General features: G+C 46.7%; 55 protein-coding genes and 1 pseudogene (2 of these 56 running past the window's edge). 25 read left to right on the plus strand and 31 right to left on the minus strand.

Annotated features, from left to right (window positions below):
* The 4 genes from fabF to pyk all read left to right on the plus strand — a co-directional run.
* A protein-coding gene (gene fabF / locus ACT6NV_RS07225) for a beta-ketoacyl-ACP synthase II (protein ID WP_445386585.1) crosses the window boundary here: on the plus strand, positions 1 to 963 show its 3' portion. Its footprint begins 288 nt before the window's first position; 963 of the gene's 1251 nt are visible here — the last part of the coding sequence; its start codon lies beyond the left edge, outside the window; the stop codon is at positions 961 to 963.
* A 6-nt stretch (positions 964 to 969) separates the two neighbouring features.
* Positions 970 to 1704 (plus strand): ribonuclease III, encoded by a 735-nt coding sequence (gene rnc, locus ACT6NV_RS07230; protein WP_445386586.1) that lies wholly within the window; start codon positions 970 to 972, stop codon positions 1702 to 1704.
* A gap of 112 nt (positions 1705 to 1816) precedes the next feature.
* A complete protein-coding gene (locus tag ACT6NV_RS07235) occupies positions 1817 to 2278 on the plus strand; it encodes an IPExxxVDY family protein (RefSeq protein WP_445386587.1) in 462 nt (153 codons plus the stop codon).
* 5 nt (positions 2279 to 2283) lie between these two features.
* Positions 2284 to 3726 (plus strand): pyruvate kinase, encoded by a 1443-nt coding sequence (gene pyk, locus ACT6NV_RS07240; protein ID WP_445386588.1) that lies wholly within the window; start codon positions 2284 to 2286, stop codon positions 3724 to 3726.
* 17 nt (positions 3727 to 3743) lie between these two features.
* Here the strand turns inward: pyk and dinB are convergent, their stop codons facing one another.
* A complete protein-coding gene (gene dinB, locus ACT6NV_RS07245) occupies positions 3744 to 4844 on the minus strand; it encodes a DNA polymerase IV (RefSeq protein ID WP_445386589.1) in 1101 nt (366 codons plus the stop codon).
* 54 nt (positions 4845 to 4898) lie between these two features.
* Between dinB and ACT6NV_RS07250 the strand changes: the two genes are divergently transcribed.
* Both ACT6NV_RS07250 and ACT6NV_RS07255 read left to right on the plus strand, forming a co-directional pair.
* The gene (locus ACT6NV_RS07250; protein ID WP_445386590.1) at positions 4899 to 5372 is read left to right on the plus strand and encodes a CYTH domain-containing protein; all 474 of its coding nucleotides are present in this window, start codon (positions 4899 to 4901) and stop codon (positions 5370 to 5372) included.
* Between the two features lie 7 nt (positions 5373 to 5379).
* Positions 5380 to 5637, plus strand: a pseudogene (locus ACT6NV_RS07255) (YciI family protein); the annotation flags it as partial.
* 32 nt (positions 5638 to 5669) lie between these two features.
* On the opposite strand, the gene pheS reads toward ACT6NV_RS07255, so the two are convergent.
* The 13 genes from pheS to ACT6NV_RS07320 all read right to left on the minus strand — a co-directional run bounded on the left by pheS (position 5670) and on the right by ACT6NV_RS07320 (position 20466).
* Complete coding sequence (pheS, locus tag ACT6NV_RS07260; protein WP_445386591.1) at positions 5670 to 6689, minus strand: phenylalanine--tRNA ligase subunit alpha; 1020 nt, start codon at positions 6687 to 6689, stop codon at positions 5670 to 5672.
* A gap of 122 nt (positions 6690 to 6811) precedes the next feature.
* A complete protein-coding gene (locus ACT6NV_RS07265) occupies positions 6812 to 8677 on the minus strand; it encodes a SulP family inorganic anion transporter (protein ID WP_445386592.1) in 1866 nt (621 codons plus the stop codon).
* Between the two features lie 97 nt (positions 8678 to 8774).
* A complete protein-coding gene (locus ACT6NV_RS07270; RefSeq protein WP_445386593.1) occupies positions 8775 to 9404 on the minus strand; it encodes a carbonic anhydrase family protein in 630 nt (209 codons plus the stop codon).
* 4 nt (positions 9405 to 9408) lie between these two features.
* A complete protein-coding gene (locus tag ACT6NV_RS07275; protein ID WP_445386594.1) occupies positions 9409 to 10992 on the minus strand; it encodes a SulP family inorganic anion transporter in 1584 nt (527 codons plus the stop codon).
* A gap of 77 nt (positions 10993 to 11069) precedes the next feature.
* Positions 11070 to 11366, minus strand: coding sequence for a hypothetical protein (locus ACT6NV_RS07280; RefSeq protein WP_445386595.1), 297 nt, complete (start codon positions 11364 to 11366; stop codon positions 11070 to 11072).
* Between the two features lie 56 nt (positions 11367 to 11422).
* On the minus strand, positions 11423 to 12193 hold the full coding sequence (locus ACT6NV_RS07285; protein ID WP_445386596.1) for a tetratricopeptide repeat protein: 771 nt from the start codon (positions 12191 to 12193) through the stop codon (positions 11423 to 11425).
* Positions 12194 to 12195: 2 nt separating this feature from the next.
* Positions 12196 to 13971, minus strand: coding sequence for a BatD family protein (locus ACT6NV_RS07290; RefSeq protein WP_445386597.1), 1776 nt, complete (start codon positions 13969 to 13971; stop codon positions 12196 to 12198).
* Position 13972: 1 nt separating this feature from the next.
* The gene (locus tag ACT6NV_RS07295) at positions 13973 to 14818 is read right to left on the minus strand and encodes a tetratricopeptide repeat protein (RefSeq protein WP_445386598.1); all 846 of its coding nucleotides are present in this window, start codon (positions 14816 to 14818) and stop codon (positions 13973 to 13975) included.
* Positions 14819 to 15865 carry a VWA domain-containing protein gene (locus ACT6NV_RS07300; RefSeq protein ID WP_445386599.1) on the minus strand — a complete coding sequence of 349 codons (1047 nt, stop codon included), beginning with the start codon at positions 15863 to 15865 and terminating at the stop codon, positions 14819 to 14821.
* Positions 15866 to 15869: 4 nt separating this feature from the next.
* Positions 15870 to 16871 (minus strand): vWA domain-containing protein, encoded by a 1002-nt coding sequence (locus ACT6NV_RS07305; protein WP_445386600.1) that lies wholly within the window; start codon positions 16869 to 16871, stop codon positions 15870 to 15872.
* Positions 16868 to 18523 carry a hypothetical protein gene (locus tag ACT6NV_RS07310; protein WP_445386601.1) on the minus strand — a complete coding sequence of 552 codons (1656 nt, stop codon included), beginning with the start codon at positions 18521 to 18523 and terminating at the stop codon, positions 16868 to 16870. Before ACT6NV_RS07310 ends, ACT6NV_RS07305 begins: the two co-directional genes overlap by 4 nt.
* 7 nt (positions 18524 to 18530) lie before the next feature.
* On the minus strand, positions 18531 to 19397 hold the full coding sequence (locus ACT6NV_RS07315) for a DUF58 domain-containing protein (protein ID WP_445386602.1): 867 nt from the start codon (positions 19395 to 19397) through the stop codon (positions 18531 to 18533).
* Positions 19398 to 19464: 67 nt separating this feature from the next.
* Complete coding sequence (locus tag ACT6NV_RS07320) at positions 19465 to 20466, minus strand: AAA family ATPase (protein ID WP_445383749.1); 1002 nt, start codon at positions 20464 to 20466, stop codon at positions 19465 to 19467.
* Positions 20467 to 20626: 160 nt separating this feature from the next.
* On the opposite strand from ACT6NV_RS07320, the gene ACT6NV_RS07325 reads away from it, so the two are divergent.
* The 3 genes from ACT6NV_RS07325 to ACT6NV_RS07335 are packed head-to-tail and all read left to right on the plus strand — an operon-like array spanning position 20627 to position 23397.
* The gene (locus tag ACT6NV_RS07325; RefSeq protein WP_445386603.1) at positions 20627 to 21502 is read left to right on the plus strand and encodes an aldo/keto reductase; all 876 of its coding nucleotides are present in this window, start codon (positions 20627 to 20629) and stop codon (positions 21500 to 21502) included.
* A 12-nt stretch (positions 21503 to 21514) separates the two neighbouring features.
* A complete protein-coding gene (locus ACT6NV_RS07330; RefSeq protein WP_445386604.1) occupies positions 21515 to 22264 on the plus strand; it encodes an SDR family NAD(P)-dependent oxidoreductase in 750 nt (249 codons plus the stop codon).
* Positions 22261 to 23397 carry an ATP-binding protein gene (locus tag ACT6NV_RS07335; RefSeq protein ID WP_445386605.1) on the plus strand — a complete coding sequence of 379 codons (1137 nt, stop codon included), beginning with the start codon at positions 22261 to 22263 and terminating at the stop codon, positions 23395 to 23397. The genes ACT6NV_RS07330 and ACT6NV_RS07335 overlap by 4 nt, the downstream gene beginning before the upstream one ends.
* Here ACT6NV_RS07335 and ACT6NV_RS07340 read toward each other — a convergent pair.
* Together ACT6NV_RS07340 and ACT6NV_RS07345 are read right to left on the minus strand one after the other, a co-directional pair.
* A complete protein-coding gene (locus ACT6NV_RS07340; protein ID WP_445386606.1) occupies positions 23394 to 25334 on the minus strand; it encodes an alpha-amylase family protein in 1941 nt (646 codons plus the stop codon). The two genes, ACT6NV_RS07335 and ACT6NV_RS07340, sit on opposite strands and share 4 nt — an antisense overlap.
* Complete coding sequence (locus ACT6NV_RS07345) at positions 25331 to 26284, minus strand: carbohydrate kinase family protein (protein ID WP_445386607.1); 954 nt, start codon at positions 26282 to 26284, stop codon at positions 25331 to 25333. The genes ACT6NV_RS07340 and ACT6NV_RS07345 overlap by 4 nt, the downstream gene beginning before the upstream one ends.
* Before the next feature lie 262 nt (positions 26285 to 26546).
* Between ACT6NV_RS07345 and ACT6NV_RS07350 the strand changes: the two genes are divergently transcribed.
* Together ACT6NV_RS07350 and ACT6NV_RS07355 are read left to right on the plus strand one after the other, a co-directional pair.
* On the plus strand, positions 26547 to 27275 hold the full coding sequence (locus ACT6NV_RS07350; protein ID WP_445386608.1) for a metallophosphoesterase: 729 nt from the start codon (positions 26547 to 26549) through the stop codon (positions 27273 to 27275).
* Positions 27276 to 27335: 60 nt separating this feature from the next.
* Positions 27336 to 28325 carry an acyl-ACP desaturase gene (locus tag ACT6NV_RS07355; protein ID WP_445386609.1) on the plus strand — a complete coding sequence of 330 codons (990 nt, stop codon included), beginning with the start codon at positions 27336 to 27338 and terminating at the stop codon, positions 28323 to 28325.
* A gap of 19 nt (positions 28326 to 28344) precedes the next feature.
* Here ACT6NV_RS07355 and ACT6NV_RS07360 read toward each other — a convergent pair whose 3' ends face one another.
* From ACT6NV_RS07360 to ACT6NV_RS07385, 6 genes are all read right to left on the minus strand, one after another.
* Complete coding sequence (locus ACT6NV_RS07360) at positions 28345 to 28866, minus strand: hypothetical protein (RefSeq protein ID WP_445386610.1); 522 nt, start codon at positions 28864 to 28866, stop codon at positions 28345 to 28347.
* Between the two features lie 519 nt (positions 28867 to 29385).
* Positions 29386 to 30939: an L-piperidine-6-carboxylate dehydrogenase gene (gene amaB / locus ACT6NV_RS07365; protein WP_445386611.1), complete on the minus strand. Its 1554-nt coding sequence runs from the start codon at positions 30937 to 30939 to the stop codon at positions 29386 to 29388.
* An 89-nt stretch (positions 30940 to 31028) separates the two neighbouring features.
* Complete coding sequence (locus ACT6NV_RS07370) at positions 31029 to 31403, minus strand: DUF1304 domain-containing protein (RefSeq protein ID WP_445386612.1); 375 nt, start codon at positions 31401 to 31403, stop codon at positions 31029 to 31031.
* A 2-nt stretch (positions 31404 to 31405) separates the two neighbouring features.
* Entirely contained in the window at positions 31406 to 31951 is a 546-nt protein-coding gene (locus tag ACT6NV_RS07375) for a 3-hydroxyanthranilate 3,4-dioxygenase (protein WP_445386613.1), read from the minus strand.
* Positions 31952 to 32068: 117 nt separating this feature from the next.
* On the minus strand, positions 32069 to 32548 hold the full coding sequence (locus ACT6NV_RS07380) for a CAP domain-containing protein (protein ID WP_445386614.1): 480 nt from the start codon (positions 32546 to 32548) through the stop codon (positions 32069 to 32071).
* Between the two features lie 234 nt (positions 32549 to 32782).
* The gene (locus ACT6NV_RS07385) at positions 32783 to 33289 is read right to left on the minus strand and encodes a CvpA family protein (RefSeq protein WP_445386615.1); all 507 of its coding nucleotides are present in this window, start codon (positions 33287 to 33289) and stop codon (positions 32783 to 32785) included.
* A gap of 78 nt (positions 33290 to 33367) precedes the next feature.
* Here ACT6NV_RS07385 and ACT6NV_RS07390 point away from each other — a divergent pair, with 78 nt between their 5' ends.
* The 3 genes from ACT6NV_RS07390 (at position 33368) to ACT6NV_RS07400 (ending at position 35800) form a co-directional block, all read left to right on the plus strand.
* Complete coding sequence (locus ACT6NV_RS07390) at positions 33368 to 33724, plus strand: hypothetical protein (protein WP_445386616.1); 357 nt, start codon at positions 33368 to 33370, stop codon at positions 33722 to 33724.
* Complete coding sequence (locus ACT6NV_RS07395) at positions 33721 to 34032, plus strand: antibiotic biosynthesis monooxygenase family protein (RefSeq protein WP_445386617.1); 312 nt, start codon at positions 33721 to 33723, stop codon at positions 34030 to 34032. The genes ACT6NV_RS07390 and ACT6NV_RS07395 overlap by 4 nt, the downstream gene beginning before the upstream one ends.
* A gap of 97 nt (positions 34033 to 34129) precedes the next feature.
* The gene (locus ACT6NV_RS07400) at positions 34130 to 35800 is read left to right on the plus strand and encodes a glycerol-3-phosphate dehydrogenase/oxidase (protein WP_445386618.1); all 1671 of its coding nucleotides are present in this window, start codon (positions 34130 to 34132) and stop codon (positions 35798 to 35800) included.
* Between the two features lie 20 nt (positions 35801 to 35820).
* On the opposite strand, the gene ACT6NV_RS07405 is transcribed toward ACT6NV_RS07400, so the two are convergent.
* Positions 35821 to 36822, minus strand: coding sequence for an NAD(P)H-dependent glycerol-3-phosphate dehydrogenase (locus ACT6NV_RS07405; RefSeq protein WP_445386619.1), 1002 nt, complete (start codon positions 36820 to 36822; stop codon positions 35821 to 35823).
* Positions 36823 to 36938: 116 nt separating this feature from the next.
* Here ACT6NV_RS07405 and ACT6NV_RS07410 point away from each other — a divergent pair, with 116 nt between their 5' ends.
* From ACT6NV_RS07410 to ACT6NV_RS07420, 3 genes are all read left to right on the plus strand, one after another.
* Entirely contained in the window at positions 36939 to 37862 is a 924-nt protein-coding gene (locus tag ACT6NV_RS07410; protein ID WP_445386620.1) for a nicotinic acid mononucleotide adenyltransferase, read from the plus strand.
* A 241-nt stretch (positions 37863 to 38103) separates the two neighbouring features.
* A complete protein-coding gene (locus ACT6NV_RS07415) occupies positions 38104 to 39633 on the plus strand; it encodes a SulP family inorganic anion transporter (RefSeq protein WP_445386621.1) in 1530 nt (509 codons plus the stop codon).
* Positions 39634 to 39756: 123 nt separating this feature from the next.
* On the plus strand, positions 39757 to 40728 hold the full coding sequence (locus tag ACT6NV_RS07420) for a phytanoyl-CoA dioxygenase family protein (RefSeq protein WP_445386622.1): 972 nt from the start codon (positions 39757 to 39759) through the stop codon (positions 40726 to 40728).
* Here the strand turns inward: ACT6NV_RS07420 and ACT6NV_RS07425 are convergent.
* The 4 genes from ACT6NV_RS07425 to ACT6NV_RS07440 form a co-directional block, all read right to left on the minus strand.
* On the minus strand, positions 40705 to 41301 hold the full coding sequence (locus tag ACT6NV_RS07425; RefSeq protein WP_445386623.1) for a 2'-5' RNA ligase family protein: 597 nt from the start codon (positions 41299 to 41301) through the stop codon (positions 40705 to 40707). The genes ACT6NV_RS07420 and ACT6NV_RS07425 overlap by 24 nt on opposite strands.
* 65 nt (positions 41302 to 41366) lie before the next feature.
* Entirely contained in the window at positions 41367 to 41855 is a 489-nt protein-coding gene (locus ACT6NV_RS07430; RefSeq protein ID WP_445386624.1) for a c-type cytochrome, read from the minus strand.
* Positions 41856 to 41896: 41 nt separating this feature from the next.
* Positions 41897 to 42859: a YheT family hydrolase gene (locus tag ACT6NV_RS07435; protein WP_445386625.1), complete on the minus strand. Its 963-nt coding sequence runs from the start codon at positions 42857 to 42859 to the stop codon at positions 41897 to 41899.
* 52 nt (positions 42860 to 42911) lie between these two features.
* Entirely contained in the window at positions 42912 to 43886 is a 975-nt protein-coding gene (locus ACT6NV_RS07440; protein ID WP_445386626.1) for an NAD(P)H-dependent flavin oxidoreductase, read from the minus strand.
* A 108-nt stretch (positions 43887 to 43994) separates the two neighbouring features.
* Between ACT6NV_RS07440 and ACT6NV_RS07445 the strand changes: the two genes are divergently transcribed.
* Positions 43995 to 44471 carry an acyl-CoA thioesterase gene (locus tag ACT6NV_RS07445; protein ID WP_445386627.1) on the plus strand — a complete coding sequence of 159 codons (477 nt, stop codon included), beginning with the start codon at positions 43995 to 43997 and terminating at the stop codon, positions 44469 to 44471.
* On the opposite strand, the gene ACT6NV_RS07450 is transcribed toward ACT6NV_RS07445, so the two are convergent.
* Entirely contained in the window at positions 44446 to 45348 is a 903-nt protein-coding gene (locus ACT6NV_RS07450) for a DMT family transporter (protein WP_445386628.1), read from the minus strand. The genes ACT6NV_RS07445 and ACT6NV_RS07450 overlap by 26 nt on opposite strands.
* Positions 45345 to 45698, minus strand: a complete 354-nt coding sequence (locus tag ACT6NV_RS07455) for an arsenate reductase family protein (protein ID WP_445386629.1) — start codon at positions 45696 to 45698, stop codon at positions 45345 to 45347. The genes ACT6NV_RS07450 and ACT6NV_RS07455 overlap by 4 nt, the downstream gene beginning before the upstream one ends.
* Before the next feature lie 93 nt (positions 45699 to 45791).
* Between ACT6NV_RS07455 and ACT6NV_RS07460 the strand changes: the two genes are divergently transcribed.
* Entirely contained in the window at positions 45792 to 46268 is a 477-nt protein-coding gene (locus ACT6NV_RS07460) for a DinB family protein (protein WP_445386630.1), read from the plus strand.
* On the opposite strand, the gene ACT6NV_RS07465 is transcribed toward ACT6NV_RS07460, so the two are convergent.
* Entirely contained in the window at positions 46255 to 46995 is a 741-nt protein-coding gene (locus tag ACT6NV_RS07465) for a DUF3298 domain-containing protein (protein WP_445386631.1), read from the minus strand. The two genes, ACT6NV_RS07460 and ACT6NV_RS07465, sit on opposite strands and share 14 nt — an antisense overlap.
* A 93-nt stretch (positions 46996 to 47088) precedes the next feature.
* Between ACT6NV_RS07465 and ACT6NV_RS07470 the strand changes: the two genes are divergently transcribed.
* The 4 genes from ACT6NV_RS07470 to ACT6NV_RS07485 all read left to right on the plus strand — a co-directional run bounded on the left by ACT6NV_RS07470 (position 47089) and on the right by ACT6NV_RS07485 (position 52939).
* The gene (locus ACT6NV_RS07470) at positions 47089 to 48249 is read left to right on the plus strand and encodes a cystathionine gamma-synthase (RefSeq protein WP_445386632.1); all 1161 of its coding nucleotides are present in this window, start codon (positions 47089 to 47091) and stop codon (positions 48247 to 48249) included.
* 133 nt (positions 48250 to 48382) lie between these two features.
* Positions 48383 to 49726 (plus strand): NADP-specific glutamate dehydrogenase, encoded by a 1344-nt coding sequence (gene gdhA / locus ACT6NV_RS07475; protein WP_445386677.1) that lies wholly within the window; start codon positions 48383 to 48385, stop codon positions 49724 to 49726.
* Positions 49727 to 49803: 77 nt separating this feature from the next.
* Positions 49804 to 50523 carry a DNA repair protein RecO gene (recO, locus tag ACT6NV_RS07480; RefSeq protein ID WP_445386633.1) on the plus strand — a complete coding sequence of 240 codons (720 nt, stop codon included), beginning with the start codon at positions 49804 to 49806 and terminating at the stop codon, positions 50521 to 50523.
* Positions 50507 to 52939, plus strand: a complete 2433-nt coding sequence (locus tag ACT6NV_RS07485; protein WP_445386634.1) for a TonB-dependent receptor — start codon at positions 50507 to 50509, stop codon at positions 52937 to 52939. Before recO ends, ACT6NV_RS07485 begins: the two co-directional genes overlap by 17 nt.
* A 19-nt stretch (positions 52940 to 52958) precedes the next feature.
* Here the strand turns inward: ACT6NV_RS07485 and ACT6NV_RS07490 are convergent, their stop codons facing one another.
* Complete coding sequence (locus ACT6NV_RS07490) at positions 52959 to 53249, minus strand: hypothetical protein (RefSeq protein ID WP_445386635.1); 291 nt, start codon at positions 53247 to 53249, stop codon at positions 52959 to 52961.
* Positions 53250 to 53439: 190 nt separating this feature from the next.
* Between ACT6NV_RS07490 and ileS the strand changes: the two genes are divergently transcribed.
* Positions 53440 to 56841, plus strand: a complete 3402-nt coding sequence (gene ileS, locus ACT6NV_RS07495) for an isoleucine--tRNA ligase (RefSeq protein WP_445386636.1) — start codon at positions 53440 to 53442, stop codon at positions 56839 to 56841.
* A 4-nt stretch (positions 56842 to 56845) separates the two neighbouring features.
* Positions 56846 to 56923, plus strand: partial view of a TraR/DksA family transcriptional regulator gene (locus ACT6NV_RS07500; RefSeq protein ID WP_445386637.1) — the start only. It continues 306 nt past the right edge of the window; the window shows 78 of its 384 coding nt (coding positions 1-78); its start codon is at positions 56846 to 56848; its stop codon lies off the right edge, out of view.

Genomic DNA, 56923 nt, shown 5'->3' on the forward strand with positions numbered 1-56923 from the left:
GATAAATTCAGAGTAGGAGTAATATGGGGTGCCGGAATCGGCGGCCTTGAAACCTTCCAGACCGAAGTCCTGAATTATGCCCAGGGAGACGGCACACCTCGTTTCAATCCGTTTTTCATTCCGAAAATGATTGCAGATATCGCTCCTGGCAATATCTCAATCAAGCATGGTTTTATGGGGCCGAACTACACCACGGTTTCTGCTTGCGCGTCTTCAGCAAATGCCATGATCGATGCCCTGAATTATATTCGCCTAGGACATTGTGATGTAGTGGTGACAGGCGGAAGTGAAGCCGCGGTTACCATTGCGGGAATGGGGGGTTTCAACGCTATGCATGCCCTGTCTACTAGGAATGAATCTCCAGAAACTGCGTCCAGGCCATTTGATGCTACCCGCGATGGATTTGTACTTGGCGAAGGAGCCGGGGCACTTATCCTGGAAGAATATGAACACGCCAAGGCCAGAGGGGCTAAAATATATGCTGAGGTAGCTGGTGGCGGACTCTCCAGTGATGCCTACCACATGACTGCCCCGCACCCGGAAGGGATAGGAGTAGTCAAGGTAATGGAAAACTGCCTGCGCGATGCGGGAATGGGCCCTGAAGAGGTCGATGCAATAAATACTCACGGAACCTCAACCCCATTGGGGGATGTGGCGGAACTGAAAGCGATCTCACAGGTATTTGGGGAGCATGCCACGCATATCAATATCAATTCAACAAAGTCCATGACCGGACATTTACTGGGAGCTGCCGGAGCAATTGAAGCCATCGCCTCAATACTGGCGATGGAACACAGTCTGGTTCCCCCAACTATAAACCACAGCGTGGTTGATGAACAAATCGACCCCAAACTGAATCTTACCCTGAATAAGGCACAGAAGCGAGAGGTAAAGGTTGCAATGAGCAATACTTTCGGTTTTGGAGGGCATAACGCCTGTATACTGTTTAAAAAACTTAGCTAGGCGCGGATGACGTTTCCCGGAAATATATTTAATTCCCATCCCAAAGAGGATGGGGATTTTTTTTTGGGGATGACAAGGATACTGGGGTTCAAGCCAAAAAACCTGGAAATTTATAAAAAGGCTTTCCTGCACCGATCTGTCAATCAAAAAGACAAAAAGGGAAACCCCATGAATTATGAACGCCTGGAATTTCTTGGAGATTCCATGCTGGGTACTATCATTTCCAAGCACCTTTACAAGGAAGTGCCTGCGGGAGACGAAGGGTACCTGACCAAAATGCGCTCCAAGATTGTCAGTCGCAAGCACCTCAATGAATTGGGAAAGGACCTGAAATTATTGCAATTTGTACAAAGCCGAATCCCAAAATCACATTTCGGCGAAAACATCCATGGAAATGTCTTCGAGGCCCTGGTAGGGGCCATTTATCTCGACAGGGGTTACGATTATTGCGAGCGCTTTATCCAGGACCGCGTTATAGACCCTTATGTAGACATCGAACAACTGGAAGGACAGGTAATCAGTTATAAGAGCCTGGTAATTGAATGGTGTCAGAAACAAAAAAAGGAGTTTCATTACGAGGTTTATGAGGATGACGGGAAGGATCCCGTCAAGCATTTCGCCGTAAAACTGCATATTGATGGCCGTATTATGGCCAAGGCGCGGGCAACTTCAAAGAAAAAAGCGGAGGAAAAGGCATCGAAAAGAGCCTTTTTTGCCTTGCAGGCCAAGATGCAGAAATAGAGGCAGGGCAACGCTAACTATAACGTTATAGGGGATTGAGGTTATTGGATTCAGGCCTTAGCACTAGGTGAATTCCATAAGAACCTGTATCTTTAACTTTCGGGTTATATCTATGGGATCACTGCAGGATATATGGGAAGAATTTCTGGAGGATACGTCCTTTAGTCTTTTTGCCATTCACTGTAATTTAGAGGATCATGCCCTTGCATATTCCTTAAACCGGGAATGTAAACTGCATTTGTGCAGAAGTAGGAGGGATATTGAATTAAAGGGGACAGCTCTTTTTCCAGTATTTCAATGGGAAGAGGAGGCTTATTTTCGTACCTGGACCTTATTCCGGAATTTTGGAAGCAGCGTTGCAGACAAAGATCAGACAGGACTGTTTCAAAATGAGCCTACATTTACCCGGCATTACCTGATACCCGAAAAAAAGGAGGTGGATTATTTCCTCAAGGTAGAAGGGGACGACAAAAATTCTCCCACATTGGCAAGATTACTTTCCATCAAGGAAGTAATTACGGCTTACAGGGTACCCGTCTCTGATCTGAAATCCAAACAAAATCTATTATATTAATCTGTATGCCAAACCAGAAAAAGACCAAAATTGTTGCCACTTTAGGTCCTGCAACCAGTAAAAAAGAAACGCTTCAGCGCATGATGGAGGCAGGGGTGGATGTTTTCAGAATCAATTTTTCGCATGCCGATTACGACGATGTAAAGGCCAGGGTTAAGATGATCCGGGAATTGAGTGATGAAATTGGTGTATACACAGCTATCCTGGCGGATCTTCAGGGGCCTAAACTGCGCGTTGGGGTTATGTCCGGGGAAGTAATTGTTTCGCCTGGGGACGAAATCGCTTTTAAAACCGGGAAACCCTTTGAAGGTACGGCTGAAGCAGTTTTTATGAACTACCAGGAGTTCCCCCGTGATGTCAATCCCGGTGAGCGTATTTTGCTGGATGACGGGAAACTGATATTTGAAGTGATCGAGACCAACAGAACGGATACGGTAAGGGCTAAGGTTATACAGGGCGGCCCTTTAAAGTCCAAAAAAGGAGTAAACCTGCCCAATACTAATATTACCCTTCCGGCCCTGACCAAAAAGGATATCAAAGACGCCAAATTCGCCATTTCCCTGGAGGTAGACTGGATTGCCCTGTCTTTTGTAAGGCACAGCCAGGATTTGATAGACCTGCAGCAGATCATAGAAAAGCATTCAGAGCATAAGATCCCGATAGTAGCCAAAATTGAAAAGCCGGAGGCCGTAAAGAATATAGATAAAATTGTGGCCTACTGTGACGGCCTGATGGTAGCCAGGGGAGACCTGGGGGTAGAAGTTCCGGCACAGGAAGTACCGCTTATCCAGAAAAAACTGGTTTTACGGGCTAAAAAGGCCAGGATTCCGGTAATCATTGCCACCCAGATGATGGAAACCATGATTACCAGCCTTACCCCAACCCGGGCCGAGGTAAATGACGTGGCTAACTCTGTCATGGATGGGGCGGACGCAGTGATGTTGTCGGGGGAAACCTCCGTTGGGAACTATCCCGTTCAGGTTATCGAGAAGATGACCAGTATCCTCAAGAGCGTTGAGGGGTCTGATTTAATCAAAGTTCCTCAGGAAGCCCCGCAAATAAGGACCAAGCGCTATATTACCAAATCTGTTTGTTACCACGCCGCTATAATGGCAAATGAGATCAAGGCCAAGGCTATTTCCACCCTTACCAATAGTGGTTACACCGCCTTTCAGATATCTGCCTGGCGACCGAGTGCTCACATCCTTGTTTTTACTTCCAACCGGAAAATTCTCACTCAATTGAATCTGCTCTGGGGGGTAAAGGCGTTCTATTATGACCGCTTTGTTTCAACAGATGAAACCATTGAGGATGTCAATAAAATTGCATGTAAAAAAGGGTTTCTGGAGGCCGGGGATATGATGATAAGCCTTGCGGCTATGCCCATAAAAGATAAAGGGATGGTCAATACCCTGAGGGTAACAGAAATTGAGACCTGTAATTTTTAGGTGGCCGGATAAGGGTGTTAGAAATCGAAACTCAGCTGTACTGAAACGGACGAATTGGGGGTTTCGGCAGCTTCTGTAGCTGTATTGAGGTTGGAAAGGGATATTCCTAAAAGTCTGACTGAATTTTCAAGGGGGGCCTGAAATAGCAGTTCCTTCGATATCTCAAAAATCAATTCAGCCCTGGAAATATAATAAGGAAGGGTTTTACTGCGGGTATGAAGGTTAAAATCGCTGTATTTGATTTTAAGGGTTACCGTTTTTCCAGCTCTTTTTTTTGGTAAAATCCTGTTCTCCAGTTCTTCTGCTATTTTTTGCAATTTTTCAAGCATAAAAAGCTCACTGCTCAGATTTTCTGAAAAGGTTCGCTCGGCGCCGATAGATTTGGGGACCCTGCTGGGCTTTACAGCACTGGTGTGAATTCCCCTGACAACCCGGTAGTAATGGCCGCCACTCTTTCCAAAATGTTCTGTGAGAAAATCCTCTGATTTGTTTTTTAAGTCGGCTCCGGTAAAGATCCCCAGCTGGTACATCTTCTCTGCGGTTACTTTTCCCACACCGTAAAATTTGCGAATATCCAGACCCAGCAAAAAAGACTCCACCTCTTCTGGGGCAATGGTTTTTTGACCATTGGGTTTGTTGATGTCGCTGGCAACCTTCGCTATAAATTTGTTGATGGAGATCCCTGCAGAAGCCCTCAGGCCAGTTTCATCAAAGATTTTCTCTCTTATTTCCCTGGCTATCAGTGTTGCCGACGGCAGGCCCTTTTTGTTCTCTGTTACATCCAGATATGCCTCATCAAGGGACAATGGCTCTACCAAATCCGTGTATTCCAGAAATATCTTTCTGATCTGTTGGGAGATTTCCTTATACCTCTCAAAACGGGGCTTAACGAAGATCAGTTCCGGACACTTATTCCTGGCCAGAACGCCACTCATGGCAGATCGCACGCCAAACTTCCGGGCTTCATAACTCGCTGCTGCGACCACCCCTCTTTTGGACCCGCCACCCACTGCAACGGGCTTTCCCCTAAGGGTGGGGTCGTCCAGTTGTTCAACGGAAGCGTAAAAGGCATCCATATCCACATGGATAATCTTACGGATGGGGGTGGATTCAGCCATATGCAAATTTAGGGTATATTTGAATCAGACAGGGTCTTCAAAACCTGCAGTCCAATGGTTGAAATAGAACGCAAATTCAAGGTTTCCGATACTTCTTTTAAAAAATTAGCCCGTTCCACTACCAAAATGGTTCAGGGTTTTTTAAATACGGATCCTGAACGAACTGTCAGGGTGCGCCTTCACAATGATCAAGGTCTGATCACCATTAAAGGAAAGACCTTTGCCAAAGGAACATCCCGCAGAGAATGGGAATTTCAGATTTCAGCCGGTCAGGCCAAAGAATTACTGGAAATTTGTGAGCCCGGGCTGATCAAAAAGACCCGGTACCAGGTTCCGGTGGGCAAACATATCTTTGAAGTAGATGAGTTTGAGGGGGATAACCTGGGGCTAATAATCGCAGAGATTGAATTACGGGAGGAACAGGAAACTTTTGAGGTACCCTCCTGGCTGGGGGAAGAAGTAACCGGACAAAAGCAATACTACAATTCACAATTGTCATCAAACCCCTATTCAAAATGGAAAAAATAAAAGAAATATCGCCTTTTTGAAAAGTGGCCCTACCCGGTCCCAGACCCCTGAAGAGGCTGATAGCATGCAACGCTTACATCTGGCCCACCTTGGGAGCATGTATGAAAAAGGTTTTGCAGATATTTCCGGTCCGTTTGGCGATGATGGTGAAATACGCGGGATCACTATTTATAATGTACCCGCTCAAGAGATGGCAGGCAGCCTCGCCAATATGGACCCAATGGTTCAGGCAGGCCGGCTGGTGATTGAAGTGCACCCCTGGTAGGCAGCAAAGGGGTTCCCCTTGCGATAATAGGTTCAGAGGATACTTTTGAATTGCTTGAGAAAACGAAGGTCATTCTCGCTTAACAGCCGGATGTCCGAGACCTGGTATAAGAGCAATGCGATACGGTCAATTCCCATTCCGAATGCGAAGCCGGAATATTCCTTGGAATCGATCCCGCAATTATCCAGGACATTCGGGTCTACCATACCACATCCCATGATTTCCAGCCACCCGGTTCCCTTGGTCATACGGTAATCCGTTTCGGTTTCCAGACCCCAGTAAACATCTACCTCAGCACTGGGTTCTGTAAAAGGAAAATAGGAAGGGCGCAGACGAATTCTGGATTTGCCAAAAAGGGCTGTTGTAAAATACTGCAGGGTTTGTTTCAGATCTGCAAAGGACACTCCTTTATCGATATAAAGGCCTTCAACCTGATGAAAGAAACAATGCGACCTTGCTGAAATAGCTTCATTCCGGTAAACCCTCCCGGGTGAAATGGTCCGGATGGGGGGCTTGTGATTTTCCATGTACCGTACCTGCACTGAAGAGGTATGGGTACGTAACAGAATATCTGGATCGGTCTGAATAAAGAAGGTATCCTGCATGTCTCTTGCCGGATGGTATTCAGGAAGATTCAAAGCAGTAAAATTATGCCAGTCATCTTCTATTTCAGGCCCTTCAGAAACCGTAAAACCGATTCTGGAAAAGATATCTATAATTTGATTTTTAACCAGGGAAGTAGGGTGGCGCGCACCCAGCTCCAGTGGTTCTCCGGGACGGGTCAGGTCTCCGTAAAGGGACTTAACTTCTTCCTTATCCTGGAGGTTGTTTTTGAGTTCCTGTATTTTTTCGGTAGCCGCAATCTTCAGTTCATTTACCGTTTGCCCGAAAACCTTCTTCTCTTCTTTGGGTATATTGCGGAGTTCCTGAAAATAATCATTCAGCAGGCCTTTTTTCCCCAGATATTTAATCCTGAAGGCTTCAATGGCGTCCTGGGAGTCTGCTGTAAAAGACTTTACTTCTTCTAACTGCTTTTTGAGTTGGTCTATCATGCTGTTACAAACTTCGGTCAATCAGCCCGGGGCACTGCCGATTGAAAGCGCTGACAAAGGTAAAATAAATCTTCAGAACCCCGGCAATCCGGGCCTTTTAGAATTAAAAATAAAACAAGATGTCAGTATTCATCGCGAACATTCTGCCTAACCCATTCCAGGCAGGACTTAAAGGAATCAAAAATATGGGCCTCCGGTATAAGGTCCGGAATTATCCCGATTCGTTCCATCAGGTAGCGGGGCTGGTCAAGAACATTTAAAAATAGTACAGTGATTTGTTTATTGCGCAGCTCCTGAAGAACGTCTTCCATGGCATATAAACCGGATTGGTCCATGTACTGCATCCGTCCCAACCTGATGATAACTGTGGTAGCCGTGCTGGGAATTTGTTCGGCAAGGGCCTGGAAATCGCTGGTGGTCCCAAAAAATAAAGGTCCTTTCAGATGTTTGATAAAGATTTCCTCTTTTAAGTTGGAAGGAAGATTTTTCTCATCCGGCCAGGTCCGCTCCTTTGGAAGCAGGCTTACATTGGATCGTTTTGCAGTAAGGTCGCCTATCTTTTTCATAAACATCAGGGAGGCTATGACCAGACCGATTCCTACAGCATAAATAAGATCCCAAAAAGTAGAGAGGATCATGACAATGAGCATGATGATCACTTCTGAACTCAGTTTTAAGGGTCCGATGCGCATATCTTTAGGCAGGCTGGGAATGGCTTTCAGGCCCTTATAATCCATAACACTTATGCCCACCGTAATAAGGATTCCGGCCAGTACGGCAGCGGGGATGCGGGAAGCTACCGGACCCAGGCCCAAGAGGATTAACAGCAATAATAAACCGGCAATCATACCGGAGAGCCGGGTTTTTCCTCCAGAATTTATATTGATCACCGTTCGGATTGTTGCCCCTGCTCCGGGAATACCACCGAAAATAGCCGCAATACTATTTCCAACCCCCTGACCAACCAACTCCCTGTTTGGCTTGTGTTTGGTTTTGGTCATATTATCTGCAACCACTGATGTAAGCAAGGAATCTATGGCTCCCAGGAGCGCCAGGGTAAGGGCTGTAAAAATAAATGGACTAACAGACTTAAATGAAAACTCTGTAAAAATTTCAAGCCTGGGCAAAGGGAATCCGGAAGGAATCTGATCTATGGGCCTGTAATCCATCCCAAAACCATAAGCTACTCCTGAAACCAGAATCAATGCAACCAGCGCAGATGGAATAGCCGTAGTTATTCTTTTAAATCCGTAAATGATAACAATCGTTGCCAGGCTAAGGAGGAGTTCCAGCGTATTGATGTTCTTTATTCCACGCCCCAGGGCCCGGATGCTCCCAACTACACCTGAAGAAGATGCCCCGGCCAGTGTCTTTGCCTCAATCATGATAATCTCCTCGGTAATCTCTGCTGACCGTTTCACAGTCTCTTCAAAATCTTCCAGTACCAGTATCCCTTCTCCGGCTTCTTCCCGCAGGATATTCTCCAGGATGAGTTCTTCCGCCTCAGGCACAAAATAACTTACAAACTCTGAATCTTCTTTAGGATAGTATCCGATGGCCGGTAATATTTGGGTGATGATAATGATAAGGCCGATGGCTGTCATAAATCCGGAAACTACCGGATAGGGGATATAGCGTATATACCGTCCCAAACCCAGTAAACCCAGTCCAATCTGCATGAGTCCTGCCAGGAGAAAAACGGTCAGGATGGCAGGAAGGGCTTTTTCGATACTTCCTTCATACATAGCCAAAATACCGGCAATGACCAGCATGCTAACAGCTGTCATAGGAGCAGTTGGTCCGGAAATTTGAGTGTTGGTACCTCCGAATAAGGCGGCGAAAAAACTTATAAAAATGGCGCCGTACAAACCGGCACTCGGACCCAGGCCCGAACTGACGCCGAAGGCAAGGGCCAGAGGAAGCGCAACCACCCCTGCTGTAATGCCCCCCATCAAATCACCCTTAAAATGCCTGAAGAATTTTTTCATTACCGCCTAAGTTCAGAGATTAATACGGGATAAAACATAAAAACAATTCAGCAGTTACACATCCAGCATCGGCTGAATCAATCAGGAGCGCAAAGGGTTAATCCATAAAGGCCACTTTACCGGTCCGGATATCGTACATGGCTCCTGTGATTTTGATCTCGCCGTTTAATTCCATATCTGCAAGCACCGGACTTAGTTTCCGGATATTTTCGATGGTCAACTCAACGTTAACCCGGGCTACCTCATCTACAAAAGAGGCGTTTGCGGAATTGCGCAGGGAGGCTTCTGATGGTTCTTTTACCACGGAAACCGCTGGTTTTATTTTGGATACCAGGGCGGTAAGATTGCCTAGCCTTGCATCGTCACAGGCGCCTTTCACGGCTCCACAAGCCGTATGCCCCAATACCACAATCACCTTGGTTCCGGCCAGTTTGCAGGCAAATTCCATACTTCCCAACAAATCTTCATTTACGATATTACCGGCAACGCGGACGCTGAAAATATCCCCAACCCCCTGATCAAAGATTAATTCGGCAGATACTCTGGAGTCGATACAACTCAATATGGTGGCAAAAGGATATTGTCCGCCAGCGGTATCCTGTACCTGTTCCAGCAAGTCCCGGCTGGCAGGCTGGTTCTGTACAAATCGCTCATTACCTTCCTTTAAAAGGGTAATGGCCCCATCCGGGCTGATCATTGCCTGAGTTTCCTTGGTCTGTGCTTTCATTTAGTTAGGCTGTTTTTGGTCTTAGTTTGAAAAATTCTATGAAACTCTCCGGGTTTTCTACATTTCCCCTATTTGAAATCAGGTGGATATCTATATGGCGGTTTTTAGCCTTAAAGGCAAAATCATCCAATATCTCAATAATATCGTTGTCCAGGTAACGGGTACTGCGAACGTCCAATTCAAGATACGTATTTTCCGGAATACCATCCAATTCCTTCAGGATGGCACCTTTATTAAAGAAGGTAACTTCCTCCGCCAGGGTCATCTTCATTTTGTGTTTTCCATTGCTCATCTGGTCTACAATGTGCAGGAAATGAGAATTCTGGTAGCTCTTAATAAGGATTACAATAATACCAACCCCAAGCCCGAGGCCAATACCGACCAGTAAATCTGTAAAAATGATCCCCACTACGGTTACCGTAAACGGTACAAATTGTTTCCACCCCAGTCCGTACATTTTTTTGAACAGGGCCGGCTTGGCCAGCTTATATCCAACAACCAGAAGGATTGCGGCCAGTACTGATAAGGGTATCATATTAAGCAGTCTCGGGATCAGGATAACGGAAATGAGCAGAAAGAATCCATGGATGATGGCGGACAATTTGGTTTTCCCGCCAGATTGAATATTGGCTGAGCTCCTTACGATTACCTGTGTGATTGGTAGGCCTCCGATCATCCCTGAAATTACATTTCCGGTTCCCTGCGCCAGTAACTCCCGATTGGTAGGAGTTACCCGTTTTTCGGGATCCAGCTTATCGGTCGCTTCTACGCATAGGAGTGTTTCAAGGCTGGCTACAAGTGCAATGGTAAAGGCCGTAATCCAAATTTCGGGCTTCCCGATTACTGCAAAATTTGGAAAACTAAATTGCCCCAGAAAAGAAGCGGCATCCTCAGGGACCGGGACGCTTACCAGGTGTTCTTGTGAAATGGTCATCACTTCATTCCCCTTGGTAATGAGGTAAAAAACAATGCCAAGTACTACTGCTACAAGGGGCCCCTGAACAAGTTGAAATATTTTAGCTTTTTTGGTCAGTACTCTTTCCCAAAGGATGATGATTCCCAGGCCGAGTACAGCAATTATGGTAGACCCGGGAGAGATGTTGTTTACAGCCTGCAATATTTCAGAGAAGGTATTTTGCCCATCCACCTGGAAAAAGGCGAAATCCCCCTCCGGGTCTGCATCATACCCAAAAAAATGCGGAATTTGCTTCAGGATGATAATGATCCCGATTCCGGTTAACATTCCCTTAATGACAGATGAGGGGAAATAATATCCGATTACCCCGGCCTGTAACAAGCCAAATGCAAGTTGTATAAAGCCGCCGAGGACTACGGCTACAAGAAAATTTTCATATCCCCCCAGGGTCCCTATGGCCGCTAAAACAATAGCCGCCAAACCTGCAGCCGGGCCACTTACCCCAATGGATGAACCACTGAGTGCACCTACTACAATCCCACCAATTATCCCGGCAATCAAACCGGAGAATAGTGGAGCACCACTGGCCAGGGCAATCCCCAGACAAAGCGGAAGGGCAACAAAAAAGACTACTATACTGGCAGGAAGGTCCTGCTTTAAATGCTTGAACATGTTTTATTATGGATTTTAATATCCCTGGGGATATGGTGAGAAGAATTATTAGAGGTCAGTTGATAAATGAGATCAGATCAGGCCTTGGGAGGGGGCACCTGAATATCCTGATAGATCTGTAATACTGATGCCTGTTTTTCTATGGATAGAGACGGGTTGTTTATATCAAAGCCGGGGGAAATACCAATTGAGCCTTCAAGTATATTTTGGGAATTAAATAAATCGATCAGCAAGGATTCCCCGGATTCCTCTTCACCTGTCAAAGCAGTTATTTCAACTGCGGCATTTTCTGCGTACAGATTGATAACAGGTGGGAGCATTACAGCTAGGATCCACACCAAAAGGAGGGATATAAGAGCAAGGCGTTTTTGCATATTAATTGGCTTCCCTACAAATATAACATTCCTTTGCTGAATTGGACGTGGATAGTTTAAAAGTCCTTCAGCAGCCTGATACTACCGGCAGAAAGCCAACCGGTCTGCCCGTCAATTATCCTGATTTTCCGCCAGTTTTCAAGGGAATCCAGCACCTGAACCTTTGTTCCTTCATGCAGGGTAAAAGCATCCGGACTACGCTCGTTAGGCTCGGTGGAAACAGCTACTTCTTCGTCAAAAATTATTGCAGGCTGATCCTTCTTATATGCGGAGTACTGTAAATAAGACAATCCGGTAGTTACCAGGCAAAGAAATAGGGCCGAGAGGCCACCCAGTAAGGCCAGTCTTTTTTGATTTGGATAACGCAGAAAATAGAATAGAATACTTCCCAGAACAAAGAGGAGCATAAATACAATTCCGGTATAGGCCCACTGATCGATACTCAGCCAGTTTACTATTTTTTTGTAATAGCGGGAGATCTCCGATTCCGGAAGGGGTTCGATGGCATCGATTGTCATATTGCGGGCAAAACCCAGATTATTGAGAATCTCCGGGTCATTCGGAGCTAGCAGTAATGCCTTTTCGTAATAATAAATACTGGGCGCAATTTCATCCTGCTTATAATAGGCATTACCCAGATTGAAATAGACTGCCGCGGAGTGCTTACCATTGTCCAGTATTTCATTATAATAATCGATAGCTACACTGTACTTCCCTTCATTGTAAGCTTCCGTTGCTTTTTCAAACAATGCAGTATCCTGGGCTTGTGTTCCCCAGGAGAGGAAAAGAAGCCAGATTAACAGGTGATATCCTAATGAATACTTCATGCTTATAATTCTTTATCCAATGCCGTGATAACTTCGCTGGCTTTTTCGTAATCCTGCTGCATCTGTACTTTGGAAAACGGACTGTAGCGAGCCATCTCGCAATTAACCAGCAACTCTGTAAACGCTTCCATGGTTTCAGCAGCTATTCCTTTGTCTGATAACAGATCCCGTATTTTATCTTTACTGAAATCTGAGGTTTCTATTTTTAATTTGGCCTTGAGATAATTATGCAGCGCTTTTTCCAGTGCAATGTAAAAAGCATCCTTTTCTCCAAGTGTTTTTCTGGCTTGTGAGAGGTACCTTTTGGCAAGGCGATTGGCCCTTTTGATTCTGTTGCCCTCTACATCCCGCTCTATAGCCTCTCGTTTTTTTCGAAGCAAAACAAACAGTGGGATCAGTAGTAAGGGTGCAAAAAGCCAGCCAAGGTGGTAGTTGCTCCCGAAAAAAGTAGTCCATTTTCTCGGCTTCAGATTCGGTTGTAATTTTATAAAGTAAAATTGTTCCCCGCCCCGGACTACATTTTTGGCAACGCTTGATACAGGACTTACAGGACCGCTGTCCGCCGTAGGGCCTTCCAGGACATTTATGGTGATTTCTTTGGAGGTCAGTCGTTCATATTTTTCTGAATCCGGGTTGAAATACGTAAAATTGACCGCAGGGATCGGATATTTTCCCTGGTAAGTAGGGACAATGGTGTATTCTTCTGTGATCTCCCCCTGCATTCCCGTAAGCGTAGTGCTAACATTTTCTTTGAATTCCGGTTCATAAACCTCCAGGGCACTGGGCAGGGTAAGCTTGGGCAATTGAAAGAGCTTAAGGTTACCTGTCCCGCGAACGGTTACTTTGGCCTGCATGGATTCAGAGGCATTCAAGGCGTTTTTACTGGTAGATACTTCAAAATTAAAATCCCCTACTGCCCCACTGAAATCTGATGGTTTGCCTTGTTCGGGCAGCGGCTTTACCTCTATGGTCCGCTTCCCCGCCGAAACCACTTTATTTGTTTTAGTGTAAATCCTGCCCCCAAAAAAGTCCCGTTTGTTGGTGGGTACTTCCAGGGAAACATCGAGCGCAAGTGGTTCTATCTCCAGACTTCCGCTTTTTTGGGGATACAACACCACGCGTTTCAGGACTACATAACGGTAAGGTTGCCCCTGATAAGTGCCTTCCTGTATATTGTACTTGCTGAAGGCGATATCCTGGCTCCAGAAATTATTGTACTTCGGGTTGTCCAGAGGGCGGAAATTAGACACTACTATGGACGGGCTCACATATAGCTTGTAGACCACACTAATAGGCTCGTTCATGTACGGGCGGGTGTTGGACACCTCTGCTACAAGATGCAGATTCTGGTCTGCAATATCTTCTGCAGTAGGCTCCCCATCCGGGCGGTCCACCGCATCGGTCACCGTAATTTTTTTAGGGATGGTCTTGTAGGTTTCTCCTTCTATCACAATGGTACCCTGCCCAATGGTAAAGGTCCCTTTTTCCAGTGGGGCAAGGGTATAGGAATAGGTTTTTGAATAGGATCGGACCCCGTTGATCCAGGAAGAACTGATACTCTGGGAGGGACCCATCAGTACCCTGAAGCCGTCAAAATCCGGGGGGATGAAATTATCTCCATCCCGATTCATTACAAAATCGGCCCTTACGCGCTCATTTACTCCAAGGGTTTCTTTGCTAAGGCGCAGCTCAAAACTGATCTCCTCCTTTTCCTGTGACCTGGCGGCTGGCAGGAAAAAAAGAAATGATAAGCCCAATAAAGCTACAAGCCTCAACATTTTACCAATCCTTTTCATTTTTCTTTTTCGCTCCTTTCACCTTCATTGCATCAATTTTCTCCTTCACCTTTTTTTCTTCATTTTCCATTGCCTCCAAAAGGTTTTCTATTTGCTGAGGAGATAACTGGTTGGGTCTGGGAGGTTTTTTTGAATCCTCTTCAGATGGGTTAGGCTTTTGGTCTTTCTCTTCTTTCTCTTCTCCATCCCCTTCTTTGTTTTCTTCTTTCTCAGACTCCCCTTCATCCTGGTTGGGTTGTTCCTGCTGATCCTCCTGCTCCTGGTCCCCGCCTTCGTTCTGGTCCTGATCGTCCTGATTTTGTTCTTCCTGTTTATCCTGATCCTGATCCTGCTGATCGTCCTCGTTCTGATCGTTTTTCTGTTCTTCCTGTTCCTTTTTCAGCAGTTCTTTTGCCAGGGCGAGGTTATATCGCGTTTCCTCGTCAGCAGGATTGTTTCGCAATGCTTCCTTATAGGCTTCTACGGCTTTCCCGTAATCCTTGTTTTGCATAAAAACATTGCCCATGTTGTGATAGGCCTTGTGCTTGTTGGGTTTCTCTCCTGCTTTTTCCCCTGCTTCCTTAAACCGCCCAAAGGCTTCGTTGAAGTCTTCCTTTTCGTAATAGGCATTGCCAAGGTTGTAGGGTGCAGTTGCATTCTCGGCACTCCTGGAGATGGCCCGGCGATACTTTGCCTCTGCATTTACAAAATCATCCTCACTCAATTCCAGGTTCGCTTCCCGGGTTTCCTTCATAGAGGCTTTAAAGGCCTTTTCATCTATCTGTGAGGCATCCTGAGCCATTCCCCATAAGGGAAGACAAATTCCGATAATCCAAAAGGCTGTTTTCATTTATGCGGCTTCTTTTTCATTAAACAAATTCAGCTTTTTAAGCCAGGCTGTTTTGCGTTCCAGCACAAAGATATCCAGAAACAAAATGAGCAATGCTGCTCCGAGAAACCATTGAAACTGATCTTTGAATTCCGCAAATTGTTTGGCTTCAAATTCTTTTTTGTCCATCTGATTCAGTGTTTCCCGAATGTAAGATACTGCAGCAGCTGTATTTTCTCCGTCTATGTATTCCCCATCTCCTTCGTCTGCAATTTCACTGAGTATTTCTTCATTGAGCCGGGTAATTACCACTTCCCCGTTTGCATCTTTTTTCAGGCTTTCCACCACACCATTTCGTTTAAGGGGGATGGGCCCTCCTTTGATGGTACCGACCCCTATAGTATAAACCCTGATTCCCTGTTCAGTTGCCAGTTCAACAGCATCCGAGGCTGTGCCATCGGAGTGGTCCTCCCCGTCTGAAATAATAAAGAGGACCCGGTTGGTTTGTTCCTCATCGTCAAAATAGGTAGCCGCAAGTTTTACCGCTTCCCCTATGGCCGTTCCCTGGGAAGAGAGCATATCGGTATTCATGCTCTGTAAAAACATCTTGGCGGCACCGTAATCCGTTGTGATGGGCAATTGGGGGTAGGCCTGGGCGGCATAGGCAATGATTCCCACCCGGTCACTGGCCAGTTCATTGATGATTTCGGAGACCAGTCTTTTGGCTTTTTCCAGGCGGTTGGGGGCAATGTCCTCTGCCAGCATGCTTTTGGAGACGTCCACTGCAAAAACAATATCGACACCTTCCCTCTTGACCGTTTCCATTTTGGTCCCCATTTTAGGATTGGCCAATCCAAGTATCAGCAATGCGAAAGCGAAAAGCAACGCGACCATCTTCAGCTGCGGTTTGAACAGGGATCGGTCCGGCGCCAGCTTTTTAAGCAAACGGGGGTCGGCAAATCTGCGCTGGGTGCGCCGCTTCCATACCTGGTGGGCAATGAATACCAGGATGAGTACCGGAATGACCAGCAACAAGTATAAATATGTTCTATCGTCCAGTTGTATCATTGCCTTATATAAAACTTCTGAATAGGGTTAACCTGAAGATCCATTCCAGTAAAAGCAGGCCTCCTGCCAATAATACCCAGGGCCTGAATTTTTCTTCATACCGGTAGTATTTGAATTCCTCAATCTCCGTTTTTTCCAATTTGTTGATCTCCTCGTAAATTTCTTCCAGGCTGTCATTGTCCGTTGCCCTGAAATATTGACCCCCGGTGGCGTCGGCTATATCCTGCAACAATTCCTCATCTATTTCCACCTGCCGCATCCCGTAGCGAAAAGAGCCATCAGCATTGTATCCAATTGGGGACAGGGCATTCCCGTTCGTTCCCAGGCCAATGGTATATGTTTTAATATCGTACTCCAGCGCCAGGTCTGCTGCCGTTTGGGGCTCTATAAAGCCAGCGTTGTTTACCCCGTCGGTCAGCAGTATGATTACTTTAGAGATCGCCTTGCTTTCTTTCAGGCGGTTTACGGAGGTAGCCAGCCCCATCCCAATGGCTGTACCATCGCTAAGCTGCCCATAAGAAATCTCTTTCAGGGCATTTTGCACAATGGCTTTGTCACTGGTTATAGGGGTTTTGGTATAACTTTCCCCTGCATAAACCACCAAGCCTATACGGTCGTTGGGCCGTTTTCCGATAAAATCAGAAGCTACTTCCTTAAGGGCCGAAAGCCGGTTGGGTTTCAGGTCTCTGGCCAGCATACTGGATGAAACGTCTATGGCCATAACAATGTCGATACCCTTGGTCGTTTTGGTTCGGGTGGAGATGTCTTCAGTCTGAGGCCTGGCCATTGCAGTAATGATTGCCGCCAATGCCAGTAGCCTGAGCGCCAGGCTCAGCGGCCTCATCCTGGTGAGCAGGCTGGGAGCGGAAAACCCCTTTGTGCTTGAAATCTTCAGGGAAGCCCCCTGTTTATTCCTTTTAAAAAAGAACCATAGCAAAGCCACCGGAAGCAGGAGCAGCAACCAGAAAAACTCGGGGTTTGCAAATTGTATATCACTGCCTATCATACGGTGGTTTTAACTTCTATGGTCTTTAGGATACGATCCACGATTTCTTCTGCATAGGGATCCCCTTCCTCCCAGGAAATAACCAATTCCTGTAAAAATCCGTTGCCGCCGAACATGAGGATGGTATAAGCCCCGTCTACGCGGCTGGAGGATTCCGGGACCGGGAAATCGCCTCTGCCGTATATCTTGATTCCTTTTACGCCCGAAACAGTGGTAAATGTTTCCTGCTTGGTAATAATGTTTCGCGCCCCCTTTTCTTCAAAGCCTTTGAGAATTTGCTCTATAGACCCTTCAAAATCGGGTTCAGCGTCAGTTTTGTTGAATAGGGTGGAAGAAGCAGCAATTGAAAGTTTGGCATCCGGGTTGTTGTAAATGAAAGCGTCGATCTCCTTGACAGCCTCCCGGGCCTCCGGCGGGAGATTTACGTCCCTGCGATATAGTACTTCCGGGGTCTCCAGAATTACCGGAGGATATCCGTAGGAACTGGCCACCCACTCCCCTTCCAGAAGGGATTTACTGGGATTTCCCAGCAGTGTGTCTTTTACATTGGCGAAACCGAAATAAGCAATGGAAGATATCAGGGCAACAAGCAGGATACCCGCCAGGGAAGCAAATGCCAACCGTATCTTTTTACGTTTCTTCTGGATTTTCAGGGCTGCAAGATATTCGGCCTGCTGCATCAATTCTTCTTCGGTAGGTTCCGGAATGGCCTCCTTGGTTTTAACCACAATAGATTCCACTACCAGCCTGTCCTGTTCTGCCCGGCTCACTTCAGGTTTGGATTTGGCAAATTTTACCAGGTCTGCCGTTTCCAGGATTTTCCTGAACTGAATCAGGGTGTCCGGTTCCAGGCGCAATTGCCCGGCATCTTTCAGCAATTCCAATTTTAGAATGAGTTCTGAAGTGGTGCTTTCCAGGGCACTCACGTGCACTTCTTCCTCCAGATAGGACCTGACAATATCGGTTAGCTCAGTATAATATTGTTTGAATTCATCCTGAATCAGGTACCTGGAGGTTTCCAGTCGTTTTAGTTCCCGCATGGCCCTTTCAAAAGGGGGCAAAAGAGCTTCCTCTTCTTCAGGGCTAAGCGGTTTTTTGCGAATAAAAAACCAATAAACAGCTATCCCCGCCAACAGTAATACTAACAGGACCCAGCCAAGGGTTCGCAGCCAGGACAGGGGGTCCCGGTCCACTCCTATCAGCGGCTTGATATCGTACATCTTCTGGGTTACAGTATCCACCGGAACAGTGGCTACAGAAATCAGCAGGGAGTCCGTGAAATATCCCTTGCCATCAACTTCTATACGCTGTGTAGGAAGTAAATAGGCGCCCGAATCGAATTGGGTAAGGGCATAGGTTTTTTCCAGCAGGATGCGGTCCGCCTTACGGGTGGTGTCTGTCATAAAAGCCTCAACCGTTTCGAGAGGGGAAAAGGTCTGTCCCTCCGGGAAAAAGACCACGGAAGACGAATCGGTTTCTACCCGGACCGTAAACCGGATCTGCTCTCCGATTCGAATGGAAGTAGTGTCCACGGAAGTGCTGATCTCCGGTTGCGATTGCGCCTGCAGGTTCAGGGCAGCAAATAGCAGAGTGGCCCCGCCTATGACGCGGCATAGCTGCGGGAACTTTCTTTTCCGGGATGTAGCTCTCATCTTCACTTTAAGCCCTGTGTTTAAAATATCCTAATAGCTTTTTCACATAACTTTCATCTACCCTGCAATCCAAATGCCCGCATCCGGCCCTTTTAAAGGTCTCGCGAAAATAATCAAGCCGCTGAGTGTAATAATTGGCGTATTGCTGCCTGACTTTTTTTGACTGGGTATTGACCAGTCGGATTTTTCCGGTCTCCGCATCCTGCATATAAACCATGCCCAGATTGGGGATTTCGGTTTCCATGGGGTCGTATATACGAATACCCGTGAGGTCGTGTTTTTTCCCGGTTATCTTCAGGGTTTGCTCGTAATCCTCTGCAATAAAATCTGACAGCACAAAGACTATAGATTTCTTCTTGAGCACATTGGACAGGAATTTAAGGGCCTGTGAAAGGTCTGTTTTATGGCTTTGGGGTTCAAATTCCAGTAGTTCGCGGATTATGCGCAATACATGGCTTTTTCCTTTTTTTGGCGGGATAAATAATTCCACCTGATCCGAAAAGAGGATCAGGCCTGCCTTGTCATTGTTCTGAAGAGCTGAAAACGCAAGGGTTGCAGATATTTCGGTAAGTACCTCTCTTTTGAACTGATCTACAGTGCCAAAAAATTCCGAACCACTCACATCTACCAGCAGCATCATGGTGAGCTCCCGTTCCTCCTCAAATACCTTAACATGGGGTTCGTTGGTTCGGGCCGTAACATTCCAGTCAATACTCCTTACATCATCTCCGTACTGATATTGCCGGACTTCGCTAAAAGTCATACCTCTCCCCTTAAAGGTGGAGTGATACTCTCCACCAAAGATATGATCGGAAAGACGCCGGGTCTTAATCTCGATCTTTCGGACTTTTTTTAATAATTCTTTGGTATCCATGAGGGTTCAAGGGGTGTTGTTCGAAAATATGGCAAAAGCAAATGGCTGTTGCTACCCGGTTTGAACGTTATGGTACTTCAACCTCATTAACAATCCTGTTAATGATGTCTTCAGAAGATACGTTTTCTGCTTCTGCCTCGTAGGTTATCCCTATCCTGTGGCGGAGTACATCATGTACAATGGCCCTGACGTCTTCAGGCACCACGTAACCGCGTCTTTTGATAAAGGCGTAACACTTGGCAGCGATGGCCATATTTATACTTCCCCGCGGAGAGGCCCCAAAGCTGATCAGGGGCTTCAAATCGGCCAGGTTGTATTTTTCAGGGTATCGGGTGGCAAAAACGATATCGAGAATATATTTTTCAATTTTCTCATCCATATAGACCTCCCGTACAGCCTGCTGGGCATCCAGAATTTGCTTTAAGGAGATCACCGGTTTAATTTCTGCCAGGTCGCCTTTAAGGTTTTGACGAATGATGAGCTGCTCTTCATTCATCCGCGGGTAATCGATAACGGTTTTCAACATAAATCGGTCTACCTGCGCTTCCGGAAGCGGATAGGTCCCTTCCTGTTCTACCGGGTTCTGGGTAGCCATTACCAGGAAAGGCTTATCTAAAGGAAAGGTCTCGTCCCCTATGGTTACCTGGCGTTCCTGCATGGCTTCCAGCAGGGCAGATTGTACCTTGGCAGGGGCCCGGTTAATTTCATCTGCGAGGACAAAATTTGCAAATACCGGCCCCTTCTTGATAGAAAAGTCGTTTTCTTTGATATTGTAGATAAGCGTCCCTATCACATCGGCAGGCAGCAGGTCCGGGGTGAACTGTATCCGGGAAAAACTTCCTTTAACAGCCTTTGCCAGGGTATTAATCGCCAGGGTTTTTGCCAGGCCGGGAACTCCTTCCAGCAAAATATGTCCCTGACCGAGGAGGCCTATCAATAGCCTTTCAACCATATGCCTCTGGCCAACGATGGCCTTGTCCATTTCTTTCTTTAGCAAATCGATAAAAGCGCTCTCCTGGGCAATCTTCTCGTTCACCGCGCTGATATCCACCGTGTTTGTCTCTTCCATAAAATGGGTTTAGTAATTGTTTTTCAATATGTTGGTTTTGTTGCAACACGCAAATTGAAAATTTATTTAGTGATTGCCTGTTAACGATTGGTTAAAAAATCCCGAAAACCCTAAGTTTTATGATGCTTTTAAGGGATTTTCTTACTACTTTAAGCAGCCTATGAAGACCGCTGTAAACTATTCGAGAATTATCGCCGGAACGATGACCTGGGGTGACTGGGGAAAGCAGTTCGATACCAGCGAGATGGCCCGGATGATGAACTTTTGTTTGGAAGTGGGAATCTCGACCTTTGACCATGCAGATATCTACGGGGGCTACACCACGGAAGCAGACTTTGGGAAAGCATTTTCAGGCAGCGGTATTTCCAGGCCGGATATCCAGCTGATCAGTAAATGCGGCATTCAATACCCCTGTGAGAACCGCAAGTTGCAGGTAAAACACTATGAGTACAATAGTGAATATATTATCCGCTCTGCGGAAGCCAGCCTGACCAACCTCCGAACGGACTATCTTGACTTATTGCTGCTGCACCGGCCCAGCCCGATGATGCATCCCAAAGAGGTTGCCCGGGCCTTTGACGCATTAAAAGCGGGCGGGAAAGTTCGGGAGTTCGGGGTGTCTAATTTTACGCCTTCCCAAATACGGCTTATCGAATCGGAAACGGACCTTTGTGCAAACCAGTTTGAATGTTCGCTTACCGCATATGAAGCGCTGTTTGATGGTGTTTTGGATGACTGTATAATCGGGAAGCGGCTCGCTATGGCCTGGAGCCCCCTTGGAAGTTACTTCAGGGAAGATAACGATCAAAATAGCAGGATTCGCAAATGCCTGGCCGATTTGGGAAAGAAATACGAGGTGGGTGAAAGCCAGTTGTTGCTGGCCTGGTTGTTGCAACATCCCGCTAAAATATACCCTGTGATAGGGACTACGACCAGGAAGCGGATAGAGGAGTCTCTTAAAGCCCTGGAGCTGAATTTGAAACTGGAAGATTGGTTTGCAATGCTTGTGGCCAGCCAGGGCCACAAGGTGCCTTAAAATAGAATACTCATGAAAAAAACTGCATTTATAACCGGAGCCACCAGCGGAATTGGCCGGGCCACCGCCATTTTATTGTCTCAAAAGGGTTATCAGATTATCGCATGCGGGCGCCGCGATGAACGCCTTAAACAATTAGAGGAGGAATTAAAGACCCCGGTGTTCCCCTTGCTCTTTGATGTTCGCAACAGGGAAGCCGTAACCGATGCTGTAGCTTCCATTCCCAAAGCCTTCCGCAATATTGAGGTACTGGTAAATAACGCGGGCAATGCACACGGGCTCGATCCGATCCAGTCCGGAAACCCGGACGACTGGGACGCCATGATCGACATCAATGTAAAGGGCTTGCTATATGTTACCAGGGCTATCCTCCCGATTTTTATCGAAAACAAAAAAGGGCATATCATCAATATCGGTTCTACAGCCGGGAAAGAGGTATATCCCAAAGGAAATGTTTACTGCGCCAGCAAGCATGCGGTGGATGCCATCAATCAGGGGCTTCGGATTGATCTGAACGAACACGGGATCAGGGTTGGCGCCATTAACCCCGGACTGGTAGAAACAGAGTTCAGCGACGTGCGTTTTAAAGGCGATCGCGACAAAGCAGTCAAGGTTTACCAGGGGTATCAGCCCCTGAAACCGGAAGATATAGCAGAGATTATCTATTTTGCCATTAGCCGGCCGCCACACGTGAATATCGCAGACCTGGTCGTGATGCCCACGGCACAGGCCAGCAGCACCATTGTTCGTAAGGAGCTATGATTAATAAGCGTTTGCTCATAAAAAACCTGCTCGCCCACAACGACGAGAACAGTTTTTATGACAAAAAACGCTTTATCGACATCGGTCAAAGGGAAGGGAAGGCTAAATTCCTGAAACACGTGTGCGCCCTTGCCAATAGTAATCCTACCAACCGCTCGTATATCGTTATCGGGGTGGAAGATGAAGACAATGAAATCATCGGGGTGGATTTTTTTGATGACAGCAAGATCCAGAACCTGGTAAATGCCTATCTGGAAAACCCGCCCATCATTTCATATGAAAATGTTTTGTTCCCGCATTTGCCGGAGGGCAAGGTTGTGGGCCTTGTAACGATTTCCTCTTCTGCGAAGATTTGTTCCCTCAGAAAGAACATTTGGAAATACTATGGGGGGGCAGTATTCTTCAGGGAAGGCAGCATCAGCATGCCCAAAAACTTTGACCTTGAACTGAAAGACCTCAATTCAAAGACGGTCGCAGAAATTGAACGGCATGCGCGCAACAGTATCGAGCTTACCCTGGACGGAGTAATCGATTTTATCAATTACCGCCACAAAGACCTTTACACGGACTACAAGGTCTTTAAGGAGCAGTTTGTGGTTTGCTGGGCAGGCCATCGTAAAAAAGTTCAGGACCATTACTATTTCTCCCGGGTGGATATAGAACTGATCAACGAACAGGTTAAATTGTTTTACTCGGCCCTGGATGAGGTCTCCATAAGTTACAATGAAGATTCCTATGCCATTACGGAGTACGTCTATCTGGGGCTGGGGGATCAGAAGAAATACTATCCGCTGGAGGAAGTTTCCATACAATTTGCTGAAAACGGGACCTATCAGATCCACGGCCAGCTTGTTTTTGAACCCCCGCAATACGATAAGAAAACGCTGCACCATATCCTGAACGCCAATAAAGCGCTCCTTAAAAAATTACAGCAGTCCAGTAGTCTGAGCGGCAGGGAATCTGCGGATTTACTGCAATTTCCGGCTACGCTTCTTATTTGTTACCTCAATGGGTTTGAAGAAGCCGGGGAACTGATGCAGTTAAGCCGTAAGTGGCTTAAAAAGAGCAGCCTTCCCGCCTACAATTCCCTTAAAGAAGCCCTGAGGGTCTTGCGCAAGGTCCGCTATAGCTAAACCTTTAAAAGCCAAAGTAAATCGTAAGGGGAAACCTCCAGCAAACCGCTATTCAAATCCAGGGTTTTACCATTAACCAGGTTTTTATTCCCCTTTTTGTTGAGATAACCCAGGCTTTCCAGCCAGGAAGCATTCAGGACCTGAGGATTTTCATCAAAATTCCCGACAAGCAGTAGTCCTGCGCCTCCCTCTGAATGGCGTTCAAAAACCAGCAGGTGCTCATTCCCGGAATCTAAAAGCCGTAGGTTGCCGGTATCGGTGAGTACGTCTATTTCCTTTCTAAGGGCGATGAGTTTTTTTAATTTCTGGAATACCCTGGAGGATGGCAGGCTTCTTTTCCGAAGATTGGACACAGCTTCCCAATCGTGTACGGGTCGGTTGACCCAGCGGCTGTCATCTGCTTTGGCCGGGTCTGTGAGGTAGGAGTAATCATTAAGCATCGCAATTTCGTCTCCGGCATATACCAGAGGGATTCCCGGGAAAGCCAGGATACTGCCATATAGCAACAAGATCTTGTCTAGAGCCTGATCAATACCCTTACTGTCTTTTTCTTCCAATGCTTTTTCAAGGCCCAGAAGGGAGGCCGTGCTTCCGGTAATCCGCCCATCTCCTGTAAGCGGGTTATACATAAACACTGCTCCTTTGGCCGGGGACCATTCCAGCCGCTGACAATAATAATCCAGCAGGAAGCGGCGGTGGTCACCTGGGTTCCATCCCAGTTCGGCAATATTCCGATCATCAAACCCCAGACCGATATCATCATGGCAGCGAACATAATTCACCCAGGTACACATTTTCGGCTTTGCCGGGATGGTTTCAAGGCTGCGGTAGAGGAGCCTTGTTTTTTTGGTGGCAATGGAATCCCAAAGGCAGGCCATATATGTGGCATTATATGCTAACTCACATTCATTGCCCTGGTAGATCCCTTCCCCGAAATACCTTACGATCTGCTGGGGAGATACAATGGCTTCCGCAAGGATAACCGCCCCCGGGGCAACAACCTGCAAACACATGCGGAACAGGGATATGAGCCGATGCGCCTCCGGGAGGTTTTGGGAATCGGTCCCAATGCGTTTCCAGAGAAAGGCAAGGGCGTCAAAGCGGATAACATCCACCCCTTTGTTGGACAGTTCCACCAGGTTTTCCAGCATTGCCATAAATACCTCTGGGTTGGTGTAATTTAAATCCCACTGATAGTGGTTAAAAACAGTCATTACCCAGCGCTGCATGTCCGCATCGTAGGTAAAATTCCCCGGAGAGGTTTCCGGAAAAACTTCGGGCAGGCTCACTTCAAACAAATCCGGGATGGTTCGGTCTGCGTATGTGTAATAGTATTGCTGAAATTCCGGGTTGCCTTTTTTGGCACTGAGGGCCCAGGGGTATTCATCGGAAGTATGGTTAACCACAAAATCCAGCATCAGGCAAATGCCTTTTTCCCTGAATTTTTTGGTCAGAAGGGTCAGGTCCGCATCGGTACCGAATACAGGGTCTATTTCGGTGTAGCTGTTTACTGCATACCCCCCGTCATTTTGTCCTTTGGGCCTTTTGGTCAGTGGCATCAGGTGCAGGAAATTTATTCCCAGCTTTTCCAGGTAGGGTAATTTTTCCTCAAGGCCTTTTAAATCCCCACAGAACCGGTCTACATATAGCTGCATCCCGATCCATTGCCCCCTTTGATACCAATTCCCTTCACCCAGGCGCTGTAAATCCTGGATTTTGAGATCTTCCGGACGCCTTTTAAACAATTTTGCCATTAGGGCCAGCAATTCCTCGAAAGCCATTCCGTAGGTTTGATTCGGATAAAGGGAGAAAAAAAGTTCCTGTATCAGGCTGAGATTGGCAGCAAGCCTTTTTTCAAAAAGCGGTAAAAGATCTGTTTTTTTTGGGTTCTCAAGCCTTTTGCCTCCCAACAGTCTGTGTATGGCACTCTGATTCATTGGATGGCCTGGTTTATTTGTTCCTGATCCGGCAGGGATTCGATTGCACCGTATTGTGTGGTGGTAAGCGCCCCTGCAATATTTGCTTTGTAAACCATCTCAGACAACAAATCAAATTCCTTTTCCAGTTGTAAAAAGTGTCCCTGTTGCGCGATTTGATGCAGCAGGCATCCGATAAAAGCATCTCCTGCCCCTGTGGTATCTACCGGATTTACTGAAATGCTGGGAATGACCTTTTGCCGGTTTCCCGTACTGAGATAGGTTCCCTCTCCTCCGAGTGTGATGACGATCACCTCCGTGCCCATCTCATGAAGGCTTTTACAGGCGGCTTCCATAGCCGTTTCTCCACTCAACAATAAAGCCTCTTCCAGGCTGAATTTGCACAGCTTGGATTTCTCGATATAGGGAATACATTTTTTTATAAAGCTGGTCTCTTTATTTTTCCAGAGGTCCAGGCGAAAATTGGGATCAAAACTGATAAAGGCTCCTTCCGTTAATGCGTCAAAGAAGAAATGGCCATAAGCAGATTCAAGCGGCCCACCTAACAGGGAGGTTGCTGCGCCAAGGTGCACCATATTGCCTTTGAATCCTTTTTTGATCTCAGTGGTGTATTTCAATTCCCGGTCTGCTCCCCTGCTAAAGACGAAATCCCTTTCTCCATCTTCAGCCAGCGACACAAATGCCAGGGTAGTAAAGGTTTCGGTTCGCTGTAAGTGGCGAATATCCACCCTGGCCTTTTTCAGGGTATCTTCCAGAAACTGACCGAAAGGATCTGCCCCTACACAACCTACAAACAGACTGGAGCCTCCCAATTTTGCGATGGCACAGGCAACATTTGCCGGAGCACCCCCCGCTTTTTTGGTGAACTCGGTTGCCCTGGAAAGGTCACTTCCCTGATTTTCTGCAACAAAGTCTATGAGCAGTTCTCCGATACAGTAAATATTCTTCATCTTAACCTGTTTAATGATCTATCGGTTGCTTAAGCAATACTTAATATAAATATAAGGGTTCTATAAGGCCGGATTAAGTATTTGCAGTTGAAAAGTAAACAGAAATGTACATTCAGGCCAGAAATTACTGAGATATCTCGGGATCGCCGTCTTCTCTCGCAGTTCTGCCGGGCAGGGGTAATTAGTGTAACTGGCATCCAATTTTTAATGGAAGAAGGGATCTGCGTTTTTTTCTCATGCCGATAATTCCGAATTTTGGGACATGCGGAAATTGGTAGTGGGAGACATTCATGGAGGTTTGCGGGCGCTAAAAGAAGTGCTTGGGGCTGTTGATTTTAGCAACAAGAATTTCTTTATTTTCCTGGGGGATTACGTGGACGGTTGGAGTGAGGCTGCAGAAACCATTGACTTTCTGCTCAGATTTAAAAAGGAGAACAGGTGTCTTTTTTTAAGAGGAAACCACGATGATCTCTGCCTGCAATGGCTCAGAGACGGGATGGATAACCCTTTATGGTTGCAATCAGGGGGCCTGGCTACCCAGCAGTCTTACAAGGGGGTTAACGGGCAGACGCGCCAGGAGCATATTGCCTTTCTGGAAAGCCTGGAAGATTATTATCTGGACAAGGACCACCGGCTTTACTTGCATGCCGGATTTACCAGTCACAGGGGAGTAGAGCAGGAATATTTTTCAAAAACCTTTTATTGGGACAGGACCTTATGGGAAACTGCAGTATCCCTGAATCCCAATCTCTTGCCTGAAGATGAGCGCTATCCGCAACGCCTGAAGCAATACAGCGAAATATTTATAGGGCATACCCCCGTTACCCGAATAGGAAAGCAAGTCCCGACCCGTGCTGCCAATGTCTGGAATATTGATACGGGAGCTGCCTTTAAGGGTCCCTTGAGTATTATGGATGCCGAAAGCAAGCAATTCTGGCAAAGCAGGCCGGTGTACACCTATTACCCCCGGGAAAAGGGGCGAAATGGTTAAATAAGCCTTAAAACTTGGGCTTTCAATGGAATATAGGCGATCTTTATAAAAAACACATTCATGGATAATATGCGGTTGGAAGTAATGCAGGAAGTTGAGCCACGGCTGCAAGGCTTTATGGATGAATTTCTGGTTCCTGCAGAAACTATTTGGCAGCCTTCAGATTTCTTACCCGATTCAAGGCAAGAGGGCTTTATTGATGAGGTTAGGGAAATACAAGGGGCAGCCAAAGAATTGAGTTATGATTTTTGGGTTACCCTTGTTGCCGATACCATTACCGAGGAGGCCTTGCCTACATATGAGTCCTGGCTGATGGATGTTGAAGGCATCAATCAGCACGGAGAGAGTGCAAACGGCTGGTCCCGATGGGTCAGGGCCTGGACAGCAGAGGAAAACCGTCATGGGGATTTACTGAACACTTATCTTTATTTATCCGGGAGGGTGAACATGCGGCAGGTGGAGATGTCTACCCAGTATCTGATAGCCGATGGTTTTGACATTGGTACCGACCGGGATCCCTATAAGAATTTTATCTATACTACTTTTCAGGAGCTGGCCACCTATATTTCGCACAAGCGGGTAGGGACCATGGCCAGGAAGGCTGGCAATAAACTTCTGGGAAAAATGTGTACCACTATTGCCGGGGACGAAATGCGGCACCATCTGGCTTATCGCGAATTTGTGCGGGTGATCATGGATTACGACCCCAACGGCATGTTACTGGCTTTCGCAGAAATGATGAAGAAGAAAATCGTTATGCCGGCGCATTTTTTGAGAGAAGCCGGGGAAGGGGCAGGAGCAGCATTTGAGCGGTTTTCGATTTGCGCACAAAGACTGGGGGTCTACACAGCCAATGACTATGTAGATATTTTAAGAAAAGTGAGTGCCCATTGGAACATCGATGCGCTCAGGGGGCTGTCTGAAGAGGCCGAAAAAGCCCGTGATTACCTGTTGAAGCTTCCCGCAAGACTGGAGCGGGTAGCTGAAAGGATGCCGGTACCTACCGATTCATTTAAATTCAGCTGGGTACAGGCCAATGGACAGCTTTAAACCTTTCCTCTAAGTTCATTCAGAGTTTACCGTGAAGGTGTTCCTGCTGCCAGCGGGAGAGTACTTTCCATTTTCCTTCGGCCGCCATCTTAGCCTGCATGGGCCAGGACGCAGGGTCGTGTACCCTGAAACGATTACCCCCGGAATCCAGTACTTCCTGGCATTTTGAGACCGTAAGCCCGGATAATGCCTGCCAGGTTTTGATATCATAATTATGGAACAGCCCTTCAATCTTTGGGCCTATACCCTCAATGATCTTGAGGTCGTCCTGGGTCACTTTCCTGCCGAGGGCCTTTCGGGCTGAAACAGGATCGAAGGGAAGTTGTTCAGGACTCCCTGAATGTTCCAATTCACGACGGCTGGCCATGCAATTTTCCAGTTCTTTTCGCAAAGCGGAATTGGCTTGTTCAAGCGATTGTAATTGATCTTTCATTGGGGATCCTTTGGTTTTTCGACCAAAAAAATAACCCAGGATACAGCCAAAAAGAATGGCAAGGATCAATAAAAGCCAGTAAGCCAGGGGAAGATTTGAAAGATCCATATTATTGATTTTTGAAAGGCGGGTACTTTTTACAGACCGTACCGTGCCACTGTTAGTAAACAACACCAGGTAAATTCAGGGAAGGCAATTGGTACCCCATAGATACAGGGTACTATACAAGGTATTAAAAAAACCAGTACAAAAGGCTTGATTTTGAGAAGTTTTTAAAGGATGGCAAATAATCTCCGGAGTCTTTCCGTGCCGGTAACCGATTCATTCTATTCCAATTATACAGTCATACATGCCAGTTGTACAACTTTTTAATTTTGTGTGGAAAGAAAAATTAAATTTAAGTAGAAAAATAAAACCTAGATTCTCCCGACTAAGATCCGGCATTGAAACAGGTTTGAACTATTCTTTTGAGTTAGTTTGGTTAGTTAAAATCCGTCAGATACCTACTAAGCTGTATTGGCGGATTTTTCTTTCCCCTTTCTGCTCTTTTAAAGGTGGTTACACAAAGAAAAGCTCCGGGGCAAACGCCCCGGAGCTTTTGTGTATTTACCCTGCTTGTCTTTCCGATCAGAGATCAAATTTGATTCCCTGTGCCAGGGGCAATTCGGTGGTATAATTTATGGTATTCGTTTGCCTTCTCATGTAGATCTTCCAGGCATCCGAACCGGATTCACGACCCCCTCCGGTTTCTTTTTCTCCTCCAAAGGCACCCCCGATTTCTGCTCCTGAGGTTCCTATGTTTACGTTTGCAATACCGCAATCGCTGCCAGAGGCAGACAGAAATGCTTCGGCTTCGCGCAGGTTATTGGTCATAATGGCCGATGAGAGTCCCTGATCCACTCCGTTTTGTATGGCAATGGCGTTTTCGACCCCCCCGGAATACTTGAGAAGATAAAGGACCGGCGCAAAAGTTTCCTGCTGAACAATTTTGAAATGGTTTTCAGCCTCGGCAATGGCAGGCTTAACATAGCAGCCACTTTCATATCCTTCTCCTGCTACCACGCCTCCGGGGACGATTAGTTTCCCTCCTTCTTCCACTACTCTGGAAAGCGCATTCTGGTAGGCCTCAACCGCATCTTTGTCAATAAGCGGGCCTACATGGTTGTTTTCATCCAGCGGGTTTCCTATCCTCAATTGTCCATAGGCTGCCACCACAGCATCCCTTACCTTGTCGTAAACCGATTCATGGATGATCAGCCTTCTTGTTGAAGTGCAGCGCTGCCCGCAAGTTCCCACTGCTCCGAAAACGGCTCCGATTACGGTCATTTTTATGTCTGCATCCGGGGTTACGATAATGGCATTGTTGCCTCCAAGCTCAAGCAGCGATCTGCCCAATCGGGCCGCAACGGCCTGGGCAACAATTTTCCCCATGCGGATAGAACCGGTGGCAGAAACCAGAGGAACGCGTTTATCAGCCGTCATCATTTCCCCTACCCGGTAATCTCCATTGATCAGGCAGGAAATCCCCTCTGGCAAACCATTATTCTTAAATACCTCGGCCGCAATATGCTGGCAGGCAATACCGCAAAGGGGCGTCTTTTCGGAAGGCTTCCAGATACAGACATCCCCGCAAACCCAGGCCAGGGCGGTATTCCAGCTCCAAACAGCCACCGGGAAGTTAAACGCCGAAATAATTCCGACGATGCCCAGGGGGTGGTATTGTTCATACATGCGATGGCCAGGACGTTCCGAGTGCATGGTAAGCCCGTGCAACTGCCGGGAAAGTCCAACGGCGAAATCGCAGATATCGATCATTTCCTGTACCTCTCCGAGCCCTTCCTGATAGGATTTCCCCATTTCATAAGAAACCAGCTTTCCGAGCGGCTCTTTTAATTCGCGAAGTTTCAGCCCAAATTGCCGGACGACCTCTCCCCGCTGCGGGGCTGGCATATTTCTCCAGACTTTATATGCTTCCTGGGCTTTGCTGACAACCCTTTCATAATCTTCAGGGGTAGTGGTGGTTACCTTCGCAATAAGTGCCCCATCTACAGGAGAGTACGAAGGGATTGCCGGTCCGTTACCAAAGTTTTCTAGGCCTGTAGAGGTTCCCGGGTTTAGTTCCTTTATGCCCAGCTGTTCCAAAGCCTGCTCTATACCAAAATCAATCGCGACATCTGCCATTTTATAACTTTTTGCGGTTCTATTGTTAGATTTTCTGCAAAATTACGAATTCTTAAGCCTTTAAACCCCCGAAACAAAGAGAAACTTGATCAGCCGATGAGCTGGTAAATGATAAGCCCGACAGCGAGCAGGGCGGGAAGGCCCTGCACGTAAAATATTTTCCGGGAAGCGGTGATAGCGCCAAAAATTCCGGCTAAGCTTATACATAGGGTGAAAAACAAGCCAACGTACAACTTCCAGTAGGGGTGTTCAATCAAAAGGCTCCAGATTAGTCCGGCAGCCAGGAAACCGTTATACAGCCCCTGGTTAGCGGCTAATTTTTGGGTGGGTTCAAAAAGGTGCTCCGGAAACTGCCGGAAAACTTTTTTGCCGCGGGTAGTCCAGGCAAACATTTCCAACCACATAAAGTAAAGGTGTTCCAGGGCAATGATTACTATAAGGATTCTCAAAAGTACACCACCCATTATCAGTTCTTTTGTTGTGCTGTAAACCTGGGGTCTGCTTCCATAACGGTCCCACACTGGTTACAGGTCCTCAGGGCTTCGGAATTGTAGAAATGCTCAAAGTGTGAGAGGAAATCCTTTTCGATATCTTCCAGTTCGAAATAGGCTTCGTATAATTTGTGATTGCAGTTATCACAATACCATAAAAGCCCGTCTTTGACACTGAGCTCCTTTCGCTTGCGTTCAACTACCAGCCCAATAGAACCTTTATGCCTGACCGGGGAATGGGGTACCCGCGCAGGGTGCAGGTACATATCGCCCGGGCCCAGTTGGAAGCTGCGCTTTTGACCGTCTTCCTGAATGTGTACTTCTATAGTCCCTTCCAGCTGATAGAATAATTCCTCTGTTTCATTGTAGTGATAATCCTTGCGGGCATTAGGCCCGGCCACTACCATTACGATATAATCCTCGGCCTCTTTATAGAGGTTTTTATTCCCAACCGGGGGTTTTAATAAGTCACGGTTTTTCTCTATCCATGTGTGCAGGTTAAAGGGAGGGGCAATTTTCATATTTATTATTTGAAGGATTGATCAGCAGGCTTTTCAGAATTAAAGATAAGAAAAAGCAGCTGTTTTTACCCGGGCATTGCAGCGGGGATAGTTGAAAAGACAGAAGGGTTCGGAGCCTTACTGCAGGTAAAATAATTGGGTAAAGTAAAGATTGCCGTTTGCATCCTGCTTTACGCTCACCGCAGTATGCGAAAAATCACCTTCCATGGTTTTGCGATGGGCTTCACTACCCAGCCAGCCTTCCAGAGCCTTTTCTGCAGAGGAGTAATCCTTGGCAACATTTTCGGCAACAGCCCTGGCGTTCACCTCTGAAGTGATTTGCGAGGCCCTGGCGCTGAAATTATGGTGGCTCAGGGTCCCGGTGGAGATCATGTAATCTGTGTGTGCATTGGCATAATCATAGGCCACTGCGCTAAAAGAAAGGCCTGGGTACCCTAGCGTACTGCGGTGCTGGTTGACCAGCTGCAGTAAGTCGTTTTCGACCGCTACCATATTCACGGCAACAGGAATGTCTTCCTGATTAACCGTTTCTTTCGAACAGGAAAACAGAAGGCACATAAAAACCGCTGCGAATGCAAAGTGCATTCTCTTTTTCATATAGTGTTCTCTATATAAGCGGTTAAAAGCGGAAAGATTGGGGGCTGAATATTTGTAGTAAATAATCAGGCCTCTAATATAAAGGAAATTAGGCCGATATCCCGATTTTTGGGCTCGTTTATTCGATGAAATGCAGCATCTCTCGGAAATCGGCAAAACCAGTTACTTAATCGATCAGGAGTTACTTATAAAATGTAGGAAATCAGAACACTATTGCTGGAAAATCTGATATTTTCAGTCCGTGGAATCGGCTGTTTTTTCCGGTTCCAGCACTAAAGAAAAAACAAAGGCCCCAATTTCCTTTATCGGGGGGTAGAGTACCGAGTTTTCGATGGTCTCCGACCTGACTACCCGGAGGGATTGGTTCGCCCTTTCGAAAAATATCAAAAGAGCCCCAAGGATTACAGCAACTTTGACCAGGCCGAAAATCCCGCCGGCAATTTTATTCAGCAAACCCAACATGGTAATATCGGCAATCCTGGTAAGGAGTTTTCCCAGGAAATGAACTGCAAAAACAATAAGCACAAAGGTGATAATAAAGGCAGTTATCTTGATATATCGAATTTCCCAGTTTACCCGTTCCGAAAGATAATCAGCAGCCAGATATGAGAAATGAATGGCCCCGTACAAACCCGCAATGAGCGCCACCAAAGAGGCAATTTCAATAAATAAACCATTTCGCAAGCCTTTGTAAAGCCCGTAGGCAAGCAAAAGGGCAAGTACGATATCAAGGATTCCCATCAGCTTGTTTTTATCAAATATAAGGGATTGATTTGTACCTTTACGGATCATTTAAAGGACCTGTAAATCTTCAGATAAATGGCCAGAGACGAGTTGTTAAAGGAACGATGGGAATTACTCCAGGATAAATTATCCAGTCAGTTTGCTGAAGGAGCCCCCCTGGACCTGGACGCAATTATTTACCTGGTAGGACTACAGGAGCTTGGTCAATTTCAGCGAAAGTTCAAAAAGGATGAAAAGTTGAACCTGATGCATATAGCGATTTGCAGGCTGCTGGAACCTTATGGATATTATTCCTTTGAGCATTTTGATGAGGATGGCTGGCCGCACTACAAATTGGTAGAGGAGCTTCCCGTTTTGCGGGCAGGCGAACAGGCTGTTTTGATGAAAGAAGCTATAGTGAGCTATTTCATTGAAAATGAATATTTGAAATGAACCCCAGACCACCATACTACGCCGTAATTTTTACAAATAAGCGAACAGCGGGGGATCATGGCTATTCGGCTATGGCAGAACGAATGATGGAACTGGCCAGCCGGCAACCGGGGTTTCTCGGGGCAGACCATGCCCGGGAAGAAATAGGGATTACCGTTAGCTATTGGGAGTCACTGGAAGCAATCGCTTCCTGGAAAGCGCATCCGGAACATGTTTTGGCCAGGGAGCTGGGCAGGAAAACATGGTATTCTTATTACCGTTTGCGTATTTGTAAGGTCGAGAGGGAATACGACTTTGACCGGATGTAAACGAGCCTTTATACAAGCTCCTCCCTTAAAGATAAGATAATACCAGGTCTTTTGAATAGCAGATTTTAAGGGTTATTTTTGGTTAATTCCATAAAATATGAAAGATCCTGTTACTTTTTCTGCCCTGAACCGGGCAGCCGATATTGAAAAATTAAAAACCGAAACTTTTGACCTCCTGGTTATAGGAGGAGGCATAACAGGAGGTGGTATTGCCCTGGATGCAGCATCCAGGGGACTGAAGGTCGCCCTGCTTGAAAAGGGTGATTTTGCTTCCGGAACCAGCAGCAAATCTACCAAACTCATTCATGGGGGCCTGCGGTACCTCAAGCAATTTGACTTTTGGCTGGTGAAGGAGGTTGGTTCCGAACGGGCAATTGTTCATAAACTTGCACCGCATTTAGTCCTTCCCGAGAAGATGGTACTGCCCTTGATCGAAGGAGGCTCATACGGAAAATGGTTAACATCCATCGGCCTGAAGGTCTATGATATATTAGCGCAGGTAACAGGTGATGACAAAAGGCAGATGCTGGAGAAGAAGGAAGCGCTGAAGCTGGAACCGCTGCTTCCGAAAAAAATTCTGAAAGGGGCCGGTTATTATGCGGAGTACCGCACCGATGATGCAAGGCTTACTATTGAAAATATAAAGACGAGTTTGTTTTATGGGGCTACTGCTCTTAATTATGCCGAGGTATCCCAGTTTATTTACAACAAGGAGGGAATAGTTTCTGGAGTTGTCGCTAAAGACCGAATTGGCGATACTGAGTTTGAAGTCAGTGCCAATAACGTGATCAGTGCCGCTGGCCCCTGGGTAGACGAATTACGCAGTCTGAACAACAGCAAGAAAGGAAAGCGGTTGCATCTTACCAAAGGGGTGCATTTGGTTTTCCCCTATAAGAAATTACCCGTAAAGCACTCAGTATATTTTGACGTGCCGGATGGCCGGATGATTTTTGCCATCCCCAGGGGAAAGGTTACCTATGTGGGTACTACCGATACCAATTACAATGAAGACAAGGACCACGTGAATACGGACCTGGCCGACGCCATATATCTGATTTCAGCAGTTAACAATATGTTCCCTTCAATTGAGCTGGAGCTTTCGGACATTCAGTCTTCCTGGGCCGGGTTGAGACCGCTGATACATGAAGAGGGCAAATCGGCCTCAGAGCTTTCGCGGAAAGATGAAATATTTACTTCAGACAGCGGGCTAATCAGCATAGCCGGGGGGAAGTTAACGGGTTATCGCAAAATGGCTGAGAGGGTGGTTAACCGAATCGGGCAGCGAATGGAGGAAGCCTCGGGGGAGAAACTCAAAGCTTGCAGTACCGATACCATCCCGCTATGCGGAAGTGACTTCAAAAAATACAAGCAGGTTGAAAAGTATATTGATGAGGTATCTAAAAGGCTTGCCAAGGAAGGTTTCAGCCATCAGGATGCCTGGTTTTTGGTGACAACTTACGGGAAGCAAACAGAGGATATCCTCAGACGATATGGCGCTTTCAAAGATAAAAATAAGCAGTGGCGATTGCTAAAGGCGGAGTTGCATTTTGCCCTGGAATATGAAATGATACAGAACCCCATGGATTTCTTTATCCGAAGGACCGGCCGGATGTATTTTGACCTGGAAAGTGTCCGTGAATTTAAGGACAGGGTGGTGCAGGAAATGGGAGGCCTGCTGAAGGCGGATAAAGATACGATGGGTAGCTGGAAGCAAACGCTTGAAGCGGAAATTGAAAGGCATTCCTCCTTTGAGTTGGAACGGGCCTGAGACTTCAGGAGGATGCGGAGCTAGCTGAGTTCATCGGCAAGGGCCTTAAATGTTTTGCGAGCACTTTTGTGTTCATATAAGACTTCGTAAACCGCATCAATAATGGGCGTTTTAACCTTCTTTTCAAAAGCCTCCTTTATTTTGTAGGCACTTTTTACGGCATAATATCCTTCGGCAACCATGCTCATTTCCATCATGGCGCTTTTTACGGTATACCCCTTGCCGATCATATTACCAAACATCCGGTTACGGCTGAAGGTGGAATAGCCTGTTACCAACAGGTCTCCCAAATAGGCAGACTGGTTTATGTTCCGGTCAATGTTGTAGAGCCGTTTGGTATACCGCTTCATTTCCCGGATGGCGTTACTCATCAGTACAGCCTGAAAATTATCACCATATCCGAGTCCGTGGGCGATGCCTGCGGCCAGGGCATATATGTTTTTTAACATGGCTGCATATTCAGTCCCGATAATGTCTTTGGAAACTTTTGTTTTGATATAAGAGCTGCTCAGGGCCTCCGCCACCTTTTTGGCTTTGGATTTGTCCAGACAGGCTATAGTAAGGTAGGACAACCTTTCCAGGGCCACTTCTTCCGCATGGCATGGCCCGGTGATAACGCCAATATTCTTATACGGGATATCGTATTTTTCATGAAAGTGTTCTCCGACAATACGTCCGCTTTCGGGCACAATCCCTTTGATGGCTGAAATAATGATCTTACCTTCCAGAGAAGCTGTGAGTTTTGATAATTCTGATTCCAGGAAGGCTGACGGGATGGCAAAAATCAGAATGTCTGCTTCCGAAACGGCTTCGTCTATCTGGTCGGTTAGCCTGAGTTTGCTGAGGTCAAATTCTACTGAACTCAGATAATTGGGATTGTGTTTTTCGGCCTTGATAAAGGCTATCGCCTCAGAACTTCGCATATACCAGATCACCTCCGAAAGGTTTTCACAAAGCATCTTTACAATAGCCGTGGCCCAGCTGCCTCCGCCCAAAACGGCGTATTTCAATGGTTTCTTCACAGTTTTAAATGTAAAACCGAGAGGTTCTCGGACTATTTAAATAATTCATAACCAGTTACTTACTAAAGTTGGCACATTCCTTGTTCCTATGGTTATTGAAATCAAAGAATACAGTCATGAAAAAAATTACTCTGCAAATTACGATTTTACTGCTAAGTTTCAGTCTTACCTCCTGTTATACGGAAGTATTTGTGGATGAGCCGGTTTTCGAGAACAGGGCCCTGCAAACGGAACTATTGCTTGAATCCTATGATCTCTGGTATATCGATATACAGGAAACTGTAGGAAGCGGGGAGGTCCCCTTTCTGGAAACAGCCTTTACGCTTTCCTTTAACGGTGGGATTTTAACGGCTAATAATAACCTTGTCAATATCGGGAAAACAGGATCCGGATTTGGAATTGCAGTTGGTAACTATGCCGGTCTTTCTGATTTGGTCGAGATTCGCCATGACCTGGACGGGCTTTGGCAGCTGGAGGTTATCCCCCTTGGAGGGAACCGAATGGAACTTTACGATCCGCGTTCTGATACTTCTTATTTTCTTTATGGCTACAGGAGGGCCGCGTTTGATTACGATGCACTCTTCTATGATAATATCCACTATTTCCTGCAGGAATATATAGCCTGGGAAAAAATTTTTACCAGCGATACAGGAGCCTTAAATGAATTTGATCAGGAACAGTTCCTGCAATTTTCAGTTGGGTTGAATACCGATGCATTCCGGTCTTCCATTGATTCACCCGGAACTCCGCTCAATCTGCTGCAATGGGATTATGAAGGTTTCTATACCGTGTACGACGTGCCAGGGGAACCCGAAATGAAAACGCTGACTCTGGATTACAATTTTCTGGGGGATGACTATTTCGAGCTCTACGTCCTGGATGATCAGACCATAGAATTATACCATGTCTCTTCCGGTACCCTATATGAATTCAGGGGCAGGGGCTATCAGCAAATACTAAAGTCTGAAAGTTCTTCCGGGAAAAAGCGACTGAGAAAGAAACTCCCTGAGATGAAGGTTTCACGCAAGCGTCCTCAGTAAATAGTAGTTAGTTGGTTGGTTGAAAATCCATCCGTGGCAATAGGGCCGCGGGTGGATTTTTTATATCCGCAACGGAATCTGAATTTATTTGCCGGCTGCGGCTGCAGATTGTTAATTGTATTTCTTTCAAATTTTCAATTTGAGGCAATAAAGCCCTGATTCTTGCCATATTCTCAATAGTTTCTAAAGGAAGCCGGAGAGGGGATATTAATTGTATTTTTGCCCGCTTAAAACCAATGCAGTGCGAAAATATCTGAACTTGTTTGATTTTTCTCAGGAAGTAAACTACAAGACGGAAATCCTTTCCGGTTTAACAGTGGCCCTTGCCCTGGTACCCGAAGCGATTGCCTTTGCCATGATAGCGGGCTTGTCTCCCTTGACCGGATTATACGCAGCTTTTGTGATGGGGCTTGTAACTTCCATCCTGGGGGGTCGCCCCGGGATGATTTCCGGGGCGACCGGAGCGGTTGCAGTAGTAATTGTATCTCTGGCAATAGACCATGGAGTGGAATATGTTTTCGCTGCCGTAATCCTGGCAGGACTGCTGCAAATGACCGCGGGATTCCTGCGCCTCGGGAAGTTGATGCGCCTGGTTCCGCATCCTGTGATTTTCGGCTTTGTAAACGGCCTTGCCATCATTATTTTCACCTCACAGTTAGATCAATTTAAAACAGCTTCAGGGGACTGGCTCAGCGGAACCGTATTTTGGACCTTTACCGGCCTGGTACTGCTTACCATGCTTATTATCTGGGGGCTGCCCAGACTTACCCGGGCCATTCCGGCGTCGCTGGTGGCCATTCTTGTAGTTTTTGGCATCGTACTCATTGGGGATATTCCCACACGAAGCATAGGGGATATCGCTTCCATACAGGGGGGGTTCCCACCTTTTCATATTCCTGAAATCCCCTGGACCCTGGAAACCCTCGGTATTGTATTTCCCTATGCCGCGATTGTGGCCGGGGTTGGACTGATCGAAAGCCTGTTGACCCTGAATATCGTAGACGAGATTACCGAAACCCGCGGACGGGGAAACAAAGAAGCCGTGGCACAGGGGACAGCAAATATCCTGTCTGGCCTGTTTTCGGGTATGGGTGGCTGCGCGATGATCGGGCAAAGCCTTATCAATACCTCAAACGGGGCGCGTGCGCGACTATCCGGGATTGTTGCAGCAGTTATGTTACTGGTGTTTATCATGTTCGGTTCAGGCCTGATAGAACGCGTACCCATGGCGGCCCTTACAGGACTGATGATCATGGTAGCTCTGGGAACCTTCGAATGGGCAAGCCTGCGAACCTTCAGAAGGATGCCGAAATCTGATGTCCTGGTCATGGTGCTGGTTACCCTGGTGACCGTATTCCTTCACAACCTGGCGCTGGCCGTTTTGGTTGGGGTAATTATCTCTGCACTGGTTTTTGCCTGGGATAACGCCAAAAGGATTCGGGCGCGGAAATATGTAGATGAGCAGGGCGTAAAGCACTATGAGATTTACGGGCCCCTGTTTTTCGGGTCGGTTAGCTTGTTTAACGAGAAGTTCGACGTGCTCAATGACCCCGATGAAGTGATTATCGATTTTCAGGAGAGCCGGGTAGTGGATATGTCCGCGATTGAGGCCCTGAACCGGATAACTGAGCGCTATCAGAAGGTCGGAAAAAAAGTCCACCTGAAACACTTAAGTAAAGACTGTCGCAGGCTCCTTAAAAACGCGGACGATATCATAGAAATTAATGTGCTGGAGGATCCTACCTACAAAGTATTAATCGATAAAATCTAGAGCTTTCCAGGAGGTTTGGGCAAATTGAAAACTTCCGTTCTGGAGGGCTGTTAAAACTCTCAATAAAGTATTAATACCATTATTTTCAGTATATTAGGGTATCTGTTTTGATGTGCTGAAAAGATGAACAAATACCGGAAAGTAGCCCTGGGGAATACGGCTCATAAGGATATTCCAGGAAACCCTTCCACAGCTACCAGCAGCCGCCTGAAACTGAATGACCGCAGTAACAACAAACCGCTTCGGGTCCTCAGTGAAGAAGACTGGCAATTCTGGCAGCGGGAAGGATATGTAATTATCCGCGAAGCGGTACCTCCAGAGCAGGCTGCCCAAACCGCTGCATTTTTATGGGAGTTTGAAGAAAAGGATCCGGATGATCCCAATACCTGGTACACGCCACCCCGGGCTGAAATGCAAATGAAAGAGTTGGCGGGTACTGGCATGGTTGAAGTATACAATCATCAGTTGCTTTGGGAAAACCGTCAGACCTCCAGGGTTTACAACGCCTTTGTCGATATCTGGGGGACTGAAAAACTATGGGTTACCATAGACAGGGCAAACCTGAATTTCCCCAATCGGCCGGGCTTTGAACAAAAGGGATTTATTCACTGGGATTACGATCCGGAAACCCGACCCCAAAACGTTCAGGGGGTATTGGCCCTTGCCGACCAGACCGATGAGCAGATGGGAGGGTTTCAATGTATCCCATGGTTGTACCGGAATTACGATCAGTGGAAACAAACCCAGCCAAAGGACCGGGACCGGTTTCAACCGGATATCAGCGGGCTGGAAGACAAGATTGTAAAAGTTAAGCTCCGCAAGGGAGACCTGCTTATATTCAACAGCCTTCTCGCCCATGGTATCCGGCCCAACCTTTCTAAGGACAAGGTAAGGCTCGCCCAGTATATCTCCATGATGCCCGCAGAGCCGGAGAACAAGGAAATGCTGAGATGGCGGATTCACTCCTGGAAGAACCGGGTTGCCCCGGAAGGGTATGCTTTTCCGGGAGATCCGAGGAATTGGGAACAAACCCGCTACCAAACGGCTGAACTCTCCGAATTGGGTAAAAAATTACTGGGGCTTGATTCCTGGTAAGGTTTTAAAAGGATATTCCCGGAACCACTCCCAGAATTTCCCATTATGCCTTAATAAAAACAAGCTTTTTGCAGTAAAACTCCTTTCAAACCTGCGCCCGCTGAATTCCGGCCAGGCCTGTTCGAAGGCCGATTCTTTGAGATCCCGGGTAGCAATGGTCATATGGGGATGAAAGGGAAGTTGTCTGGATGGTTTACTGATTTCCAAAACCTCATTTACCTTTTCCTGCAAAGTCCGGTATATTTTTTCAATGGGCCCGGGGTTGGCAATTTTGATAAAAATTACCCTGGGAGGAAAGGCTGCAAAACCTGATAAATCAATCTCAAACGGACTTTGGCCGATACTGAAATCCTCCAGGTATACTTCCAGTTTTTCCAGTTGTGGCAAGGTCCTCCAAAAGGGCATTTGCAGGGTTATATGTGCGGGTACCTTCAGTGCATGAGAGGCCTGAAAGCGCACTTTCATTTCCTCCTTCAGCCTGCGCACTTCTTCTCTCAGTTCTTCAGGAGGAACCAGTGCCAGCAGATACAGGGATTTCTCGAATGAGGGATTTCTCTGGCTTTGGTGCATCATTAGGATGAATTAAAAAAAGCGCCATGACTTGATCATGGCGCTCCAACTTTCTTATCAGCTATGGACTAGAGCGTACGCAGATATTCAGCCACAGCCCTGGCTTCCTCTTCGCTCAGATTTTGATTGAGCATGGGGGTGTTGTTGTATTCTTTAAGCAGTGCCTGGGCAATGGGGTCTTCTTTGAGCATACCATCGGGATTGAGGATCATATTCATGACCCACTCCGGACTGCGTCTCTCGTATATCCCCGCCATTGCAGGTCCTATCATCCTGCGGTCGGCCATATGGCAGGCGGTACAAATTGCATTGAATTTGGCCTCTCCGGCAGCAGCCATTTCCATATCGATTTCATCCCCAAAATCTACTTCTTTTACCGGTCCTATCCCTTTATTGTCCATATCAACGGGAACGGCTTCGGAGGTTGCCCCTGCAGCTGCCTTGGTTTCAGTTTTGGTTCGGCTCATTTCAAAGCTTCCCTCTTTCTTTTCCTCTTTTTTTTCACCGCAGCCAATCATCAAAAGTGCTGCAGCGGAAAGGAACATTAGTTTTTTCATTTTTCAGATTACTTTAGACTACTAATATAAGAAATCAGGGCTTATGTAAGATTATTTAAAAAAGATAAGGCCCGCTCTTCGTTGTAATAAAAGGTTCCCTGTCTGTAAAAACCAACATGCCCCCCATACTCCGGCATTTCCAGATAGATTTGCTCATGTTTGCTGGCAATTTGTACAGGATAACATTTGGCGCCCAGAAAACTATCGTTCCGGGCATTGAGAAGTAGTGCGGGAATACTGATGCCTTCGAGAAATTGCAGGCTGCTGCAGGAGTGGTAATAATCAAGGGCATCTTTAAACCCATGCGCCTTGCTGGTATAGAGGTCGTCAAAATCCTTAAGCGTTTTTACCTCCCTGATAGTCTGTTCCGTAATAAGCCCGGGAAACAGTTTTTGTTTGTCCCGCAGTTTTTGGATCAGATTCATCCGGAACCTTCGGGCATAGAGGAAATTCTTGGGTTTATTAAGCTGTATAAGGGAATCGTGCAGATCACAGGGAACCGAAATGGCAACTGCCCCGCATACTTCCTTAAAGTGCAATGGTTTTTCCCCTAAATATTTTAAAAGCAGATTTCCCCCCAGGCTAAAACCTTTCAGGCAAATCTTGTTATAGGAACAAGTGGAAACCACATGTTGCAGTACCGCTTCCAGATCTTCGGTGGCACCTGAATGATACGAGCGGTAACGTTTATTTGGCTCGCCGCTGCATCCCCTTAAATTTACCGCACATACGTCCCAACCTGAGTGGCTAAAAATCGCAACGCTTCCCAGTATGTAGGGCCGTTGCGCATTGCCCTCCAGACCGTGGAGGAGTATTAACAGCCTGTCGGCCCCGGTTTCTGAATAGCTCCAGTCCAGATCCAGAAAATCGCCGTCTGGCAGGGTGAGTCGTTCCCTTTTTTGCTCCGGGAAATCAACTTTTCGCAACAGGGCCGAATAAATGGTGGAAAAGTGCCCGTTCCTGTAGAGCAGTGGGGGCCGGTATGGACTTTGAACTAAGGGCATTTAGGACAACAGGGCTTGCTGAAGAATATAGCGCTTTCAGTCAGTGTAATTCTCATTTGGGATAGATATCAAGCAAACGGGCCTGTGCGGAAACGGCGTCTTTAAACTCCGTTTTCAAACGACTGACCAATTCGGATACCGGAAGCACATCTTCTATAGTTGCAACTCCCTGACCAGCGGACCAGATGGTTTTCCATGCCTTTGCTTCAGTATCCAGTTCTTTTCCAAAATCAACTTTGGTATCTTTTTTTAAATCTTCAGGGGTAAGTCCTGCAGCCTGCAGGCTTTTCGCCAGGAAGTTGGCATGTACTCCTGAGATAGCGGCAGTATACACAATATCGCTGGCCCCTGCCTCAATGATCATTTGTCTGTAGGCTTCCGGGGCTTCACTTTCCCGCGTATTTATAAAACGGGTTCCCATATAAGCCAGATCAGCTCCCATCTGGAGGGCAGCCGCCACATCCCTGCCGTTGCTGATGCAGCCGGAAAGTAAAATAGTCTTTTTGAAAAACGAACGAACCTCAGCAACCAGGGTCATGGGGTTGAGGGTTCCCGCGTGGCCCCCTGCCCCGGCCGATACCAGGATTAATCCGTCCACACCGGCACCGGCCGCTTTCTCGGCATGCCTTTTTTTGATTATATCATGAAAAACCAGCCCCCCATAACTGTGAATGGCGTCCACCACCTGGCTAACCGCCCCCAGCGAAGTAATGATCAGGGGCACCTTGTGCTTTACGCAAATCTTCAGGTCTGCTTCCAGTCTTGGATTGGTTGGATGTACTATCAGGTTTACCCCAAATGGGGCAGCCTTCTTGCCTGTTTCAGATTCAAATGCCTGCAGAGCTGTTTTGATTTCTACCAACCAGGACTCAAAGCCTTCACTGCTTCGCTGGTTCAGGGCTGGAAAAGTGCCGACAATACCATTTTTACAGCAGGCAATAACCAGTTCGGGATTGGAAATTAAAAACATAGGAGCCGCTACTACCGGAAGCGAAAGATCCTGAATAAAAGAAGGTTTTTGGTCCATACTATTAAGGTTGAGGCTTAAAAGTAAGCATAAATTACAGTGTGCTTGCAAGGGTTTATAAAATCACCGTATTTTTGATGCTATGCATGCATAATAAACCATAAAAATATGTTTATAAAGGAATTTGAGATCCGCTGGAACGACCTGGATGCCAACAAGCACCTGGCTAATAGTGCCTATACCAGTTATATGAGCCATACCCGTATGGCTTTTCTCAACGAACTCGGTTTTGGTCTTAATGTGCTGGAGGATAAACAGCTGGGGCCAGTAGTTTTTTATGAGCATATGTACTATTTCAGGGAAATCCTCCCCGGGGCAACTGTCCGGGTTTCCCTTGAATTAATGGGGCTTAGCAAGGATGGGATGTTTTTTGAATTTCACCATAATTTTTATGACCCACAGGGAAAGCACCTCGCGCATTGCGAGTTGATGGGAGGCTGGATAGACCTGAACAACCGAAAACTGACCACATTGGATACCGAGCTATTGCAGTTTTTCGACCGGGCAGAAAAAGCAGAATCTTTTAGGTTTCTCAGCAGAGAAGATACCCGCAAAAATGCTAAGTTCCCGAAAGACCTGGCTTAGGTTTTTTGCTGACCAGGTAAACCCCGCCCAATACCAGAAGGGTTGCCGAGAAGTTTAACAGGCTAAGGGTATCCTTTCCGCTTATCAGTGCAAAGGCAATTCCGATTACCGGCTGGAAATATACAAAGGCACTCACCGTAGAGGCTTTTAATTGGGTGAGGGCGAACACGTTAAAGAGATAAGTGAGGAAGGTAGTCCCCACAATTACAAAAATGATAGCCCCAATGGCATCCAGCGGTAGTTCACGCCACTGAATCTCCAGAAACTCAGGCAGTGTTACAGGCAGATTGATAATAAAAGCCAAACTGAACAGCCATTTCATAAGCGTAAAAGGGTGGTATTTTTGGATTAATTTTTTTGCCAGGATCAGGTATAGCCCATAACTGGTTGCATTCAATATAAACAGGGCATTCCCTGCGGGAATATTCGGGGCGTTGGAACTGACGCTTTCATTCATGAAGATAAGGGCAAGGGCGCCCAGCAGGCCCATAGCTATCCCTATGCTTTTTATCCGTGTAATTTTTTCCTGTATCAGAAAAAAAGAAAAGATTACTACAATAATCGGGGTAATGGTAACCAGGACAGAACTATTGATTGGAGTGGAAAGTTGCAGCCCTTTAAAAAATGCCAGCATATTGATGACCATTCCGAAAAGGGCACAAAGCAGCAAACGCCCCCAATCTCTTTTTTCAACGGATTCCCTCGGACCCAGCAATGAAATAATCCAGAACAGGAGTGCAGCCCCGCTTACTCGCAGGAAAATAAACCCGAAAGGACCTACATAGTGGGGCATGACCCCCTTAGCAATGGTATGGTTCAGGCCATAAATGGTGGTGGCACCAAATGCAGCCAATATGGCCAGGCTTCTTTTGCTCAACGTGAAAGGGCTTCTTTGGCTGCCGCCACGGTTTGCGCTGAATTTCCAATGTAAATTTCTTTATCCAGCACCAAAACGGGCCTCTTTAAAAAACTGTAGTGCTCCAGTAACATGTCGCGGTAATCCGTTTCGCTGAGCATTTTATCCCTTAGCTTTCGTTGGGTGTATAGGCGCGCCCTTCTGCTGAAAAGTGCTTCATAACTCCCGCTGAGTTCTTGCAAAGCCTTCAGTTGAGCACTGCTCAGCGGTACCTTTTTAATATCCTGAAGGGTCACTTCTTCCGGGAGGTTCAATTCTTTAATAATCCGTCGGCAGCTGTCGCAGCTGCTCAGGTAAAACATAATTTTCATTTCATTCTGAGTTAAGTGGCTTTTTAAGCCGGTATTCTCTGCTGTCAAAGGTAATCCTTAAATTTAGGACTCTAATATTCTAAACAGAACCAAATGGCACCCGAACTGATCTTTGAAACCAATATGCAATTGCGAAGGCGCATGTCAGATGTTCTTGACCAAACCTCCGCAGCCGACCTGAACCGGATCCCTGAGGGATACCGCAACAATATCTGGTGGAACATTGCTCATATGGTCGTTACACAGCAATTGCTTTGCTACAATTTAAGTGGTTTGCCCATGACGGTTGAAAAAGACATCGTCAAACGCTACAGTAAGGGGAGCGTCCCTGCTGGGGTACCCTCACAAGCAGAAACTGATCAGGTCCGGGCCTATTTGCTCAGCAGCGTAGTGCAATTAAAATCGGATTATGATAAGGGAATATTCAAAACGTTTAATGCCTATACAACCAGTGCCAATGTTACCCTGAAATCTATAGAAGATGCTTTGCTCTTCAATCTTTTTCACGAAGGCATACACTTTGGGGTGGTTCTCTCACTTCAGAAAGCAGTCGGGGTTACCAGAGCTTAGGGGTTACCCCGGTTTCTTTGAGCATCTCAAAGGGAATTACCACGGTCAGGGGGCCATCGGCATAGGAAGCAACCTCGTATGGGTTGTATAAAAGCGTCAGGCCATCTGGTGTAAATCCGATTTGTTCCGGAAGGTAAAAAGTATTTTCCTCAAACATAAAGCCAGTGCTGTTGATAGCTGAGTCTGCCGAAATTTTGAATGTTTTCCTGAATGCGCTTTCAGCCACTTCTTCTAGTTTACCCCGATTGGAAAAGAAATACAGGGCATCCATTTCTTCCCCGGTTTCCTTGTTAAAGTTCAGGAACCTTGTGGTAGTGTAGCCATGGGCACCTCCTGTAAATAAGTACGCTTCAAATCTCAGGCTGAGGAGCTGCGAATTTTCGTGACTCATTCGGGCTAGGACTGTTGCCTCCCAGGGTGCCAGCTCTTCCGGAAAATTTTCGGCCAGAGTACGCCAACCACTTGTAAAGTCTTCTATGGCCTCTTCTATAGTCGATGCGTTTCCTTCTTCATCATAATCGAGCAACTCAATGATTTCCTCGCGGATAGCCGTATTGATGTTCCGGCCCAGAAGGGTGCGCTGCGAAGCCTCGGGAATATTGATTTGAACATGCGGGCAATCCTCGCAGGCTTTGGCATCAATGGTCTTTTGGGTGAACTCCAGGGAATTGTCGCTCTGGCAGGCGAATATTAGCAACAGACATAGTGATATTCCGGCACCTCTCATTGGCTTTAATGTATTTGATATATCTAAATCAACGGTTGTATTCTCCTCGGGAGAACAATACCTTTGCTCAAATGTAATCCGTATTTATTCCCTATGAAAAAAACGCTTCGTTTTAACAGTAAGACCATTCATGGCGGGCAGGAGCCCGATAAAGCCTACGGGGCTGTTATGCCTCCTATTTACCAAACCTCAACTTTTGCACAGAAATCTCCCGGAGACCATAAAGGATTTGAATATTCGAGGAGTGGCAACCCAACCCGGCACGCTTTGGAGAAGTCCCTGGCCAGTATTGAAAATGGCTCTTTTGGCCTTGCATTTGCCAGTGGCCTGGCGGCGATTGACGCCGTGTTAAAACTTTTGAAGCCCGGAGATGAAATTATCTCTACCAACGACTTGTACGGAGGAAGTTACCGATTGTTTAAAAAGATCTTTGAGGATTTCGGGCTTCGCTTTCATTTTGTAGGGATGCAGGACATATCGCATATCAGCGAAAAAATCAACGGGAAGACACGGCTGATCTGGGTGGAAACCCCAACCAATCCGATGATGAATGTTATAGACATTGCGGCGGTTTCGAAACTGGCTAAGGAAAACAATATCCTGCTGGCAGTAGACAACACCTTTGCAACCCCATATTTGCAGCAACCTCTGGATTTGGGGGCGGATATAGTGATGCACTCGGCCACCAAGTATCTCGGCGGGCATTCTGACCTGGTAGTGGGGGCCCTTGTAGTACGCGATAAAGAACTGGCAGACCGGCTGTATTTTATTCAAAATGCCAGCGGGGCCGTATGCGGCCCCATGGATAGTTATTTACTGCTCAGGGGAATCAAAACCCTGCACGTGCGCATGCAAAGGCACTGTGAGAACGGTGAACAAATTGCCCGCTTCCTGCAAGCCCATCCGGCTGTGGAAAAAGTTTTCTGGCCCGGTTTTGAGTCTCATCCCAACCACCATATTGCGCGTAAACAGATGAGTGATTTCGGAGGTATGATCTCTTTCGTGCCCAAAGGTGCTACTTATGAGGATGCGGTAAAAGTCGTTGAGGAGCTAAAGGTATTTACCCTTGCAGAATCGCTGGGAGGGGTTGAAAGCCTGGCAGGTCATCCGGCGAGCATGACGCATGCGAGTATTCCGAAAGCTGAACGGGAAAAGAGCGGGGTAACAGATGCACTCATACGACTGAGTGTTGGTATTGAAGACGCCGAGGATTTAAAGGAGGACCTGGAGCAGGCCCTTTCCTATTTGAGCTAATCCCGGGAAATCCGCCTGAACCAAAAATATTTTATCAAATTTTCAAAAATATAGGCGTGATATTATGGGAAACATATAATTTTGCGCATATATTTCTGATTCAACAATCTTTTACCAATCACCTATGTCTGAGATACAAGCAAAAATAGACGCCTTTATGGATGAGGTTAAGACCCGTAACGGGCATGAACCGGAATTCATTCAGGCAGTGCAGGAAGTAGCTGATACTGTTCTCCCCTACATTGCACAGCACGAAATTTACAATGGAAAAAATATTTTGCTCCGAATGGTGGAACCCGAGAGGCTTCTCTCTTTCCGGGTAGCCTGGGTAGACGATGACGGGGAAATCCATGTAAACCGGGGTTACAGGGTGCAAATGAATTCGGCTATCGGCCCTTATAAGGGTGGTTTGCGATTCCATCCATCCGTAAATGCCAGTATTCTGAAATTCCTTGCCTTCGAACAGGTATTCAAGAACAGCCTTACCACCCTGCCAATGGGTGGTGGTAAAGGGGGTTCCGATTTTGACCCTAAAGGCAAGTCAGACGATGAGGTAATGCGCTTCTGTCATTCTTTTATGACGGAACTTTGCCGCCATATTGGTCCGAATACAGATGTACCAGCCGGAGATATAGGGGTTGGAGCTCGAGAAATAGGCTTCCTTTTCGGTATGTATAAAAAGATCCGCAATGAATTTACGGGAGTATTGACCGGAAAGGGACTTTCCTGGGGAGGCTCCAAAATACGCCCGGAGGCTACCGGCTATGGGACGGTTTATTTTGCAGACAGTATGCTAAAGACCCGGGGGGAAAGCGTAGAAGGTAAAACCGTAGTTGTTTCCGGTTCCGGAAACGTGGCGCAATACGCTGCCGAAAAAGTAATACAACTGGGAGGAAAGGTGGTTACCCTTTCTGATTCCGGAGGATATATTCACGATAAGGATGGCATCGACCAGGAAAAGCTCGCCTGGGTAATGGACCTGAAGAACAACCGCAGGGGAAGGATCTCCGAATATGTGGATAAATATCCCGGAGCCACCTATCACAAAGGGAAAACACCCTGGGAAGTTCCCTGTGACATGGCGCTGCCCTGTGCCACACAGAATGAACTGGAAGGAAAAGATGCAGAAACCCTTATCAAGAATGGTTGTATTTGCGTAGCGGAAGGGGCAAACATGCCATCAACTCCTGAGGCCATACACACTTTTCACGACGCTAAAATACTATTTGCCCCTGGCAAGGCATCCAATGCCGGCGGGGTGGCAACTTCAGGACTGGAAATGTCGCAGAATTCACTGCGCATTAGCTGGACGCGTGAAGAAGTAGACCAGCGCCTCAAGGGGATTATGGCTGATATACACGATTCGTGCATTGAATACGGCAAAGAAGAAGACGGTTTCTGCAACTATGTCAAAGGTGCTAATATTGCAGGCTTCGTCAAGGTAGCCGATGCCATGCTGGCCCAGGGCGTAATTTAAAGAATGCAACAGGCCTCCTTTTTACAAGGGGGCCTGCTCTATTATTCGGTTATCTTTGTGACATACTTTGTCCGGACGTGTCACTTACAACCCAAGCTATTGTTCTGAGCTCCCTCAAATACGGGGATAGCCATCTGATTGTCAAAGCTTTTACAGCAGCTTATGGCCTGCAGACCTATATGGTCAAAGGTGTGCTAAAAAACAGAAGAGGCCGGCTTAAAGCAGCTTATTTTCAGCCCCTTACCCAACTGGAACTCGTTTGCAGCCGGGTAAAGCCCGGAAAAATGGGTTATATCAAGGAGGCTGTAGTGGCATTTCCCTATAGCAGTATGCACACAGACATATATAAAAGCACAGTAGCCTTCTTCCTCTCTGAAATGCTGAGCCAGTCGATCCGGGAAGAAGAGGAAAACCCTGCGCTTTTTACCTATTTACAAAACGCGCTGCAGTGGCTGGACCATCACCACAGTATTGCTAATTTTCATATTCAGTTTCTCCTCGGATTAACGCGCTATCTCGGCTTTTATCCAGACAATTCCAATATGGAGGCACCCTATTTTGATCTGGTCGAAGGGGCCTTTTTGGACACAACTCCGTTAAACCCGGCTATCAGTGGGGAAGCTTTAGGTTTTTTCAAGAAATTTTTGGGCACAAATTTTGATGCAATACACACTGTAAAAATGTCTCAAAAACAGCGTCAGGCCCTTTTAAAAAACCTTGTAGACTATTTTGAGGTACATTTGCACGGATTTAGAAAACCAAAATCATTAGCCGTACTAGATGAGGTATTTTCATAGGCCAGGCCTACTGATAGCTATACTTTTCTTACTAACTGTTTTTAAGCTTTCTGCTCAGAAGATCTACATTTATGAGCGGGAGACAGGCAGCCCCATCTCGGATGTTGCGGTTTTTAACGAAGATCGAAGCACTTTCGCTATCAGTGATTTTGACGGCGCATGCGACATCAGTGCCTTCGAAGCCGGGGAACGATTATACTTCAGACATTTAAGCCATGAGCCTTTCGTAATTCGCAAATCCACATTGCTTAAACAAGGGGGGCGTGTTTACCTCTACGCAAAACCTGAACAATTGCAGGAGGTGGTGATGTCTATTTCCAAATGGGAACAACAAAAGCGGGAAATACCACAGAAGATTGTAAGCATTGATGCTGGCGGTATTGCCTTTGCCAATCCGCAAACCTCAGCAGACCTCCTGCAGCAATCCGGTAAAATTTTTGTCCAGAAAAGCCAATATGGCGGGGGAAGCCCTACCATAAGGGGGTTTGCAACAAACCGCGTACTGCTTTCGGTAGATGGGGTACGTATGAATAACGCCATCTTCCGTGGAGGAAACCTGCAAAATGTAATATCCATTGATCCTTTTAACGTGAAGAACACGGAGGTTATTTTTGGTCCGGGATCTGTTATTTACGGGAGTGATGCCATTGGGGGAGTCATGAATTTTTATACCCGCACGCCTCTTTTTTCCAGGACCGATTCTCTGGAGGTCTCGGCAAATGCCGTGTACCGAACGGCTTCGGCTTCCAATGAGCAAACCCTGCATGGGGACGTGGAATTGTCTCTGAAAAAATGGGCCTTTCTCAGCAGTTTCAGCTTTAACTCCTATGGAGATTTACGGATGGGGTCTCATGGTCCGGATAGCTACTTAAGACCTGGTTTTATCATTCGCAGGGACGGGGAAGACCAATTGGTCACAAATTCGGACCCTGAAAAGCAGGTCCCCAGCGGTTTCGACCTTTTCAGTTTCATGCAAAAAATCCGTTTTAAACCCAATAACAGCTGGTCTTTTGATCTGGGCCTGCACTATTCGGAAACCTCAGATTACGCCAGATATGACCGATTGATCCGGCCTGCAGACAATGAAGCCGGCCTGAGGTCGGCAGAGTGGTTTTACGGGCCCCAGAAATGGTTTATGGGAAATTTACAGGTGTATCAACAGGGGCGGAATACTTTCTACGACGGATTTAAGATAACAACAGCCTACCAGTTTTTTGAGGAGAGCAGGAATGAACGTGCATTTCGGGATGAGATAAGATATAGCAATCGCGAGCGTCTGGATGCGGTTTCATTAAATCTGGATTTTGAAAATAAAAAAATAGGAGACCTCAGTCTGTTTTACGGAACGGAATTTATTTACAACCAGGTTAATTCTGTTGGTAGCCAGGAGAATATCCTATCCGGTCAGCGTTCAGACTATCCCTCCAGATATCCTGATGGGTCGCGTTGGCAAAGCCTGGCAGGATATGTGAATGCCGCTTACAAATTCAGGCCCAACTGGACCCTGCTTTCTGGTTTGCGATACAGCCATGTATGGATAAATGCGGAATTTGATGATCGGTTTTTTGATTTTCCCTTTGAAAGCGCAAATTTGGATAACGGGGCCCTTACCGCAAGCCTGGGGCTGAGTTGGTTCCCAAAAGAAAACACTCAGATCACCCTGAATGGTTCAACGGGTTTCAGAGCGCCAAACATCGATGACATTGGTAAAATATTTGACTCCGAACCCGGTTCGGTTGTAGTGCCCAATCCGGACCTTGAACCGGAATACGCCTACAATGCTGAGGTCGGGATACGGCAGAATATTGCCGAGAAACTCGTTCTTAAAGGAGCGGCCTATTACACCTATCTTGTAGATGCGCTGGTACGGAGGGATTTTGTTTTTGACGGACAAAATACCATTGTATATAACGGGGAGCCCTCAAATGTACAGGCCATACAAAATGCAGCTAAAGCCTACGTTTATGGATATGAACTGGGTTTTGATGCCAGGCTGCAGGAATTCCTGAGCCTGAGTGGGAATCTCACTTTTACCGAAGGGACAGAAGAGGAAGAAGACGGGAGTGATTCCCCTGCCAGGCACGTGCCCCCAACCTTCGGAGACCTGCAATTACAGTGGAATAAATACCCGTGGAAAGCTGCTGTGGTTTTTAATTATAATGGGGAAATACCCTTTGAGGACCTCGCCTTTTCCGAACGCTCCAAAGCTTTCATATATGCCAGGGATGCAAACGGAAATCCCTTTTCCCCATCATGGTATACCCTAAACCTGAGGACTTCCTTTAAATTTTCGGAGCGCTATGAACTCGGATTCTCGGTGGAGAATATCACCGATCAGCGCTATCGCCCTTATTCGTCTGGGATTGCTGGCCCCGGAATAAACTTTATAGGCAGTATCCGGGCCCGGTTTAACTGATTTTCTAAGGGATTTTGGACTAGTTGTCCTCCACTGCTTTTTTTACATCTTCCTTGAGCTGATCAGCAGCTTTCTTGATATCTTCCCCTGCTTTTTCCAAATCTTCAGCGGCTTCTTCACCCGCTTTCCGAAGCTCTTCCCCGGCTTCTTTGAGCTCATCCCCGGCTTTCCTTAGTTCGTCTCCTGCTTCCTCCAGTGCTCTGGCGGCTTCTTCGGTAACTTCTTCAGATTCTTTACGTGTCTCCCTGCAGGATGAGAGACCGATTGTAAGGGCAGCTGCAAATGCCAAACTGAGAATGCGTTTATTCATTGTAAAATTGTTTTTTTGTTTCGCCTTTCAAGATACACCCAAAAACGGATAGAATGAAATGCTTTTCCTATAAGTAGTTTATCCTTAGCAAGCTGCTGTCGCTTTTCCAAAGCTGGATTATCTGAGATTACGACTAAAATCACTAATTTTGCTCGCTTTAAGAATTGGAACCCTATTGGCTTAAGTCCGTATGAAGTTTAACGAGTATAAAAATCTGAATCTTCCTGAGCTTGCTGAGGATATTCTGGAGTTCTGGAAGTCGGAACGAATCTTTGAAAAAAGTATCGAATCCCGTTCAGAGGGCACTCCTTATGTTTTTTATGAAGGCCCTCCATCTGCGAATGGAATGCCCGGGATTCACCACGTGATCTCGCGTACCATCAAGGATATCTTTCCCCGTTACAAAACCATGAAGGGATTCCAGGTAAAGCGGAAGGCTGGATGGGATACGCATGGCCTGCCGGTTGAATTGGGGGTAGAAAAGGAATTGGGGATTACCAAGGAGGATATCGGGAAAAAGATTTCGATAGAAGCGTATAACGAAGCCTGTAAGAAGGCGGTTATGCGATATACGGACGTGTGGAACTCCATGACTGAAAAGATTGGCTATTGGGTGGATATGGATGACCCCTATATTACCTACAAGCCAAAATACATGGAGACGGTATGGTGGCTGCTGAAACAAATCTACGACAAGGGGCTCATCTACAAGGGTTATACGATACAGCCCTATTCCCCAAAGGCAGGTACCGGGCTGAGTTCCCATGAACTGAATCAGCCGGGAACCTATCAGGATGTTACAGACACGACCGTTACCGCCCAGTTTGAATTAATTCGGGAATCCCTGCCAGGACTGCTCCAATCGGAAGAGGGAAAGATCTATATGCTGGCATGGACAACCACCCCCTGGACCCTGCCTTCCAACACGGCACTTACAGTAGGCCCCGCCATAGAGTATGCCCTGGTGGAAACCTACAATCAGTACACCTACAAACCGACTAAGGTGATCCTGGCCAAATCGCTTATATCGAAACAATTCAGTGGAAAATTTGAGGAGGTGGATGCCGGAGCAGCATTTCCCGAAAATCCGCAGGAGCTTAAAAAAATACCCTATCGCCTGCTAAAAACCTTTAAAGGTTCCGACCTGATCGGAATCCGTTATGAGCAATTGCTGGATTACGCCCAGCCTTACGAGCAGCCCGAAAACGCTTTCCGGGTAATTGCAGGGGATTTTGTAACCACAGAGGATGGTACTGGGATCGTACATACGGCCCCTACCTTTGGTGCCGATGATATGCAGGTAGCCCAGGCTGCTGAGCCCCCGGTTCCGCCTATGCTGGTGCTGGACGAAAACAACAACCCGGTTCCCCTGGTGGACCTGCAGGGGAGGTTTCGCCCCGAAATGGATGATCTGGGAGGAAAGTACGTTAAGAATGAATACTACCCGGAAGGGGAAGCCCCTGAGCGTTCAGTGGATGTGGAAATTGCCATTCGCCTGAAGGAGGAGAATAAGGCATTTAAGGTTGAAAAATACAGCCACAGTTATCCGAATTGCTGGCGAACCGATAAACCGATTTTGTATTATCCTTTAGACTCCTGGTTTATCAAAGTAACCCAGGTCAGGGACCGGATGTATGAGCTGAACCAGGAGATTAACTGGAAGCCCAAGGCAACGGGGGAGGGCCGTTTCGGGAACTGGCTGGCCTCTGCAAACGACTGGAACCTGTCCCGTTCGCGGTACTGGGGAATTCCACTTCCAATCTGGAGGTCCGAGGATGGAAGGGAAGAAATGATCATTGGGTCGGTAGCAGAGTTAAAGGAAGAAATGGCTAAATCCATAGCAGCCGGCCTGATGCAGGCCGATCCATTTGCCGATTTTGTGCCCGGGGATATGTCGGAAGAAAACTATGACCGTATTGACCTGCATAAAAATATTGTAGACAAGATTATCCTGGTATCTGCATCGGGGAAGCCGATGTATCGTGAAAATGACCTGATCGACGTCTGGTTTGACAGTGGTTCCATGCCCTACGCTCAATGGCATTATCCTTTTGAGAACGGGGATTTGATCGATAAGGGGATTTCCTTTCCGGCCGATTTTATTGCCGAAGGGGTAGACCAGACCCGGGGATGGTTTTATACCCTGCACGCTATAGGCACCATGGTTTTTGACTCCATTGCCTACCGTAATGTGGTTTCTAATGGCCTGGTATTGGATAAGGACGGTAAAAAAATGTCCAAACGCCTGGGCAATGCTGCGGACCCCTTTGAAACGGTTCAAACCCATGGGGCCGATGCCACCAGATGGTATCTCATATCTAATGCAAACCCCTGGGATAACCTGAAATTTGACCTGGACGGAATAGTGGAGGTCAAACGCAAATTTTTCGGAACCCTTTACAATACTTATTCCTTTTTCGCCCTCTATGCCAATATAGATGAATTCAGGTATGAGGAGGCTGAAATTCCAATTAAGGAGCGTCCGGAAATCGATCAGTGGATCCTTTCCGAATTGAACTCCCTCGTTGTACTGGTAGACCAGGCGTATTCTGATTATGAGCCCACGCGCGCTGCCCGTGCAATCGCTGATTTTGTTCAGGAAAACCTCAGTAACTGGTATGTGCGCCTGTGCCGGCGACGTTTCTGGAAAGGGGAATATCAGGAAGACAAGATTTCTGCTTACCAGACCCTTTTCAGTTGTTTGAAGACCGTGGCTGAGTTATCGGCACCGATCGCCCCTTTCTTTATGGACCGACTCTACAAAGACCTGACGGGAGGCTCTGTAGTGGCAGGGGAAGAAAGCGTTCACCTGGCACAATTTCCAAAGGCCGATACAGCCCGAATCAATAAGGATTTGGAGCGCAAAATGCAGAAGGCCCAGACCATTACCTCTCTGGTTCTTTCCATCCGTCAGAAAGAGAAGATCAAGGTTAGGCAACCCTTGCAAAAAGTAATGATCCCGGTGCTGGATGCCGCTCAGAAGGCGGAAATTGAGGCGGTTGCAGACCTGATCAAATCCGAGGTGAACGTAAAGGAAATAACCTTACTGGACGATGCCTCCGGAATCCTGGTAAAGCGGATTAAACCCAATTACAAAACCCTGGGCCCTAAGTATGGGAAGGATATGAAGGCCATCAGCAAGGCTGTGGCCGGCCTTGGGCAGGAAGACATCCAAAAAATTGAGCAGGAGGGCAAAATAGTTCTTGAACTGGAAAATAAAAATGTTATATTACAGTTACATGATGTAGAAATCAGTTCACAGGACATTGAAGGCTGGCTGGTTGCTTCTTCCGGTACCACTACGGTAGCATTGGATATTACCATTAACGATGAGTTGCGAAAAGAGGGTATTGCGAGGGAGCTGGTCAACAGGATTCAGAACCTGCGAAAGGAATCCGGTTTTGAGGTAACTGATCGGATTGACATTAAATTATTAAAAGACGAAACAGTAGAGAAAGCAGTAAAGAGCAATTTGCAATACATCAAATCTGAGACCCTTACGGCAGATTTGCAGTTTGAAGAAGTCCTGGAAGAGGGTACTGCTATTGCCTTTGATGAAGTAAATACAAAATTGTTTATCCAAAAACATTAAAGCTATGGGACAAGATATTAAAGTTCGCTATTCAGATAAAGACCTTGAAGAATTCAGAGAGCTGATCGAACAGAAAATAGAA

Source organism: Robiginitalea insularis (assembly GCF_052497835.1).

What these genes read in the sequence shown, in the direction of transcription:
- rnc (WP_445386586.1), top strand. Translation starts at nt 970, where the DNA reads ATGACGTTTCCCGGAAATATATTTAATTCCCATCCCAAAGAGGATGGG.
- ACT6NV_RS07235 (WP_445386587.1), top strand. Translation starts at nt 1,817, where the DNA reads ATGGGATCACTGCAGGATATATGGGAAGAATTTCTGGAGGATACGTCC.
- pyk (WP_445386588.1), top strand. Translation starts at nt 2,284, where the DNA reads ATGCCAAACCAGAAAAAGACCAAAATTGTTGCCACTTTAGGTCCTGCA.
- dinB (WP_445386589.1), bottom strand. Translation starts at nt 4,844, where the DNA reads ATGGCTGAATCCACCCCCATCCGTAAGATTATCCATGTGGATATGGAT.
- ACT6NV_RS07250 (WP_445386590.1), top strand. Translation starts at nt 4,899, where the DNA reads ATGGTTGAAATAGAACGCAAATTCAAGGTTTCCGATACTTCTTTTAAA.
- pheS (WP_445386591.1), bottom strand. Translation starts at nt 6,689, where the DNA reads ATGATAGACCAACTCAAAAAGCAGTTAGAAGAAGTAAAGTCTTTTACA.
- ACT6NV_RS07265 (WP_445386592.1), bottom strand. Translation starts at nt 8,677, where the DNA reads ATGAAAAAATTCTTCAGGCATTTTAAGGGTGATTTGATGGGGGGCATT.
- ACT6NV_RS07270 (WP_445386593.1), bottom strand. Translation starts at nt 9,404, where the DNA reads ATGAAAGCACAGACCAAGGAAACTCAGGCAATGATCAGCCCGGATGGG.
- ACT6NV_RS07275 (WP_445386594.1), bottom strand. Translation starts at nt 10,992, where the DNA reads ATGTTCAAGCATTTAAAGCAGGACCTTCCTGCCAGTATAGTAGTCTTT.
- ACT6NV_RS07280 (WP_445386595.1), bottom strand. Translation starts at nt 11,366, where the DNA reads ATGCAAAAACGCCTTGCTCTTATATCCCTCCTTTTGGTGTGGATCCTA.
- ACT6NV_RS07285 (WP_445386596.1), bottom strand. Translation starts at nt 12,193, where the DNA reads ATGAAGTATTCATTAGGATATCACCTGTTAATCTGGCTTCTTTTCCTC.
- ACT6NV_RS07290 (WP_445386597.1), bottom strand. Translation starts at nt 13,971, where the DNA reads ATGTTGAGGCTTGTAGCTTTATTGGGCTTATCATTTCTTTTTTTCCTG.
- ACT6NV_RS07295 (WP_445386598.1), bottom strand. Translation starts at nt 14,818, where the DNA reads ATGAAAACAGCCTTTTGGATTATCGGAATTTGTCTTCCCTTATGGGGA.
- ACT6NV_RS07300 (WP_445386599.1), bottom strand. Translation starts at nt 15,865, where the DNA reads ATGATACAACTGGACGATAGAACATATTTATACTTGTTGCTGGTCATT.
- ACT6NV_RS07305 (WP_445386600.1), bottom strand. Translation starts at nt 16,871, where the DNA reads ATGATAGGCAGTGATATACAATTTGCAAACCCCGAGTTTTTCTGGTTG.
- ACT6NV_RS07310 (WP_445386601.1), bottom strand. Translation starts at nt 18,523, where the DNA reads ATGAGAGCTACATCCCGGAAAAGAAAGTTCCCGCAGCTATGCCGCGTC.
- ACT6NV_RS07315 (WP_445386602.1), bottom strand. Translation starts at nt 19,397, where the DNA reads ATGGATACCAAAGAATTATTAAAAAAAGTCCGAAAGATCGAGATTAAG.
- ACT6NV_RS07320 (WP_445383749.1), bottom strand. Translation starts at nt 20,466, where the DNA reads ATGGAAGAGACAAACACGGTGGATATCAGCGCGGTGAACGAGAAGATT.
- ACT6NV_RS07325 (WP_445386603.1), top strand. Translation starts at nt 20,627, where the DNA reads ATGAAGACCGCTGTAAACTATTCGAGAATTATCGCCGGAACGATGACC.
- ACT6NV_RS07330 (WP_445386604.1), top strand. Translation starts at nt 21,515, where the DNA reads ATGAAAAAAACTGCATTTATAACCGGAGCCACCAGCGGAATTGGCCGG.
- ACT6NV_RS07335 (WP_445386605.1), top strand. Translation starts at nt 22,261, where the DNA reads ATGATTAATAAGCGTTTGCTCATAAAAAACCTGCTCGCCCACAACGAC.
- ACT6NV_RS07340 (WP_445386606.1), bottom strand. Translation starts at nt 25,334, where the DNA reads ATGAATCAGAGTGCCATACACAGACTGTTGGGAGGCAAAAGGCTTGAG.
- ACT6NV_RS07345 (WP_445386607.1), bottom strand. Translation starts at nt 26,284, where the DNA reads ATGAAGAATATTTACTGTATCGGAGAACTGCTCATAGACTTTGTTGCA.
- ACT6NV_RS07350 (WP_445386608.1), top strand. Translation starts at nt 26,547, where the DNA reads ATGCGGAAATTGGTAGTGGGAGACATTCATGGAGGTTTGCGGGCGCTA.
- ACT6NV_RS07355 (WP_445386609.1), top strand. Translation starts at nt 27,336, where the DNA reads ATGGATAATATGCGGTTGGAAGTAATGCAGGAAGTTGAGCCACGGCTG.
- ACT6NV_RS07360 (WP_445386610.1), bottom strand. Translation starts at nt 28,866, where the DNA reads ATGGATCTTTCAAATCTTCCCCTGGCTTACTGGCTTTTATTGATCCTT.
- amaB (WP_445386611.1), bottom strand. Translation starts at nt 30,939, where the DNA reads ATGGCAGATGTCGCGATTGATTTTGGTATAGAGCAGGCTTTGGAACAG.
- ACT6NV_RS07370 (WP_445386612.1), bottom strand. Translation starts at nt 31,403, where the DNA reads ATGGGTGGTGTACTTTTGAGAATCCTTATAGTAATCATTGCCCTGGAA.
- ACT6NV_RS07375 (WP_445386613.1), bottom strand. Translation starts at nt 31,951, where the DNA reads ATGAAAATTGCCCCTCCCTTTAACCTGCACACATGGATAGAGAAAAAC.
- ACT6NV_RS07380 (WP_445386614.1), bottom strand. Translation starts at nt 32,548, where the DNA reads ATGAAAAAGAGAATGCACTTTGCATTCGCAGCGGTTTTTATGTGCCTT.
- ACT6NV_RS07385 (WP_445386615.1), bottom strand. Translation starts at nt 33,289, where the DNA reads ATGGGAATCCTTGATATCGTACTTGCCCTTTTGCTTGCCTACGGGCTT.
- ACT6NV_RS07390 (WP_445386616.1), top strand. Translation starts at nt 33,368, where the DNA reads ATGGCCAGAGACGAGTTGTTAAAGGAACGATGGGAATTACTCCAGGAT.
- ACT6NV_RS07395 (WP_445386617.1), top strand. Translation starts at nt 33,721, where the DNA reads ATGAACCCCAGACCACCATACTACGCCGTAATTTTTACAAATAAGCGA.
- ACT6NV_RS07400 (WP_445386618.1), top strand. Translation starts at nt 34,130, where the DNA reads ATGAAAGATCCTGTTACTTTTTCTGCCCTGAACCGGGCAGCCGATATT.
- ACT6NV_RS07410 (WP_445386620.1), top strand. Translation starts at nt 36,939, where the DNA reads ATGAAAAAAATTACTCTGCAAATTACGATTTTACTGCTAAGTTTCAGT.
- ACT6NV_RS07420 (WP_445386622.1), top strand. Translation starts at nt 39,757, where the DNA reads ATGAACAAATACCGGAAAGTAGCCCTGGGGAATACGGCTCATAAGGAT.
- ACT6NV_RS07425 (WP_445386623.1), bottom strand. Translation starts at nt 41,301, where the DNA reads ATGATGCACCAAAGCCAGAGAAATCCCTCATTCGAGAAATCCCTGTAT.
- ACT6NV_RS07430 (WP_445386624.1), bottom strand. Translation starts at nt 41,855, where the DNA reads ATGAAAAAACTAATGTTCCTTTCCGCTGCAGCACTTTTGATGATTGGC.
- ACT6NV_RS07435 (WP_445386625.1), bottom strand. Translation starts at nt 42,859, where the DNA reads ATGCCCTTAGTTCAAAGTCCATACCGGCCCCCACTGCTCTACAGGAAC.
- ACT6NV_RS07440 (WP_445386626.1), bottom strand. Translation starts at nt 43,886, where the DNA reads ATGGACCAAAAACCTTCTTTTATTCAGGATCTTTCGCTTCCGGTAGTA.
- ACT6NV_RS07445 (WP_445386627.1), top strand. Translation starts at nt 43,995, where the DNA reads ATGTTTATAAAGGAATTTGAGATCCGCTGGAACGACCTGGATGCCAAC.
- ACT6NV_RS07455 (WP_445386629.1), bottom strand. Translation starts at nt 45,698, where the DNA reads ATGAAAATTATGTTTTACCTGAGCAGCTGCGACAGCTGCCGACGGATT.
- ACT6NV_RS07460 (WP_445386630.1), top strand. Translation starts at nt 45,792, where the DNA reads ATGGCACCCGAACTGATCTTTGAAACCAATATGCAATTGCGAAGGCGC.
- ACT6NV_RS07465 (WP_445386631.1), bottom strand. Translation starts at nt 46,995, where the DNA reads ATGAGAGGTGCCGGAATATCACTATGTCTGTTGCTAATATTCGCCTGC.
- ACT6NV_RS07470 (WP_445386632.1), top strand. Translation starts at nt 47,089, where the DNA reads ATGAAAAAAACGCTTCGTTTTAACAGTAAGACCATTCATGGCGGGCAG.
- ACT6NV_RS07485 (WP_445386634.1), top strand. Translation starts at nt 50,507, where the DNA reads ATGAGGTATTTTCATAGGCCAGGCCTACTGATAGCTATACTTTTCTTA.
- ACT6NV_RS07490 (WP_445386635.1), bottom strand. Translation starts at nt 53,249, where the DNA reads ATGAATAAACGCATTCTCAGTTTGGCATTTGCAGCTGCCCTTACAATC.
- ileS (WP_445386636.1), top strand. Translation starts at nt 53,440, where the DNA reads ATGAAGTTTAACGAGTATAAAAATCTGAATCTTCCTGAGCTTGCTGAG.